Annotated in this window: 55 protein-coding genes (1 of these 55 only partly in view); 24 read left to right on the forward strand and 31 right to left on the reverse strand. The window is 63.0% G+C overall.

What is annotated here, in order from left to right; genetic code table 11:
- The first annotated feature begins 485 nt into the window (after positions 1–485).
- From JQ628_RS13975 to JQ628_RS13985, 3 genes are all read left to right on the forward strand, one after another.
- Positions 486–1,871: an ABC transporter substrate-binding protein gene (locus tag JQ628_RS13975; protein ID WP_212223168.1), complete on the forward strand. Its 1,386-nt coding sequence runs from the start codon at positions 486–488 to the stop codon at positions 1,869–1,871.
- A gap of 215 nt (positions 1,872–2,086) precedes the next feature.
- Positions 2,087–2,956, forward strand: a complete 870-nt coding sequence (locus JQ628_RS13980) for a carbohydrate ABC transporter permease (protein WP_212223169.1) — start codon at positions 2,087–2,089, stop codon at positions 2,954–2,956.
- Positions 2,953–3,804, forward strand: coding sequence for a carbohydrate ABC transporter permease (locus JQ628_RS13985; protein ID WP_212223170.1), 852 nt, complete (start codon positions 2,953–2,955; stop codon positions 3,802–3,804). Before JQ628_RS13980 ends, JQ628_RS13985 begins: the two co-directional genes overlap by 4 nt.
- On the opposite strand, the gene yghU is transcribed toward JQ628_RS13985, so the two are convergent.
- Genes yghU through JQ628_RS14005 form a run of 4 tightly spaced genes read right to left on the reverse strand, consistent with a single transcriptional unit; the run spans position 3,794 to position 7,630 of the window.
- Positions 3,794–4,681, reverse strand: a complete 888-nt coding sequence (gene yghU, locus JQ628_RS13990; protein ID WP_212223171.1) for a glutathione-dependent disulfide-bond oxidoreductase — start codon at positions 4,679–4,681, stop codon at positions 3,794–3,796. The genes JQ628_RS13985 and yghU overlap by 11 nt on opposite strands.
- Positions 4,682–4,704: 23 nt before the next feature.
- Positions 4,705–5,523 carry an ABC transporter permease gene (locus JQ628_RS13995; RefSeq protein ID WP_212223172.1) on the reverse strand — a complete coding sequence of 273 codons (819 nt, stop codon included), beginning with the start codon at positions 5,521–5,523 and terminating at the stop codon, positions 4,705–4,707.
- On the reverse strand, positions 5,523–6,434 hold the full coding sequence (locus JQ628_RS14000; protein WP_212223173.1) for an ABC transporter permease: 912 nt from the start codon (positions 6,432–6,434) through the stop codon (positions 5,523–5,525). The genes JQ628_RS13995 and JQ628_RS14000 overlap by 1 nt, the downstream gene beginning before the upstream one ends.
- The gene (locus JQ628_RS14005) at positions 6,431–7,630 is read right to left on the reverse strand and encodes an ABC transporter ATP-binding protein (RefSeq protein ID WP_212223174.1); all 1,200 of its coding nucleotides are present in this window, start codon (positions 7,628–7,630) and stop codon (positions 6,431–6,433) included. Before JQ628_RS14005 ends, JQ628_RS14000 begins: the two co-directional genes overlap by 4 nt.
- Positions 7,631–7,805: 175 nt before the next feature.
- Between JQ628_RS14005 and JQ628_RS14010 the strand changes: the two genes are divergently transcribed.
- The 3 genes from JQ628_RS14010 (at position 7,806) to JQ628_RS14020 (ending at position 9,376) form a co-directional block, all read left to right on the forward strand.
- Positions 7,806–8,780, forward strand: a complete 975-nt coding sequence (locus JQ628_RS14010) for an AraC family transcriptional regulator (RefSeq protein WP_212223175.1) — start codon at positions 7,806–7,808, stop codon at positions 8,778–8,780.
- Between the two features lie 75 nt (positions 8,781–8,855).
- Positions 8,856–9,086 carry a hypothetical protein gene (locus tag JQ628_RS14015; protein WP_212223176.1) on the forward strand — a complete coding sequence of 77 codons (231 nt, stop codon included), beginning with the start codon at positions 8,856–8,858 and terminating at the stop codon, positions 9,084–9,086.
- Positions 9,065–9,376, forward strand: a complete 312-nt coding sequence (locus tag JQ628_RS14020) for a type II toxin-antitoxin system RelE/ParE family toxin (protein ID WP_249127889.1) — start codon at positions 9,065–9,067, stop codon at positions 9,374–9,376. Before JQ628_RS14015 ends, JQ628_RS14020 begins: the two co-directional genes overlap by 22 nt.
- Here JQ628_RS14020 and JQ628_RS14025 read toward each other — a convergent pair.
- Together JQ628_RS14025 and JQ628_RS14030 are read right to left on the reverse strand one after the other, a co-directional pair.
- Positions 9,373–10,842, reverse strand: a complete 1,470-nt coding sequence (locus tag JQ628_RS14025; RefSeq protein WP_212223177.1) for a glycerol-3-phosphate dehydrogenase — start codon at positions 10,840–10,842, stop codon at positions 9,373–9,375. The two genes, JQ628_RS14020 and JQ628_RS14025, sit on opposite strands and share 4 nt — an antisense overlap.
- A gap of 37 nt (positions 10,843–10,879) precedes the next feature.
- Positions 10,880–13,573, reverse strand: coding sequence for a sensor domain-containing protein (locus tag JQ628_RS14030; RefSeq protein ID WP_212223178.1), 2,694 nt, complete (start codon positions 13,571–13,573; stop codon positions 10,880–10,882).
- Positions 13,574–13,831: 258 nt separating this feature from the next.
- Here JQ628_RS14030 and JQ628_RS14035 point away from each other — a divergent pair, with 258 nt between their 5' ends.
- Positions 13,832–14,962 (forward strand): NAD(P)/FAD-dependent oxidoreductase, encoded by a 1,131-nt coding sequence (locus JQ628_RS14035; protein WP_212223179.1) that lies wholly within the window; start codon positions 13,832–13,834, stop codon positions 14,960–14,962.
- 51 nt (positions 14,963–15,013) lie between these two features.
- Here JQ628_RS14035 and JQ628_RS14040 read toward each other — a convergent pair whose 3' ends face one another.
- Complete coding sequence (locus JQ628_RS14040) at positions 15,014–15,199, reverse strand: YdcH family protein (RefSeq protein ID WP_212223180.1); 186 nt, start codon at positions 15,197–15,199, stop codon at positions 15,014–15,016.
- Between the two features lie 240 nt (positions 15,200–15,439).
- Here JQ628_RS14040 and JQ628_RS14045 point away from each other — a divergent pair, with 240 nt between their 5' ends.
- Positions 15,440–15,646: a YdcH family protein gene (locus tag JQ628_RS14045; RefSeq protein ID WP_212223181.1), complete on the forward strand. Its 207-nt coding sequence runs from the start codon at positions 15,440–15,442 to the stop codon at positions 15,644–15,646.
- Here JQ628_RS14045 and JQ628_RS14050 read toward each other — a convergent pair.
- Positions 15,636–16,022: a response regulator gene (locus JQ628_RS14050; RefSeq protein ID WP_212223464.1), complete on the reverse strand. Its 387-nt coding sequence runs from the start codon at positions 16,020–16,022 to the stop codon at positions 15,636–15,638. The two genes, JQ628_RS14045 and JQ628_RS14050, sit on opposite strands and share 11 nt — an antisense overlap.
- 198 nt (positions 16,023–16,220) lie before the next feature.
- On the opposite strand from JQ628_RS14050, the gene JQ628_RS14055 reads away from it, so the two are divergent.
- Both JQ628_RS14055 and JQ628_RS14060 read left to right on the forward strand, forming a co-directional pair.
- The gene (locus JQ628_RS14055) at positions 16,221–16,430 is read left to right on the forward strand and encodes a hypothetical protein (protein WP_212223182.1); all 210 of its coding nucleotides are present in this window, start codon (positions 16,221–16,223) and stop codon (positions 16,428–16,430) included.
- Between the two features lie 20 nt (positions 16,431–16,450).
- Complete coding sequence (locus JQ628_RS14060) at positions 16,451–16,702, forward strand: hypothetical protein (protein ID WP_212223183.1); 252 nt, start codon at positions 16,451–16,453, stop codon at positions 16,700–16,702.
- Positions 16,703–16,743: 41 nt separating this feature from the next.
- Here JQ628_RS14060 and JQ628_RS14065 read toward each other — a convergent pair whose 3' ends face one another.
- Positions 16,744–17,427: a GGDEF domain-containing protein gene (locus JQ628_RS14065; protein WP_433996131.1), complete on the reverse strand. Its 684-nt coding sequence runs from the start codon at positions 17,425–17,427 to the stop codon at positions 16,744–16,746.
- 151 nt (positions 17,428–17,578) lie between these two features.
- Between JQ628_RS14065 and purE the strand changes: the two genes are divergently transcribed.
- Together purE and JQ628_RS14075 are read left to right on the forward strand one after the other, a co-directional pair.
- Positions 17,579–18,067 carry a 5-(carboxyamino)imidazole ribonucleotide mutase gene (gene purE, locus JQ628_RS14070; protein WP_212223185.1) on the forward strand — a complete coding sequence of 163 codons (489 nt, stop codon included), beginning with the start codon at positions 17,579–17,581 and terminating at the stop codon, positions 18,065–18,067.
- Positions 18,064–19,191, forward strand: coding sequence for a 5-(carboxyamino)imidazole ribonucleotide synthase (locus JQ628_RS14075; RefSeq protein WP_349628064.1), 1,128 nt, complete (start codon positions 18,064–18,066; stop codon positions 19,189–19,191). Before purE ends, JQ628_RS14075 begins: the two co-directional genes overlap by 4 nt.
- A gap of 11 nt (positions 19,192–19,202) precedes the next feature.
- Here JQ628_RS14075 and aqpZ read toward each other — a convergent pair whose 3' ends face one another.
- Positions 19,203–19,925, reverse strand: coding sequence for an aquaporin Z (gene aqpZ / locus JQ628_RS14080; RefSeq protein ID WP_212223186.1), 723 nt, complete (start codon positions 19,923–19,925; stop codon positions 19,203–19,205).
- A 259-nt stretch (positions 19,926–20,184) separates the two neighbouring features.
- On the opposite strand from aqpZ, the gene rpsU reads away from it, so the two are divergent.
- Together rpsU and JQ628_RS14090 are read left to right on the forward strand one after the other, a co-directional pair.
- The gene (gene rpsU, locus JQ628_RS14085; RefSeq protein WP_212223187.1) at positions 20,185–20,487 is read left to right on the forward strand and encodes a 30S ribosomal protein S21; all 303 of its coding nucleotides are present in this window, start codon (positions 20,185–20,187) and stop codon (positions 20,485–20,487) included.
- Between the two features lie 117 nt (positions 20,488–20,604).
- Positions 20,605–21,228, forward strand: a complete 624-nt coding sequence (locus JQ628_RS14090; protein ID WP_212223188.1) for a tetratricopeptide repeat protein — start codon at positions 20,605–20,607, stop codon at positions 21,226–21,228.
- Positions 21,229–21,240: 12 nt separating this feature from the next.
- On the opposite strand, the gene JQ628_RS14095 is transcribed toward JQ628_RS14090, so the two are convergent.
- The 15 genes from JQ628_RS14095 to JQ628_RS14165 form a co-directional block, all read right to left on the reverse strand.
- Positions 21,241–22,227: a hypothetical protein gene (locus tag JQ628_RS14095; protein WP_212223189.1), complete on the reverse strand. Its 987-nt coding sequence runs from the start codon at positions 22,225–22,227 to the stop codon at positions 21,241–21,243.
- Positions 22,228–22,373: 146 nt separating this feature from the next.
- On the reverse strand, positions 22,374–22,658 hold the full coding sequence (locus JQ628_RS14100) for a cupin domain-containing protein (protein WP_212223190.1): 285 nt from the start codon (positions 22,656–22,658) through the stop codon (positions 22,374–22,376).
- A gap of 18 nt (positions 22,659–22,676) precedes the next feature.
- Positions 22,677–23,774, reverse strand: coding sequence for a calcium:proton antiporter (locus tag JQ628_RS14105; RefSeq protein ID WP_212223191.1), 1,098 nt, complete (start codon positions 23,772–23,774; stop codon positions 22,677–22,679).
- Between the two features lie 53 nt (positions 23,775–23,827).
- Complete coding sequence (locus JQ628_RS14110) at positions 23,828–24,634, reverse strand: alpha/beta hydrolase (RefSeq protein WP_212223192.1); 807 nt, start codon at positions 24,632–24,634, stop codon at positions 23,828–23,830.
- A gap of 11 nt (positions 24,635–24,645) precedes the next feature.
- On the reverse strand, positions 24,646–24,813 hold the full coding sequence (locus tag JQ628_RS14115; RefSeq protein WP_212223193.1) for a hypothetical protein: 168 nt from the start codon (positions 24,811–24,813) through the stop codon (positions 24,646–24,648).
- Between the two features lie 14 nt (positions 24,814–24,827).
- Positions 24,828–26,225 carry an NAD(P)(+) transhydrogenase (Re/Si-specific) subunit beta gene (locus tag JQ628_RS14120; protein ID WP_212223194.1) on the reverse strand — a complete coding sequence of 466 codons (1,398 nt, stop codon included), beginning with the start codon at positions 26,223–26,225 and terminating at the stop codon, positions 24,828–24,830.
- Positions 26,226–26,268: 43 nt separating this feature from the next.
- Positions 26,269–26,586, reverse strand: coding sequence for a proton-translocating transhydrogenase family protein (locus JQ628_RS14125; RefSeq protein WP_057838479.1), 318 nt, complete (start codon positions 26,584–26,586; stop codon positions 26,269–26,271).
- Between the two features lie 11 nt (positions 26,587–26,597).
- Positions 26,598–27,722, reverse strand: coding sequence for a Re/Si-specific NAD(P)(+) transhydrogenase subunit alpha (locus JQ628_RS14130; protein WP_212223195.1), 1,125 nt, complete (start codon positions 27,720–27,722; stop codon positions 26,598–26,600).
- A 139-nt stretch (positions 27,723–27,861) separates the two neighbouring features.
- The gene (locus JQ628_RS14135; RefSeq protein WP_212223196.1) at positions 27,862–28,014 is read right to left on the reverse strand and encodes an aa3-type cytochrome c oxidase subunit IV; all 153 of its coding nucleotides are present in this window, start codon (positions 28,012–28,014) and stop codon (positions 27,862–27,864) included.
- Positions 28,015–28,110: 96 nt separating this feature from the next.
- The gene (locus JQ628_RS14140) at positions 28,111–28,497 is read right to left on the reverse strand and encodes a type II toxin-antitoxin system death-on-curing family toxin (protein WP_212223197.1); all 387 of its coding nucleotides are present in this window, start codon (positions 28,495–28,497) and stop codon (positions 28,111–28,113) included.
- Positions 28,494–28,754 (reverse strand): AbrB/MazE/SpoVT family DNA-binding domain-containing protein, encoded by a 261-nt coding sequence (locus JQ628_RS14145; RefSeq protein WP_212223198.1) that lies wholly within the window; start codon positions 28,752–28,754, stop codon positions 28,494–28,496. Before JQ628_RS14145 ends, JQ628_RS14140 begins: the two co-directional genes overlap by 4 nt.
- An 89-nt stretch (positions 28,755–28,843) precedes the next feature.
- Positions 28,844–29,431 (reverse strand): intradiol ring-cleavage dioxygenase, encoded by a 588-nt coding sequence (locus JQ628_RS14150; protein WP_212223199.1) that lies wholly within the window; start codon positions 29,429–29,431, stop codon positions 28,844–28,846.
- 27 nt (positions 29,432–29,458) lie between these two features.
- Positions 29,459–31,324: a M3 family oligoendopeptidase gene (locus tag JQ628_RS14155; RefSeq protein ID WP_212223200.1), complete on the reverse strand. Its 1,866-nt coding sequence runs from the start codon at positions 31,322–31,324 to the stop codon at positions 29,459–29,461.
- 54 nt (positions 31,325–31,378) lie between these two features.
- Positions 31,379–31,822 carry a hypothetical protein gene (locus JQ628_RS14160; protein ID WP_212223201.1) on the reverse strand — a complete coding sequence of 148 codons (444 nt, stop codon included), beginning with the start codon at positions 31,820–31,822 and terminating at the stop codon, positions 31,379–31,381.
- A complete protein-coding gene (locus tag JQ628_RS14165; protein ID WP_212223202.1) occupies positions 31,819–32,151 on the reverse strand; it encodes a helix-turn-helix domain-containing protein in 333 nt (110 codons plus the stop codon). Before JQ628_RS14165 ends, JQ628_RS14160 begins: the two co-directional genes overlap by 4 nt.
- 98 nt (positions 32,152–32,249) lie before the next feature.
- Here JQ628_RS14165 and JQ628_RS14170 point away from each other — a divergent pair, with 98 nt between their 5' ends.
- The 5 genes from JQ628_RS14170 (at position 32,250) to JQ628_RS14190 (ending at position 39,450) form a co-directional block, all read left to right on the forward strand.
- Positions 32,250–32,591, forward strand: coding sequence for a hypothetical protein (locus tag JQ628_RS14170; protein ID WP_212223203.1), 342 nt, complete (start codon positions 32,250–32,252; stop codon positions 32,589–32,591).
- 125 nt (positions 32,592–32,716) lie between these two features.
- The gene (locus JQ628_RS14175) at positions 32,717–33,358 is read left to right on the forward strand and encodes a TerC family protein (protein WP_212223204.1); all 642 of its coding nucleotides are present in this window, start codon (positions 32,717–32,719) and stop codon (positions 33,356–33,358) included.
- Positions 33,359–33,428: 70 nt separating this feature from the next.
- Positions 33,429–34,910, forward strand: a complete 1,482-nt coding sequence (locus JQ628_RS14180) for a sigma-54-dependent transcriptional regulator (protein ID WP_212223205.1) — start codon at positions 33,429–33,431, stop codon at positions 34,908–34,910.
- Between the two features lie 346 nt (positions 34,911–35,256).
- On the forward strand, positions 35,257–37,446 hold the full coding sequence (locus tag JQ628_RS14185; RefSeq protein WP_212223206.1) for a L,D-transpeptidase family protein: 2,190 nt from the start codon (positions 35,257–35,259) through the stop codon (positions 37,444–37,446).
- Between the two features lie 417 nt (positions 37,447–37,863).
- The gene (locus tag JQ628_RS14190) at positions 37,864–39,450 is read left to right on the forward strand and encodes a DUF882 domain-containing protein (protein WP_212223207.1); all 1,587 of its coding nucleotides are present in this window, start codon (positions 37,864–37,866) and stop codon (positions 39,448–39,450) included.
- A gap of 39 nt (positions 39,451–39,489) precedes the next feature.
- On the opposite strand, the gene JQ628_RS14195 is transcribed toward JQ628_RS14190, so the two are convergent.
- The 3 genes from JQ628_RS14195 to JQ628_RS14205 form a co-directional block, all read right to left on the reverse strand.
- Positions 39,490–41,250: an adenylate/guanylate cyclase domain-containing protein gene (locus tag JQ628_RS14195; protein WP_212223208.1), complete on the reverse strand. Its 1,761-nt coding sequence runs from the start codon at positions 41,248–41,250 to the stop codon at positions 39,490–39,492.
- 87 nt (positions 41,251–41,337) lie between these two features.
- Entirely contained in the window at positions 41,338–41,610 is a 273-nt protein-coding gene (locus JQ628_RS14200) for a DUF2312 domain-containing protein (RefSeq protein ID WP_212223209.1), read from the reverse strand.
- 214 nt (positions 41,611–41,824) lie between these two features.
- Complete coding sequence (locus JQ628_RS14205; RefSeq protein ID WP_212223210.1) at positions 41,825–42,130, reverse strand: DUF1244 domain-containing protein; 306 nt, start codon at positions 42,128–42,130, stop codon at positions 41,825–41,827.
- 199 nt (positions 42,131–42,329) lie between these two features.
- Between JQ628_RS14205 and JQ628_RS14210 the strand changes: the two genes are divergently transcribed.
- Together JQ628_RS14210 and pyk are read left to right on the forward strand one after the other, a co-directional pair.
- Positions 42,330–42,911, forward strand: coding sequence for a DUF1036 domain-containing protein (locus tag JQ628_RS14210; protein WP_212223211.1), 582 nt, complete (start codon positions 42,330–42,332; stop codon positions 42,909–42,911).
- Positions 42,908–44,344 (forward strand): pyruvate kinase, encoded by a 1,437-nt coding sequence (pyk, locus tag JQ628_RS14215; protein WP_212223212.1) that lies wholly within the window; start codon positions 42,908–42,910, stop codon positions 44,342–44,344. The genes JQ628_RS14210 and pyk overlap by 4 nt, the downstream gene beginning before the upstream one ends.
- A gap of 63 nt (positions 44,345–44,407) precedes the next feature.
- On the opposite strand, the gene JQ628_RS14220 is transcribed toward pyk, so the two are convergent.
- The 3 genes from JQ628_RS14220 to JQ628_RS14230 all read right to left on the reverse strand — a co-directional run bounded on the left by JQ628_RS14220 (position 44,408) and on the right by JQ628_RS14230 (position 47,779).
- Complete coding sequence (locus JQ628_RS14220; protein WP_212223213.1) at positions 44,408–45,082, reverse strand: TetR/AcrR family transcriptional regulator; 675 nt, start codon at positions 45,080–45,082, stop codon at positions 44,408–44,410.
- A gap of 165 nt (positions 45,083–45,247) precedes the next feature.
- Positions 45,248–46,471, reverse strand: a complete 1,224-nt coding sequence (locus JQ628_RS14225; protein WP_212223214.1) for a glycosyltransferase family 87 protein — start codon at positions 46,469–46,471, stop codon at positions 45,248–45,250.
- A gap of 102 nt (positions 46,472–46,573) precedes the next feature.
- Entirely contained in the window at positions 46,574–47,779 is a 1,206-nt protein-coding gene (locus tag JQ628_RS14230) for an ABC transporter substrate-binding protein (RefSeq protein ID WP_212223215.1), read from the reverse strand.
- Positions 47,780–48,153: 374 nt separating this feature from the next.
- Here JQ628_RS14230 and JQ628_RS14235 point away from each other — a divergent pair, with 374 nt between their 5' ends.
- From JQ628_RS14235 to JQ628_RS14245, 3 genes are all read left to right on the forward strand, one after another.
- Positions 48,154–50,214 carry an FG-GAP-like repeat-containing protein gene (locus tag JQ628_RS14235; protein WP_212223216.1) on the forward strand — a complete coding sequence of 687 codons (2,061 nt, stop codon included), beginning with the start codon at positions 48,154–48,156 and terminating at the stop codon, positions 50,212–50,214.
- Between the two features lie 117 nt (positions 50,215–50,331).
- Entirely contained in the window at positions 50,332–53,991 is a 3,660-nt protein-coding gene (locus JQ628_RS14240; RefSeq protein ID WP_212223217.1) for a Calx-beta domain-containing protein, read from the forward strand.
- Between the two features lie 434 nt (positions 53,992–54,425).
- Positions 54,426–56,346: the 5' portion of a Calx-beta domain-containing protein gene (locus JQ628_RS14245; RefSeq protein ID WP_212223218.1), read on the forward strand. The gene runs 1,898 nt beyond the window's last position; the window shows 1,921 of its 3,819 coding nt (coding positions 1–1,921); its start codon is at positions 54,426–54,428; its stop codon lies off the right edge, out of view.

The raw sequence follows: 56,346 nt of genomic DNA on the forward strand, positions 1-56,346 counted from the left end.
GGCGATGGTGACAACAAGCCCGCTCACCAGGGAGAGCGCGATATAAGCCGTAAAGCCATTGCGCAGGGGATGTCGGACTGCCTCCGCTCACCTGTATGCTCGTGTGCATTTCTTTAATGCGCAAGCATCGCACACGAGACCGCGGGTGCAGCGTGCACCCGGCATTCCCTGCGCCCTCTGGCTTCAGAGGCGCGATGAAGATTGAATAGCTCGGGCAAGATGATGCCGCGGGAACGAATAATCGTGTTTGCCGCGCGAGAGCACCGCCACACACTCACCGTCATTGTGCGCCAACGGGTCGCGAACCCACGGCCTTCGCGAGCGGCGGTCGCCAAAAAATGATCCGCAACCAAAAGAAATCGGCGAATTTGCGAGCGTTATCATACGCAAGATGTAGTTAAAACCATCTGGAATGATTGCCTATCATTCGGTAAAGGCTGGTGCCTGACCGGCTATAGCCGGCAAGAGCGTAGGGAGAAAATAACGTGACATCCAAGGTATTGATAGCGCTGTCAGGTGCGGTCGCGATGGTCGGGCTACTGTCGACGCCGGCGCCCGTCGTCGCGCAGGAAAAGAAGATCACGGTCTGGTTCGCCAAGGGATTTTACAGGTCCGAAGACGACGCGCTGATTGAGACGATCAAGAAGTTCGAGGCCAAGACCGGCATCAAGGTCGAGCTCTCGCAATATGCCATCCAGGACATGATTCCGAAGACGGTGGCTGCGCTCGATTCCGGCACCGTGCCCGATGTCGCCTATTCCGACAGCTACGACGTGCAGGCGCAGGGCAAGTGGGCGTTCGAGGGCAAGCTCGAAGACCTCTCCGACATCATGAATCCGATGAAATCGGCGTTTGCGCCGAACACGCTGGAGACGGTCAATCTCTACAACGACGTCGCCAAGAAGCGCGCCTATTACGGCTTTCCGCTGAAGCAGCAGAGCATGCATGTGCAGATCTGGGGTGACCTGCTCGAGCAGGCCGGCTTCAAGCAGAGCGACATTCCGACCAAGTGGGAAGACTACTGGTCGTTCTGGTGCGACAAGGTGCAGCCCGCCTACCGCAAGGCCTCCGGTTCGCGCGCTTATGGCGTCGGCCAGCCGATGGGCGTGGAATCCACCGATAGCTTCCAGTCGTTCTACACCTTCATGGACGCCTATAACGTCAAGCTGGTCGACGATGACGGCAAGCTGCTGGTCGACGATCCCAAGGTGCGCCAGGGACTGATCGGCGCCCTGAAGGACTACACCGACACCTATATCAAGGGCTGCTCACCGCCCTCCTCCACCACCTGGAAGGATCCGGACAACAACGTCGCCTTCCACAACAAGACGATCGTGATGACGCACAACTTCACGATCTCGATCGCGGCGAAGTGGTTCGAGGATTCGACCAACCCGAACCTGACGCCCGAGCAGCGCGCCGCCGGCAAGAAGGCCTATGAGGAGTCGATCATCACCGCCTCCTTCCCGAACAAGCCGGACGGCTCCAAGATCCAGTATCGCTCGGACGTCAAGACCGGCCTGATGTTCGCCAACGCCAAGAACAAGGCGGAAGGCAAGGAGTTCATCAAGTTCCTGATGCAGGAAGAGAACCTGCGTCCCTATGTCGAGGGCGCGCTCGGCCGCTGGTTCCCGGTGACGACAGCCAGCCAGCAGAGCCCGTTCTGGCAGGCCGACCGCCATCGCAAGGCCGTCTACACCCAGTTCACCGGCGGCACCACGCCGTTCGATTTCACCAAGAACTGGAAGTTCACGATCCTGAATAACGAGAACGTCTGGGCCAAGGCGATGAACCGCGTGGTCAGCGAGAAGGTTCCGGTCGACAAGGCCGTCGACGAGCTGATCGCCCGCATCAAGCAGGTCGCGGGTTAGAGGTAAGTAAGCTGGCTGCCGCGGCGTTATTCGGCCGTCGTCCCTGCCGAGTGCGCCGTTGCGCACGGAGCAGGGACCCATACGCCGCGGCGGTCGTTTTGAAAGATGCTGATCGACGGCTTTCGCGCTACAACGAAAGCCGGTGGTTATGGGTCCCTGCGTTCGCAGGGACGACGGCATAATTTGTAGCCGGCATCACTCTGCACGAGTAGTTCATGGCCATCACACTATCGGCATCCGACATTCCTAACGCACCGCTGTCGTCGCGGTTGAGCACGCCGCAGGTCTGGGGCATCGTGCTGCTGGCGCCCTACATCCTCGTGTTCCTGGCCTTCGTGGTCTATCCCGTCGGCTACGGGCTATGGCTGGCGCGGCATCCGGCCAGCTATGTCGCGCTCTACCACGATCCGATCTTCGCGCGCGCCGCGGTCAATACGCTGATCTTCCTCGTGGTTGGCATCAACATCAAGATGCTGATCGCGCTGTTCCTGTCCGGCTTCTTCGCGCACCAGCGCACCTGGATCAAATGGCTGTCGGTGCTGTTCATCCTGCCCTGGGCGGTGCCGTCGATCCCGACGATTCTTTCCGTGCGCTTCATGCTCAATCCCGAATGGGGCATGGTCAACCAGATCATCTTCAGGCTCACCGCCGAGGACGGCCCGAACTGGCTGAACGATCCGGCCGTCGCGCTCGCGATGGCGATCGGCGTGCATATCTGGAAATCGCTGCCGTTCTGGACGCTGATCCTGCTGACCGGGCGTCTTGCGATCTCGCACGACATGTATGAGGCCGCCGATGTCGACGGCGCATCGTGGTGGCAGAAATTCCGCTACATCACCTGGCCGTCGATGAAGACGCTCTACGTCACCTGCACGCTGCTCTCGATGATCTGGACGCTCGGCGACTTCAACAGCGTCTATCTGCTCACCGGCGGCGGACCGGCCGACCTCACCCATGTGCTGTCGACGCTCGGCATCCGCTATCTCCGCCTCGACCAGCTCAGCCTTGCGATGGCCTCGATCGTCTGCGCGATGCCGCTGGTGCTGCCGCTGGTCTATTTCATGATGAAACGGTTGTCGCGATGAAGCTGCCCACACTCCGCGAAGTCGGCAATGAGACAAAGCTGCTGCTGATCGGCATCCCGGTGTTCATCTGGACGATGATTCCGATCTATCACATGTTCCTGTTCGCGATCTCGCCCAAGCAGGACGCCTTCGCCGGCAAGCTCTGGCCGGATCATCCGACGCTGCACAATTTCAAGATCGTGTTCTACCAGCAGCATTACTTCCTGCGCGACTTCTGGATCCAGTTCTGGAATTCGACCGTGATCGCGCTCGCCGCCGGCGCGCTGACGCTGATTGTCGCGACTGCCGCCGCGTTCGCGATCTCACGGTTGCGCGTGCCCGGCGGCCGCTGGGTGATGAATCTGGCGCTGCTCACCTATTTCATTCCGGCCGCGTTCCTCGCCGTGCCGATGTACCGGACCATGGGCAATTACGGCCTGCTCAACAATCACTGGTCGCTGATCCTCGCGATGGTGACGATCGCCTCGCCCTATGCGATCTGGGTGCTCAAGCAGGCTTCCGACAAGCTGCCGGTCGAGCTCGATGAAGCCGCCACCATGGACGGCGCCACGACATTGCAACTGTTTCGCCTGGTCTATGTGCCGCTGATGATGCCGTCGCTGGTCGCGATCGGCACCTACGCCATCCTGCTCGCGTGGAACGAATATCTCTACGCGTTCCTGCTGCTCTCCAAGGACACCGACATCACCCTCCCCGTCGCGCTCGGCAATTTCCTCGCCGCCGACGATTCGCCGTGGGAACTGCTGATGACCACCGGCTTCATCTACGCGCTGCCGCCAGCCGCAATCTACTACGCGTTCCGCCGCTACATGGTCGGCGGCCTGACGGCGGGCGCGGTCAAATCGTGACGGTCGCAGCGCCCTCGTCGAGCTTGTCCTGCGTCTTCGTCTCGAAGTCGCTGGCATCATGCCGCTCGTGCAACTGGCTTGCGGGATCGCCCGAGATGCGGTTGACCATGCGGCCGCGCCGCACCGCCGGACGCTTGGCGATCTGATCGGCCCAGCGGTTGACGTGCTTGTACTCGTGCACGGAAAGGAATTCGGCAGCGCCATAGAGCACGCCCTTGGCGAGGCCGCCGTACCAGGGCCACGTCGCGATGTCGGCGATGGTATAGTCGGGACCGGCGAGATATTCGCTTTCCGCAAGGCGGCGGTCGAGCACGTCGAGCTGGCGCTTCACCTCCATCGCATAGCGGTCGATGGCGTATTCGATCTTGGTCGGTGCATACGCATAGAAATGGCCAAAGCCGCCGCCGAGAAACGGCGCGGAGCCCATCTGCCAGAACAGCCACGACAGGCACTCCGCGCGCGACGCCGGTTCGGTCGGCAGGAACGCGCCGAACTTTTCGGCCAGATGCACCAGGATCGCACCCGACTCGAACACCCGGATCGGCTTCGGTCCGCTGCGATCCATCAGTGCCGGAATCTTGGAGTTCGGGTTGACCGCGACAAAACCGCTGCCGAACTGGTTGCCGTCGATCTTGATCAGCCAGGCGTCATATTCCGCGCCCTTGTGGCCGGCTGCCAGCAGTTCCTCCAGCATCACGGTCGCCTTCACGCCGTTCGGCGTTGCCAGAGAATAAAGTTGCAGCGGATGCTTGCCGACCGGCAATTCCTTCTCGTGCGCCGGGCCTGCGATAGGACGATTGATACTTGCAAAGCGTCCGCCGCTTTCCTTGTTCCAGGTCCAGACCTTCGGCGGCACATATTCGGACGGTTCGGCCATTCCTCGAGCTCCCATCTTCTTGTTTACAGCGGCGCAGCACTCTCGCCTTGCACCCTCGACAGCCGCGAGGCAAATGACGCCGCCGTGATCACGATCGCAATCAGCGCGATCACCATGGTGCATATGGCGTTGATCTCCGGTTTTACACCCAGCCGCACCTCGGAATATATTCGGATCGGCAGCGTTGCCGAGCCGGGGCCGGTGGTGAAGCTTGCGATCACGACGTCGTCGAGCGACAGCGTGAAGGCGAGCATCCAACCCGCGGCGATCGACGGAATGATCAGCGGCAGCGTCACCGACAGGAACGCCTGCGCGGGATTGCAGCCGAGATCCATCGCCGCCTCTTCCAGGCTGCGGTCGATCTGCCCGAGCCGCGACTGCACCACCACGGTGACGAAACACATGGTGAGCGTCGTGTGCGCGATGGTGACGGTCCAGAAGCCGCGGCCGGCATCGAGGGCGACGAACAGGAGCAGCAGCGACAGGCCGGAAATCACTTCGGGCATCACGAGTGGAGCGTAGAGCATACCGGAGAACAGCATGCGCCCTCCAAAACGTTCACCGCGCGTGAGCGCCACGGCTGCGAGCGTACCCAGGATAGTGGCGATCGTCGCCGATACCGCGGCGACCCGCAGGCTCATCCAGGCCGCGTCCAGCATGGCGCGGTCGTTGAAGAATTCACGGTACCAGCGCAGCGACCAGCCGCCCCACACCGTCACCAGCCGCGAGTCGTTGAAGGAATAGATGACGAGGATGACGATCGGCAGATAGAGGAACGCAAAACCGAGCGCGAGTGCGGTAACGTTGAAGCGCGTGATCCGGTTGATTCGGCGGGAGGCCATCAGCGCGCCTCCAATTGCCGGTGCTGCAGCCGCTCGTACAGCAAGAGCGGTGCGACAAGGAGAACCAGCAGCACGACGGCGACGGCCGAAGCCACCGGCCAATCCTTGTTGGTGAAGAATTCCAACCACAGCGTCTGCCCGATCATCATGGCATCCGATCCCGCCAGCAGATCGGGGATCACGAACTCGCCGACGATCGGGATGAAGCACAGCAGCGCGCCGGCGCCGACGCCCGGCAGCGAGAGCGGAACGGTCACCTGCCAAAAGGCCTGCCGGGGCGAGGCGCCGAGATCGGCCGCGGCCTCCAGCAGCGAGACATCCATCTTCGCCAGCGTCGCATAGAGCGGCAGGATCATGAACGGCAGATAGGAATAGACGATGCCGATATACATCGCGCTGTCGGTCGAGAGCCACACCAGCGGCGCCGAGACGAGATGCAGCTTGAGCAGCACGGTGTTGAGCAGACCGTCGTGCTGAAGGATATTGATCCAGGCATAGATGCGGATCAGGAACGAGGTCCAGAACGGCACGATCACCAGCATCATCGCGACAGGTTGCCAGCGTTGCGGCAGCCGCGCCATGCCGTAGGCGATGGGGTAACCGATCAACAGCAGGATCGCGGTCGAGACCAGCGCGACGGTGAGGCTGCGCAAATAGGACAGGATGTAGAGATCATCCGAGACCAAAAGCTTGAAATTGTCGAACGACAATTGCTCGAGCGCCGCCGTGATCGCCTCGCGGCCGCCCATGAAGTCGAACACCGGCACGTAGGGCGGCTGTGCGATCGCGGTCTGCGACAGCGCGATCTTCAGCACGAAGCCGAACGGCACCAGGAAGAACAGCACCATCCAGAGGTAAGGCGCGATCGCCGCAAAGCGTGCCGGACGAGCGAAGATACGACGCGCGCTCATTGATCCAGCACCAGGCAATCGTCCGATGTGAACCAGGCCACCACGCGCTGGCCGGCAAGATAGGCATCGACGATCCGCGTGGTGTTGGCCATCGTCGAACTTACCGTCGCGCCGGAGTCGAGCTTGACCTTGTAGGTGGTCTGCCCGCCGAGGTAGCTCACATCCGTGATGGTGCCCTCCAGCCGATTGAAAGCATTCGCTTCGTCCACAGCCGGGGCGCGGCGTGACAACTTTACCTTTTCGGGCCGGATGGCGACGCTCACGGCGCCCTTCAGCGCCTTGCGCGGTTCGGTAACGTAGAGCGTGCCGGCATCACGCGTCGAAACCGCAAGGCGGCCCCCTTCGGCGGCACCCGGCTGGCCCTCGAACAGGTTGATGTCGCCGACGAACTCGGCGATCCAGCGCGAGGCAGGCGCCTCGTAGAGATCGCGCGGGGTCGCCACCTGATCGAGCCGGCCGGCATCCATCACGCCGATGCGGCTTGCCATCGTCATCGCCTCCTCCTGGTCGTGGGTGACGACGATGAAGGTCATGCCGAGCCGGCGCTGCAATTCCATCAACTCACGCTGGGTGCTCTCGCGCAGCTTCTTGTCGAGCGCCGCCAGCGGCTCGTCCAGCAGCAGCACCTGCGGACGCCGCGCCAGCGCGCGCGCCAACGCCACCCGCTGCCGCTGTCCGCCGGAAAGCTGGTCCGGCTTGCGCTTCTCCATGCCCTCGAGCCTGACGAGCGCCATCATCTCCGCCACGCGCGTCTCGATGTCGACCCGCGCCATGCCGGCGCGCTTGAGGCCGAAGGCGATATTGTCGCGCACCGACAGATGCGGAAACAGCGCGTAGTTCTGGAACATCATGTTCACGGGCCGCTCGTGCGGCAGCACGTGGGCGATGTCCTTGCCGCCAAGCAGGATGCGGCCCTCGTCCGGCGTCTCGAAGCCGGCGAGCATGCGCAGGAGCGTGGTCTTGCCACAGCCGCTCGGGCCCAGCAGCGCAAAAAACTCGCCGGCACGCACATCGAGCGAGACGTGGTCGACCGCGCGAAAATTGCCGAATTTTTTCGCCACCGCCTCGATGCGCAGCAGCGGCATGTCCGGCTCCAGCTTGATCGGCAATGACGCGGCAACGACCGGCGGCTCGATCTTCGCAGGCTCCGCGGCGCGCTCCAACTCCGGTTCGGATTTCTGTATTTCCTCGGCCATGATCCCCTTCGGCCCATATCCCGCCGCAAGCTAGCGGCGGATCGGCGTCGGCTCAACCGGTTCGCGCCGGGAAGTCCCCGACTATCAGGCGCCGAAAATTAGATGTCAGCGGCATGAACGCGTTCCGATCTGGATGCGACTACCTCTTCGAGAATAATTTTCGATCGGGGTACCGATGCTTGATATCGGATCACAGCGGCGCGTGCACATCTCGACCAGGACGTTCCCGGACGAGAAGCGGCTTTCGATGTGGCGCGAGGTGTATGGACGCGGCATCGCCAATGTCGACATCGAGCCGATCGGCGAAGCGCCGTTTCACGCCGACGTAACCTTCAACCTGCTGCCCAATGTCAGCATCGCAGCCGGCTCGCGTTCGCCGGCGCATTACCGCGTCACGCCGGAACTGCTGAAGCAGGGCCGCGACATCGTCGCGATCAGCCTGCTGCGCAGCGGCAACGCGTCCGCCACGCAATTCGGCCAGGAGCTGATCGATGGCCCGGGCAGCGCCAGCGTGGTGGCCGCCAGCGATCCCTCGGTCAGCACGCTGCATACGCAGGGCAGCTTCATCACGCTGGCGCTGGCGCGCCCCGCGATCGCCGAGCTTGCGCCGAACTACACGGCCGCCTACGGGCGACCGATCCCGGAACACAACGCGGCGCTGCGGCTATTGGTCAAATATCTGGACGCGGTGCTGGCCGCCGATGAACTTGCCGATGCTGACGTCGCGCGCTCGACCTCCTCCCACATCCTCGACCTTGCTTCGCTGGCGCTCGGCGCGCGCGGCGACCATGCCGAGATGGCGCGGACGGGCGCCAAGGCCGCGCGGCTGCGCGCGCTGAAGTCGGATATCGTCGCCATGCTCGGCCGCAACGACCTGTCGTCGGAAATCGTCGCCGGCCGCCACGGCATCTCCGCGCGTTATGTGCGAAAGCTGTTCGAGCAGGAAGGCACCTCGTTCACCCATTTCGTGCTCGGCGAGCGGCTGACGCGCGTCAGCCGCCTGTTGCGCGATCCCCGCCACGCTCACCTGACCATCGCGCAGATCGCGCACAACAGCGGCTTCAACGACATCTCCTATTTCAACCGCGTCTTCCGCCGCCGTTTTGGCGCGACGCCGACCGATTTCCGCGAGGGCGCGCGGGAGACGTGAGACGCTGAACACTGATGTTCGATAGCTGGAAGAATCCGGTTTCGCGCCCCCCTTGAAAGGCGTATCATTCCAGGCATGACCAAACTGCTCGATCAAGCCGTCGAAATCGCTCGGAACCTCCCGGCAGACGCTCAGGATGATATTGCCCGCGTCGTCCTTCAGCTTGCCGGCGTCGACGACGCGCCTGTCGTTACGCTGTCTGATGACGAGAGGGCAGCTATTGCAGCTTCCAGGGAGGCGGCCGCCCGAGGTGAATTCGCAACCGATGAGCAGGTGCGCGCCACATGGGCCAAACACGGCCTGTGAAACTCCGATACACCCTTCCGGCGCTTGCCGACCTGAACTCTCTCCTGGACTACATTGCAGCGGCTTCACCTCAGGGAGCGCAGCGAGTCCAGAGACGCATCCAGCATGTTGCTGGGCTACTTCTGAGTCATCCCTATATCGGAGCCCGCACCGACGATCCAACGATCCGCCGACTAACCACGGCGCCGTACCCCTTTCTCATCTTTTATGAAGTGGCGGAAGATGAGATTGTGATCCACGCGATCCGCCATGCGGCTCGCGATCCCGGCGAGATGCCGAAGACCCGCTAGGAGCCCGCCGCCATGAACGCCGCGAGCGCTTCGCGGTCCGCGGCGGGCATGGTCAGCCCGAGCTTTGAGCGCCGCCACAGGATATCGTCGGGAAAGCGCGCCCATTCCTTTGCCATGAGGTAGCACACTTCTGCGCCGGTCAGCTCGGGGCCGAAGGCTGGGCCGAGATCGGATTTTTCTTTTGCCTCGCCCAGGATCGAAACCAGCCGCGAGCCGTAGGCGGCGACCATGCGGCGGGCCTGGTGCTCGCCGAGGAATTTCCAGCGGGCGCGGGCTTCATCGACCTCGTCCTCGAATTTGGCCCAGTCGAAATCGCCGCCGGGCAGCGGCGTCTTCGCGGTCCAGCGCGGCAACATCGGATAGAACGCCGTCAGCTTCGTGACCGCCCGCTCGGCGCGTAGCCTGGCGGTGGTGATGTCGCCGCCGAAGATCGTCAACAGAGGCGCCTTGCCGCGTCTGGCATCAAAGCTCATCGATCCGTCGCGCAGCGCGCCGCGCGCGCTCGCACCCATCACCGAGTTCACGCCCGATACCACCCTCAGCACATCGGATGTTTCGACCCGCTCGCGAAAATAGCGGTTGGCGGCGTCGCAGAGATAGGCGACGTCGCCGGCGCCCATCGCGACGATGGCCGGATCGCCACGGAATGGATGGCCGACCGTGCCGATCAGCGTGAAATCGCGCTCATAGGGACTGGCGAAGATCAGCCGCCGGTCGTTGTTCTGGAACACGTAGACATTGTCGCTGTCGAACAGGCGGCGCACCACGATCTGGCCGATCTGGGTGGTGCCGAGCGGCGGCGCCGGCACGCGCAGCACGGTGTCGGCCACCGAGGCGGTCCAGGCGCCTGTGGCGTTCACCAGCGCGCGGGCGGTGACGATCTTGCGATGGCCGCGGTCGATCATGACCAGGCGCCAGATGTCGCTGCGGTCGGCGCGGACGCAGCGCGCGCCGGTACGGATATCGGCGCCGCGCTCGGCGGCATCCACCGCATTGAGCACGACCAGGCGGGAATCATCGACCACACAATCGGAATATTCGAAGGCGGTTCCGAACGGCCGCTTCAAGGCATCACCGACGGGATGATGGGTAACGTCGACGGTGGCGGAAGCCGGCAGACGCCGTCGCGCACCGATCCGATCGTAAAGCAAAAGCCACGCCCGCAGCACCCAGGGCTGGCGCTCATCGGCATGGGCGGGAATCGCAAAGCGCATCGGCCGCACCAGATGGGGCGCGATGTTGAGCCAGACGTCGCGCTCGGAAAGCGCGGCACGGACGCGAAAAAAATCCCGCCGTTCCAGCACCGACAGATCGCCATGGATCAGCCTTGGCGAGGCCGAGGATGCGCCGGAGCCAAGATCGCCCTGCTCCAGCAGGATCACCCGAAGGCCGCGTCCTGAAGCGTCGCGCGCGATGCTGACGCCGTTCAGCCCGCCGCCGAGGATTGCAAGATCGTAGTCCGCCATACGCAACGCTGATGCAAGTGACCTAACGTCACCACATCTAACCGGTCTTGCGCGCGGGCTCCATGGCGTTGATGACGCTACGGCCGATCAGCGCCGAAAAATGTCCGATCGGCGCGGGCTTGCCGAGCAGATAGCCCTGTACGGCATCGCAGCCTTCCTGGGCCAGGAAGGCAAGCTGCTCGGCGGTCTCGACGCCCTCGGCGACGATCGACATTTCGAGGCCGTGGCCGAGATCGATGACGGCGCGGACGATCGCCGCCGATTGCGGGTTCTTGCCGAGATTGATGACGAACGCGCGGTCGATCTTGATCTTGTCGAACGGGAACGCCTGCAAATAGCTGAGCGAGGAATAGCCGCTGCCGAAATCGTCCATCGAGATCCGCACGCCGAGCGCCTTCAGCCGCCGCAACAGCGCCAGACCCCTGTCAAAATCCTCGATCAGCACGCCCTCGGTGATTTCCAGCTCCAGCCGGCCCGGCGCCAGGCCGGTTTCCAGCAGGATCGAGTGCACGAGGCTGACCACGTCGCCATGCATGAACTGCGCTGGCGACAGGTTGACCGCGATCTGCATCGGCACCGGCCAGGAGGCCGCTTCGCGGCAGGCTTCGCGAAGGATCCATTCGCCCATCTCGACGATCAGGCCGCTCTCTTCCGCCAGCGGAATGAAATCGCCCGGCGAGACGAAGCCGCGCACCGGATGCATCCAGCGCGCCAGCGCCTCGAAGCCGATCACTGTGCTGGTTGCAACCGTGTGGCCGGAGGCCGCCTGCGGCTGGTAGTGCAGCGACAGTTCGCCGTTCCTGATGGCGACCGAGAGGTCCTGGTGCAGCACGCGGCGGTCGCGGATCTGCTGGTCCATTTCCGGCTCGAATACGCTGATGGTGCCGCGCGATTTCTGCTTGGCGCGGAACAGGGCGGCGCCTGCATTGGCAAGCAGCGAAGCCGCATCCGAACCGTTGTGCGGGAACACCGAGATGCCGGTGGTGCAGCCGGTGCGCACCGACTTGCCGTCGATCTGGAATTCCTCCGCGAGCGCCACGGCAAGCTTTCGCGCCAGTTCAATGCCCGCCTCAGGCTGCTTGCCGTCGATGATCAGGCCGAACTCGTCACCGGACAACCGCGCCACCACGCCGCCGCGCGCGGAGTCCTGTAGGCGGCGCGACACCTCGATCAGCAGCTTGTCGCCCATGGCATGGCCGAACACGTCGTTGATTTCCTTCAGCCCGTCGAGATCGAGGCAGAGCACCGCGAATTCCTCGTCGGTATCGGCGCAGGCCTCGATCATCTGGGTCAGCGCCTGTAGGAAGGCGGCGCGGTTCGGAAGATCGGTCAGGCCGTCATGATAGGCCATATGCGCCATCCGCGATTCGGTCTGGCGGCGGTCGGTGACGTCCTCGTGGGTCTTGATCAGGTATTGCGGCTCGCCGGCTTCATCCAGCACGGTCATGCGGCGGGTCAGGAACAGCCGCAGGCCGTCCTTGGTCGAAATCGGATGTTCTTCGGTGAGCAGGCCGCGTTTCTTGATCGCCGCCTCGTCGCGCGCGACGATCAGTTTTGCCTCGCGCGGGTTGAAGATGTCGGTGGCGGTCAGGCCAGTTGCGTCCTCGCGGCGGCGGTTGAGGATGGTCTCGGCGCTGCGGTTGGCAAGCAGGTATTTGCCGTCGCTGACGCGCTCGACGATCAGCGAGACCGGGATATTGTCGACCACGAGCTCGAGGAATTTCTTGGTGTTCTCCAGTTCGCGCGACAGCGAGCGGCGGTCGGTGACGTCGTCGAACAGCGCGATCAGGAATTCCGGCTCGCCCTTTTCGTTGCGCGCGATCACGCGGTTGGAGGCGAGGACGCGCTTCTGCGAACCGCGCTCGACCTGGAATTCGTTGCGATGATAGCCTTCCGGCGCCGCCAACGCCGCCTCGTCGGCCTTGACGATGGCCGCCGCGGTAGCCGAACTGAAAATCTCCTCGGCGCGCTTGCCGATAATGTGATCGCGTGAGAAGCGCGAAAAACGCTCGAAGGCGCGGTTGGCGAAGATGTAGCGGCCGTCCTCGATGTTCTTGGCGGCGACGCAGACCGGCACGTTATCGAGCACCGATTCCAGGAACTGGGTGGTCGACGACAGTTTGCGCGCGAGCTTGCGCTGGTCCGTGCAATCGAGGTGCGTCGCAATCGAGCCGCCGTTCGGCAGGGTAAAATACCTGACCAGGACGGCCTGGCCGTCGGGCAGTTCGGTCACGAGGCCCTCGGGGGTCGCCGCCCTGGCGTAGAAATCCTCGGGGCTGACATCAAGCACGCCGCGCTGGCGGCGCAACTCCAGCAGCGCCGGCGCGTCCATGCCGGTGGGAACGTCGGCGCGGGTAAGGCCGTAGATCTCGAGATAGCGATCGTTGCAGAACGCGATCCGCCCCTTCGGATCGGTCATCACGACGCCCTGATTGAGGTGGTTCAGCGCGGAGCTGATGAAGGCGTTGCGGCGGAACTGCGATCGCTTGGCCTTGCGCAACGACGAAGCCACCCACAACGCGATCGCGCCGAGGAACGAGGTCACGACGATGCCGCCGATCAGCAATTCCCAGATCAGGTGGGGATCGAGCGAGCCGACATAGCTTGCCGGAGCGAAACCGCCGGACGCGGCCTTGGCGTCGCCATGCGGAAGCGCAATGGCGACAAGGCACACGACGGCTGCCGCAGGAATTAAATTCTTGCTGCCTGCCTGCCAGTTCTTGTCAGCCATCAGTCACCCGCGCATTTCCGCGCCGGAGTGTCTGTTCCCACGGGTTTGGATCGGGTAAACGCCTACCCATACAACCCAAAAATGTGACTTAAATAACGGCAATTGCCCTGACGTGATTAATGCTTCACTAACGCGGGGTAGCGGCAGGCATATTTCGAACCAATCCAACGGGTTGACCGAAGGCATCCGTTAACGGAACACCAATAGACGAGCGCTGCCGAAGGCCCGCCGGGCTCGGCGGAATCCGGATGGATGCAGATGGACAGAGTGGATTGCGTCGTTGTCGGGGCCGGTGTGATCGGCCTTGCGGTTGCACGGCGGCTGGCTCTCTCCGGGCGCGAAGTAATCGTGCTGGAGGAAGCCGAGGGCATCGGCACGGTGACCTCCTCGCGCAACAGCGAGGTGATTCATGCCGGCATCTACTACCCGGCCGGAAGCTGGATGGCGCGGATGTGCGTGGCCGGCAAGCAGGCGCTCTATCGCTACTGCGACGAGCACGGCATCCCCTACCGCAATTGCGGCAAGCTGATCGTCGCCACCACGCCGGCGGAAACCGAAAAGCTGCAATCGATCCGCGCCCACGCCGAGGCCAACGGGGTCGCCGACATGCAGACACTTTCGGGCAAGGCGGCGCGCGCGCTGGAACCGGCGCTGAATTGCGACGCCGCGCTGCTGTCGCCTTCCACCGGCATTGTGGACAGCCATGCCTACATGCTGACGTTGCGCGGCGAGGCCGAAGCGGCCGGCGCGGCGTTTGCCTTTTACACCCCGCTGGAACGCGCCAGGGCAACCGCCGGCCACATCGAGCTTGAAGCCGGCGGCGAAGCGCCGATGTCGCTCGCCTGCGACCTCCTGATCAATGCGGCCGGGCTGGGCGCGCCGGCGGTTGCGCGCAGCATCGAGGGCATGCCGATCGCACTGATCCCACCGCCCTATCTTGCCAAGGGAAATTATTTTAGCTGTAGCGCGCGGGCGCCGTTCTCGCGCCTGATCTATCCCGTGCCCGAGCCCGGCGGGCTCGGCGTGCATCTCACGCTCGACATGGCCGGCCAGGCCCGCTTCGGGCCCGACGTCGAATGGGTTGATAGCATCGACTACGCGGTCGACCCCGCGCGGGCGGAAAAATTCTATCCGGCGATCCGCAAATACTGGCCAACGCTGCCGGACGGCGCGCTGATGCCGAGTTATTCCGGCATCCGCCCGAAGATCGTGCCGCCAGCGGTGGCACGGCAGGATTTTCTGATGCAAGGCCCAGCCGATCACGGCGTCGCCGGTCTGATCAACCTGTTCGGGATCGAATCACCGGGATTGACGTCGTCGCTCGCCATCGCCGACCATGTGGCTGACATGGCCGGTGTATCGCGTGCTCCCCGGAGGACGAGCGCATAGGCGCTCATCCTGCTGCGGAGGGCACGTTCTGTGCGGCTGGCTTGGAGCTTATCAGTGGACCGTGGCTTCGGCGGTATGCCTCAACCGCTCGATCTGGTCCTTCACCATCAACTTTCGTCGCTTTAGTTCGGCAATTTGCAGGTCGTCTGTGGAAAGGTGCACGAGCGCTTCATGCAGTTCTTCTTCTAGTATCTTGTGCTTGCGTTCAAGCTCAACAAGATGCGCCTGTATTGCCATACGAAATCTCCTCGGTAGGTGAAACCTCAGATTCGATCCGGACGCGCAAGTCTACACAAGACCGAAAATCTGTCGATGGGAATCCGTAAAACCCGGCTTTCATATTTTCGGATTATCTGTAACGAAACGTGACTATGGAACCGGGCCGGCTTGCACGGGCCGCCGGCAAGGACGATATTCGCAAGCAAGGGCGGCCCCAGACCGTACGCAACCTCATCGTGCTTTTCAGTTAAATACACCATGACCGACGAAGATGAGCGCGAACTCCAGGCCGAACTTGCGCGGCTACAGCAGGAGCACCGCGACCTCGACGCGGCGATCGACGCCCTGCACCAGTCCCCGGCGCCGGATTTACTGCGGCTCCAGCGGCTGAAAAAACGCAAGCTGCAATTGCGCGACCGCATCGCCTTCATCGAAGACCAGATCACGCCCGATATTATCGCTTAGCGGCAGCGGTCAGTTCCCGAAGCAGGCCCGCGATCGCTTCCGGGCTGTAGGGCTTTGCAAGAAACCGGCCGCCCTCCGGCAGATCCTTTTCCCCGACATCCACAAGACCTGACGTCGCGACGATCTTGATCGGCGGCCAGCGGCCGCTGACCGCGCGCGCCAGCTTCAGCCCGTCCATCGAGCCGGGCATCTGGATATCGGTAAACACGACCGTGATGTCGCGCCTTGCTTCGAGGATGTCGATGGCCTCATCGGCGCTGGCGGCTTCGATCACCTCGAAGCCCGCATCGGCAACTATCTCGGCCGCATTGATCCGCAACAGCAGTTCGTCCTCGACGACCAAGACGACAGGCCGTGTTGAAGACGAAGAACCCATACATCCGCACTCCCGATCAGCACTAAGAAGCAAATGCTGCTTTTGGTTCCGGATACCGAAGATGGAGGCATCGCGCCGAACGATCATCGGCGAGTGCGCCATCGGCAGCTTCAGGCGAAGCGAAAAATCTGTTCAGGTCCCCTTGACTCAACGAGAACAAAAAGAGAACATACTGATCAAGCCAAACGGGAGTTTGCCATGTCCGCACCGTCTCAACTTCTCGACAACAGCCGTTACGAGCAGGCCTGCGACCAGGCGATTGCGATGTGCGACGGCAACCTGCGCTCGACCATCAAGGCGCTGATCATGGCGAACGAATATCTCGAGGCGGAGCTGGAAGAATTGCAGGCAGCCGTCGCTGCCGGCTGCGCGCCCACCAAATCAGTTTCACGCAGCAACGCGGCCTGACCGGCCGAACGGAGCGAGCGATGGCCGATGTCACCTATTACGTCGCATTGCCATTCATGCAGGACGAGAGCGGCGACATGGTCGCGGGCGCGGCTGAGGAGTGCCAGAGCGCGACCACGGCGCTGCGCCGCGCCGAGATGATGTCGCGCATTCCCGGCAGCATCGGCGCGGTCGCCTTCAGCCGTACCGGCGATCCCATGATCGGCGAATTCGGCGATGCGCATTTGTTGCGGAAATTCGGCAATGTGCCGGAGGATTTGAGCGGGCTGTAAGTTGTCGTCATTGCGAGAAGCGATGACGACGGAGAAAGCGGTCAAGCTTCCTTCTCGTGCCTTCGCTGCGCCTTGCGCACATACATGGCGCTGTCGGCCTCCTCGAGCGCCCGACGCGGATCGCAATGGCTGTTGAGGATGGCGACGCCGGCGGAGGCGCCCGTCGTCACCGCCGTGCCGCGGAACGTGAAGCTCAGCGCATCGATGGTCTCTTCCAGCGCGGCTGCCTTCGCCCGCGCGTCGGTCTCGCTGAGATTCCATAGCAGCACCGCGAACTCGTCGCCGCCGAGCCGGCCGACCACGTCGGAGGCGCGCACCTCGCGCAGCACGGCGGTGACGATCGCCTTCAGCACCTGATCGCCGGCAGCATGCCCGAATTCATCGTTGATCGGCTTCAGGCGGTCGACGTCGAGCACGATCAGCGCGCCGCTGGCGTGATAGCGGTTCATGAAGGCGATGGCGCGGGTCAGCTCACGCTCAAAGCCGCGGCGATTGAGGATATCGAGCAGGAAGTCGGTTTCGGCGGATGCCTTCAGTTCCTCGATCCGCGCCAGGGCCTTGGCCAGTTCGTTCCGCAGGCGCCGGACGGTCGGCTTTGAGTCGCTCGGCGCGGCCGGCCGGACGGCGGGCTGCCGCTCCCGGCGCGGGGCGGCTTTGCGGGCCGCAGCGCCACGTTTTCCACCTTTTGCAGGCCCCGAGGCGCCGGCCCTCCTTTTTTTGGTCATGCCCATCCTTGTTGAGGCCCGCATATCAAGGCTTGCCGGGATTCACCAAGACAGGATAGTCCATTCCTCTTCTCTTGCCACGCCTTGGATCAGCCCCGGGCCGACCCTATAATCGGCCTATGCTTTTGGATTCCCGAACAGAATTGACCGTATGACCGCCCCGATCGCCATCATCATGGGAAGCCAGTCCGACTGGGAGACCATGCGCCATGCCGCCGAAACGCTGGCCGCGCTCGGCGTCGCAAGCGAAAAACGCATCGTTTCCGCCCATCGCACCCCGGACCGGCTGTTCGCCTTCGCCAAGGGGGCCAAGGCGGCCGGCTTCAAGGTGATCATCGCCGGCGCCGGCGGCGCGGCGCATCTGCCGGGCATGGCGGCGTCGCTGACGGAACTGCCGGTGTTCGGCGTTCCCGTTGAATCCAAGGCGCTGGCGGGTGTCGATTCGCTCTATTCCATCGTCCAGATGCCGGCAGGCATTCCGGTCGGCACGCTCGCGATCGGCAAGGCCGGCGCCATCAACGCGGCGCTGCTGGCGGCCAGCGTGCTCGCGCTGAACGACCCGGCGCTGGCAACGAGACTGGCCGGCTGGCGCAAGCAGCAGACCGATGGGGTTGCCGAGCGCCCGGAGGGATCGGCGTGACGGCTGAAGCCCAAGTCAAGAACAAGGCGCAGCTCAAGCCAGTGAAGCTGAAGCCGGGAGACACCATCGGCATTCTGGGCGGCGGGCAGCTCGGCCGGATGCTGGCGATGGCGGCCGCACGGCTCGGCCTCAAGTGCCAGGTGTTTTCGCCGGATCCGGATTCGCCGGCTTTCGACGTGGTGCTGAACGCGACCTGCGCGGAATATGCCGATGTCGAGGCGCTGGAGCTGTTCGCCAACGATGTCGACGTCATCACCTATGAATTCGAGAACGTGCCGGCCGCGACCGCCATGGTGCTGGCAGCGCGCCGCCCGGTACTGCCCGCGCAGAAGATTCTGGAAACCACGCAAGACCGCCTGATCGAAAAGGATTTCGTCACGAGGCTCGGCATCGGCACCGCCGACTACGCCGACGTCTTCTCACTGGAGACGCTGCGTGCCGCCGTCGCGAAAATCGGCCTGCCCGCCGTGATCAAAACCCGCCGCTTCGGCTATGACGGCAAGGGCCAGGCGATCATCCGCGAAGGCGACGACATCGGCGAGATCTGGGAGGACCTCGGCACCAAATCCGCAATCCTCGAAGCGTTCATTCCGTTCGAGCGCGAGATTTCCGTGATCGCCGCCCGCTCCGCCGACGGCGATGTGGAATGCTTCGACGTCACCGAGAACGAACACCGCGACCACATCCTGAAATTCTCGCGCGTACCCGCTGCCATTTCCGATGCACTTGCCGCCGAGGCGCGCGGCATCGCCGAAAGGATCGCGAACGCGCTCGACTATGTCGGCGTGCTCGCGGTCGAAATGTTCGTGGTGCAGGAGGCGGACGGGCCGAAGGTGCTGGTCAACGAGATCGCCCCGCGGGTACATAATTCCGGGCACTGGACGCTGGACGGCGCCTCGATCTCGCAGTTCGAGCAGCACATCCGCGCGATCGCCGGCTGGCCGCTCGGCAAGCCGGTGCGCCACGGCCCGGTCCTGATGACCAACCTGATCGGAGACGACATCAACGGCTATGAACGATGGCTGACGGTTCCCGGCGCCACCGTTCACCTCTATGGCAAGGGTCCTGCGCGGCCCGGCCGCAAGATGGGCCATGTGACCGAAGTCTTGCCGCGCAGGAAGTAGCGCGGTTCGCGCTACGCAGGCCTGGCGCCCTCGACGATGCCACTCGGCTCTTCGCTGAGCCAGCGATAGATCACCCCGCCCAGCACACCGCCGATCAGCGGCGCGACCCAGAACAACCAGAGCTGCGCCAGCGCCCATCCGCCAACGAACAGCGCAGGCCCGGTGCTGCGCGCCGGATTCACCGACGTGTTGGTGACGGGAATGCTGACCAGGTGGATCATTACCAGCGCCAGCCCGATCGCCAGCGGCGCAAAGCCCGCCGGCGCCCTGCCATGGGTCGCGCCCATGATGATGAACAGGAACATCATGGTCATCACCACTTCGGTGATGAAACAGGCGACCAGGCTGTATTTGCCGGGCGAATGATCGTCAAAGCCGTTCGACGCAAAGCCCTTGGCAAGGTCGAAGCCAGGCGCACCGCTGGCGATCACGTACAGCAGCGCGGCGGCAGCGATCGCACCGATCACCTGCGCGATGACATAGGGTGCGATCTGGCCGACCGGAAAGCGGCCGCCGGCCGCGAGTCCCAGGGTGACGGCGGGATTGAGATGGCAGCCCGATACATGCCCGATGGCGTAGGCCATCGTCACGACGCTGAGGCCGAACGCCAACGACACGCCGACCAGTCCGATACCGACCTGCGGAAAGCCCGCCGCGATGACGGCGCTTCCGCATCCCGCAAATGTGAGCCAAAACGTGCCGATGGCCTCGGCGGCATATTTCTTCGCGTCCATGTGGCATTCCCCTGATTGTAACCGGGTCGGTCAAAACTCCGGGAACAGCCCTGTCAGGACGCGGTACGCCCCAAATCAGGGCCGAACCACGTCAGATTCGCCGCTTTTTGTGGCTGAACTTGGCCTGAAACGCTGCCGCTCAGGTGGACATTTGCGGAATTGTCTGATACATCCGCGCGCTCAAAGGTCAGAGGCGGCGTTTTCGCAGGCCTCTCGCTTTTCCCGAATTCCGATCCGATCAATTGAAAGAGGATGCCGCGTGCAGGTTCTCGTCCGCGATAACAACGTCGATCAAGCCCTCAAGGCGCTGAAGAAGAAGATGCAGCGCGAGGGGATTTTCCGCGAGATGAAGCTCCGCGGTCACTACGAAAAGCCCTCCGAGAAGAAGGCCCGCGAAAAGGCCGAAGCCGTGCGCCGCGCGCGCAAGCTGGCCCGCAAGAAGTTGCAGCGCGAAGGCCTGCTGCCGATGAAGCCGAAGCCGGTGTTCGGCGCCGGCCCGGGCGGCGACCGTGGCGCCGGCGGCAGCCGTGGCGGCGCTGGTGGCGCCCGCGGACCGCGCTAAGACTTTTTACGATTTGGGATGCGACGCGGGCCTCGTGCCCGCGTTTCTTTTTGCCCCGTTTGTTCTTGAACCCGGCGGGCCAGCTTTGCGACATTGGACGCAGGAGCATTCGCCGGCATGATTTTTTCGAGGACAAACGGCCTTGGCAGGACATCGCGGTGCGCCGCGCTGGCGCTGCTGCTTGGCGGATGCTCGTTCGATCTGGGATCGTGGTCGCTCGGTCCAGACAAGGAAGCGCAGCCAAAGCCGGCGGCGCAACCCGCGCCCGAGATCAGTGCCAAGAGTATCAGCGATGCGCAGGAGGCCGCCGTGCAGGGCCGCACCCTGGCCCGCTCCGGCAAGCGGGAAGAAGCGCTCGCCGAGTTCGAGAAGGCGCTCGCGCTCGACCCCTACAACGCGCAGGCGGTGTATGGCCGCGGGCTGATCTACCAGGGCGAAAAGCAGCACGAGAAGGCGATCGAGGATTTCACCTCCGCGCACGGCCTGACGCCGCAGCGCGCCGAGCCATTGGTGGCGCGTGCGGCCAGCTATCTTGCGCTCGACAAGGTCAAGGAAGCCGTCACCGATCTCGACGAGGCCGTGCAGGCCGATCCGAACAGCGCGACCGCCTGGAGCTATCGCGGGCAGGCCTATGAGCGCCTCGGCGAAAAGGACAAGGCCAAGGCCTCCTACAGCCGCGCGCTCGCGATCCGCCCGCGCGATGATGCGGCGAAGAACGGACTGGCGCGCCTCGGCGGCTAGATCGCAGCCGGCTTATTTCGGCATGACGTTCTGGAACATCGACTTCGCGGCCGACAGCATTTCATCGGCCACCGAAGGCTTTTCACGCGGCGCCATTTCGGCGCGCAGATCCAGCGGCGGCCGCGCCGTCGGAATTTCGGCCGGCGGGGTCGGGCGCAGCGGATCGTCTGACCGGGCGTTGTTTGCGTAAGGCGGCCGCGGCTGCGAGGTGGCTGGATCGACTGCATCGCTCGGCGGCGCCGACACCATGATCGGCGGCGGCAGCGGCCGCAGGACTTGCGGGGTTGACGCTTCGGAGGCGCGCGAGCCTTCCGGATTTCGCGAGACCTCGTTCCGCGAAGGCTCGTTTCGCGAAGGCTCGTTTCGCGAAGCTTCATTTTTCGACGTTTCCGGCGCGCGCGCAGCCGCCTGCGTGCCGCCGCGCAGCCGCTCGATCGCGGCGCGGGCAAGGTCGTTGGCGTCGCGGCGTTCTTCGGGCGCGGCCTCGGCCGCAGGGGCGGAAGCCGGCGCAGCGACGGCCGGTGCCGACGCAGCAGGCTGGGACTGTGTCAGCGGGATGACCCTGATGGCAGCGGTCTTCTCACGCGGCGCCGCCTGCTGGCGGCGAGACTCGGCGGGAATGCTGGCGGTTTCGGCAGGTTTGTCGGTCTTGTCGGCGGCCTTGTCTTTTTCCGCGGGCTTCTCCTTTTCCGCGGGCTTCTCGACCACCGCCTTCTCGGCCGCAGCGTTCTTCTCCAGCAGCGCTTTTTCGGAGATGCCCTTGGCCTTGACGCCTGCTTCGGGAAGGCTGGCAACGTCGCCGGAGGTCTCCGCTGGCTTGGCTTCCGGCGCGGGCTTTTCTGGAGCGGGCTTGGCCTTGTGCCGGGCGATCGCCGCGGCGGGCGTCTCCGAACCGGTCTTGGGGGTCGCAATGTAGTGGTTGACGATGTAGGCCCCGATGATGGTAGCCGCCACCGAGGGCACGACCTGCATCGTAAAGGCTTTGACGTAACTGAGCATTCCGGCCACTCCCCGAGCGGGTTTGATGCTGGAACTTCTGGGCATATTCAGGGATCAACTGCGACGGATCGGTGGCAATTGGCCGCTCCGCCGTGCAGATTTCCCTCACGCCGGTTCCATCCCGCCGGAATGTCGGGGCAAACGGCTCAGGGTTTCAGCTCGACCTCGAGGAAGACGATCTCGCTTGCCGTTTCGTTGAGGACGTCATGCTGGACGCCGGCCTTGCGGAAATAGGATTTCCCGACGGAAAGCTGCGCCTTCGAGCGTTCCCCGTTGGGCGCCACGATGGTCATCTCGCCCGCGGTGACCGGCACGATCACGTAGTCCATCTCATGGGTGTGGTGGCCGGTGGCGCTGCCCGGCGCCAGCCGCCACTCGGTGACGCGGACCTCCGGCGTGTCGACCTGAACGTCCGACTTGGCGCTGAGCATTGTTCGTTCTCCAAAATGTTACGGCACGAATACCATGAACAGGAACACGGCAAACACCACCATGTGAACCATGCCGAACAGGATATTGGTGCGGCCGGTACCGAAGGTCAGCATGCTGAGCATGAAGGTCAACAACATGATCAGCATGTGCTGGTTGCTGAGCCCGAGCACGAGCTGCTTGTCGAGCGCATAGGCGGCAACCGCCACGGCGGGAACCGTGAGGCCGATGGTGGCAATCGACGAGCCAAGCGCCAGGTTGATGCTTTTCTGCAGATCGTTCTTGCGCGCGGCGGAGATCGCGGCAACGCTTTCCGGCAGCAGGATCAGGACCGCGACCAGCACGCCCGCAAATGCCGGCGGCGCGCCGATCTTCGCCGTAATAACGTCGACGACGACAGAAAACTTCTTGGACAACAGCACCACAGACAGCAGCGCGACCAGCAACAGTGCGACGCTGATCGCCAGCATGCGATCCGATATCACCTCGCCATGGGCAGCTGCCTCGTTGGCACTGCCGACGAAATAATCGCGGTGGCGGACCGTCTGGGTGTAGAGGAACACCGCATAAAGCAGCAATGTCACCACGCTGACAAAGCCGAGTTGCGCCGCCGAATAGACCGGCCCCGGGGCGGTCAGCGTGAAGTTCGGCATATCAAGAGTAATCGTCGCCAGCACGAACAAGACGCTGAGATAGAGGTTGGCGCCGGTGATCTGGAAGTCCTGCTCACGATAACGCATGCCGCCGATGAAGATGCAAAGTCCGACCAAGCCGTTGCAGACGATCATGACCACCGCAAACACGGTATCGCGCGCCAGAGTCGGCGCAGGCTTGTCGCCGAGCATGATGGTCGCGATCAGCGCCACTTCGATGATCGTGATGGCCATCGTCAGCAGCAGCGTGCCGAAAGGCTCGCCGATCCGCTCAGCGATCATCTCGGCGTGATGGACCGCCGCGAACACCGTGCCGAACAGGATGACGAGCAGCACCACCGCGAACAGCCAGCCAAAGGCCGACGGGGCGAATTCGTAGCCGGCCGCGGTGGCGGCGGCGAACAGCGCGATTGCCAGCGCCGGAAATATCCATGCCGATCGCGGCATCGGCCCGTGTGCGCTCATCCGATATTCCTTGCTGTCCCAAGGGACAACTATGAAGCAAACAATGGCCGCCGTCAGCCTCTCGCGGCGTTGATGAATTGCCGTGCGGCTTCAATCGCTCCGAAATCGCCGAGATTCTCGTGGCCACCGCCGGGAAACCGCACGAACCGCTTCGGCTCATTGGCGAGCGCAAACAGGCGTTCGCCGAACTGGATCGGAATGGCGGGATCGTCGGTGCCGTGCATGACGAGCAGCGGGACTTTCACCCGCGCGATCCGCTCGTCGGAGCGGAAGCGATCGCGCATCACCAGGCGCACCGGCATGTACCAGAACAACGACGCGGCAACGTCCACAGTCGAGCTGAAGGGCGCTTCCAGGATCAGCTTGCCGACAGGCTGCTCGGCCGCCAGCGCAACCGCAACGCCGGTGCCGAGCGAAAAACCCCAGACCACAATCCGATCCGCGCTGTAACGCGCGGTCGTGAAGGCGTAGGCTGCGGCCGCATCCTTCAGCAGCCCCTGCTCGCTCGGCGATCCGCTGGAGCCGAAATAGCCGCGATAGGAAAGCGCGACCACGCCGATGCCGTCAGCGATCAACTCGTCAAAGCGCCCGAAGAAGCCGGCGAGGAAATCGCCATTGCCGTGGAAGTAGAGAATCACGGGACGGCCTGGTTTTGCCGGTACATGCCAGACGATGACTTTTTCACCGTCTTCCGTGTCGAGCACATGCTCCTCGGCCTGCGGAAAACCGGCGGCGCCGGGCGCGATGCGGGCTACGGGTGGAATCGGAAACAGGAACGAGCGCTGCAACAGGAACAGCGCCGCAAGGCCGCCGAGATAGACGAGGGCAAAGACGATCAGGAGCCACTTGAGGACGGTCATTGCGCCGCCCGCTAACGCTTGCGGCGCTTGAGCAGCTTTTCGACGTCAGGGCGGATACTTTCCGGGATGACGCGGCATCCGCATGCGGCAGCATGCGCGGCGTGCCATTTGATGCGCTGCTCGCGCGTCGCCTTCTGCGGCATGCGATGGGACCGGTGCCATTCCTTGTTCAGGGCCACGATCCCTCGCCGCCTTACATCGCCTTCACCACGTTCTCGGTCACCTTCTTGGCGTCGCCGAGCAGCATCATGGTGTTGTCGCGATAGAACAAGGGATTGTCGATGCCGGCATAGCCCGAGGCCAGCGAGCGCTTGATGAACATCACGGTGCCCGCCTTCCAGACCTGGAGCACCGGCATGCCATAGATCGGCGAGGTCTTGTCTTCTTCGGCCGCGGGATTGGTGACGTCGTTGGCGCCGATCACGAAGGCGATGTCGGCCTGCGCGAATTCCGAGTTGATGTCCTCGAGCTCGAACACCTCGTCATAGGGCACGTTGGCTTCGGCGAGCAACACGTTCATATGGCCGGGCATGCGGCCGGCGACCGGGTGAATCGCGTATTTCACCTCGACGCCTTCCTTCTTCAGCATGTCGGCCATCTCGCGCAGCGCGTGCTGGGCCTGCGCCACCGCCATGCCGTAGCCGGGCACGATGATGACCTTCGAGGCGTTCTTCATGATGAAGGCGGCATCGTCAGCCGAGCCGAGCTTGGCGGGCTTCTGCTCGCCGGTACCGCCAGCCGCCGCCGCGGTCTCGCCGCCAAAGCCGCCGAGAATGACCGAGATGAACGACCGGTTCATCGCGTGGCACATGATGTAGGACAGGATCGCGCCGGAAGAGCCGACCAGCGCGCCCGTGATGATCAACGCGGAATTGCCCAGCGTGAAGCCAATGCCGGCCGCGGCCCAGCCGGAATAGGAGTTGAGCATCGAGATCACGACCGGCATGTCGGCGCCACCGATCGGAATGATCATGAGCACGCCGAGCACCAGCGCGATGATGGTGATCAGCCAGAAATCGAGCGCGCTGCCGGAACGCACCAGGCCGAAAATGAAGAACACCAGCGCCAGCGCCAGCGCAATGTTGATGATGTGACGGCCCGGCAAGATGATCGGCGCCCCGCTCATGCGCGCCGACAGTTTAAGGAACGCGATCACCGAGCCGGTGAAGGTCAGCGCGCCGATGGCGACGCCGAGCGACATTTCGACGAGGCTGGAGCCGTGTATATTGCCGGGCGTGCCGATATCGAAAGCTTCGGGCGCGTAGAAGGCGCCGGCGGCGACCAGCACCGCGGCCATGCCGACCAGCGAGTGGAAGGCCGCGACCAGTTCCGGCATCGACGTCATCGGCACGCGCCGCGCGATCACGGCGCCGATCGCCCCGCCGATGGCGATGCCAAGGATGACCAGCAGCCAGGCGATGCCGTCCGCCGGCGGATGGCTGGCCAGCGTCGTGCCGACCGCGATCGCCATGCCGATCATGCCGAACAGATTGCCCTGGCGCGACGAGGCGGGGCTGGACAGGCCGCGCAACGACAGGATGAACAGCACACCCGCCACGAGATACAGTAGTGCAGAGAGATTGGCGCTCATCTCAGGTCCCCAATGTTCCTCAATACCCCGAGGTGCAGGCCGCTCACTTGGCTTTCTTCTTGTACATCGCCAGCATGCGCTGGGTGACGAGGAAGCCGCCGAAGATGTTGATGCAGGCGAAAATCAGCGCGACGAAGCCGAAGCCGCGCGCCCAGCCGCTGCCGCTCGAGATCATGGGCACACCGACCGCCAGCAGCGCGCCGACCACGATCACGGAGGAGATCGCGTTCGTCACACTCATCAGCGGCGTATGCAACGCAGGGGTCACCGACCACACCACGAAATAGCCGACGAAGACGGCGAGCACGAAGATCGACAGCCGGAAGACGAAGGGATCGACGGCTTGCGCGATATGATCCATGGCTTGTCTCCTTATTTCGGCTGGAAGTTCGGGTGGATGACGGCGCCATCCTTCGTCAGCGCGGTGGCCTTCACCAGCTCGTCGTCCCAGTTCACGGCCAGTGCCTTGTTGGCCTTGTCGACCATGGTCTCGATGAACGAGAACAGGTTGCGCGCATAGAGACCGGAAGCTGAAGCTGCGACGCGGCCGGCGACATTGGTGTAGCCGACGATCTTGACGCCATCGATGTCGACCACCTGGCCCGGCTTGGCGCCTTCGACATTGCCGCCGCGTTCGACGGCGAGATCGACCAGCACCGAACCCGGCTTCATGGACTTCACCATGTCGGCGCTGACGAGTTTCGGCGCCGGACGGCCAGGGATCAAAGCTGTCGTGATGACGATGTCCTGCTTCTTGACGTGCTCGGCGGTGAGCGCGGCCTGCTTGGCCTGATACTCCTTGGACATTTCCTTGGCGTAGCCGCCGGCAGTCTGCGCGTTCTTGAATTCCTCGTCCTCGACGGCGAGGAATTTTGCACCGAGCGATTCCACCTGCTCTTTCGTCGCGGGCCGCACGTCGGTCGCGGTGACGATGGCGCCGAGACGCCGCGCGGTCGCGATCGCTTGCAGGCCGGCGACGCCGACGCCCATCACGAACACCTTTGCGGCCGGGACAGTGCCGGCCGCGGTCATCATCATCGGAAAGGCGCGGCCAAAGGCTTCAGCGCCCTCGATCACCGCGCGATAGCCGGCGAGGTTGGCCTGCGAAGACAACACGTCCATCACCTGCGCGCGCGTGATGCGCGGCATCAATTCCATCGCGAAGGCCGCGACGCCGGCATCCGCGATCGCCTTCAGCGCGGCCTCGTTGCCGTAGGGATCCATGATCGCGATGACCAGCGCACCACGCTTGTACTGCGAAAGCTCCGACGCCTCCGGCCGCTTCACCTTGATGATGATGTCGGCATCCTTCAGCGCATCCGCGCTGACGGTGGCGCCGGCGGCCGTGAATTCGGAATCCGGCAGACCAGACTTGACGCCCGCGCCCGGCTCGACGGCGACTTCAGCGCCGATCGCCCTGAACTTCTTCACGGTGTCGGGCGAGGCCGCCACCCGCGGCTCGGACGGATCGATTTCCCTGGCAACGGCAATCTTCATGGGGCCTCCGGCGGCGCACGATTGAGCGCGCGCTCAAAGCTAGCGCTATTTCCGCAAGGATGGATACCGGTTTTGGGACCGGAACGGACGGAATTTTCCGAAACACCGCCGTCCCCGGCGGTGCCGACGGGATGAAAGATCAGGTCAGGAAGATCGCCATCAAGGCAAGGATGACGATGACGGCACCGGTGCCGTACTTCACCAGCATGATGAAGCCTTCATAGGTCTTCTCATGCGCCTCGTAGTCGTTGCCGTCAGCGGTCGTGTAGGCCACTTCGCTATGATCTGCCATCGGTGTCCCCAGTAGGATCGAATTCTCGGCGAGGAATTAGCGCAATCCCGCTGGCAGGGCAACGGCGCACGGTGCCGTCATACCCTGCTTATCGGGTCATTCGGAAGGCCAATTGTCCCTGATCCAGCGGGTGAGGCCCTCTTCGTTCACCTCGCCTGCCGCAAGAGCCAGAATGATTGCCGCCGCTTCGGCTTCAGGCACGATGAAGTCGACGCCGTTCACGCCGAGAAATGTGTAGAGCGCCAGCAGCGACGTTCGCTTGTTGCCGTCGACAAACGGATGATTACGCGCGATCCCGAACGCGTACGCGGCCGCGAGTTCAGGCAAATCCGCCTGCTCGTAAGCCCATCGGTTCTTCGGACGATCGAGGGCAGACTCGAGCATGCCCTCGTCGCGCAATCCGCTCGCGCCGCCGTGAATCGTCAGTTGTTCGTCGTGGATGGCAACAACGATCTGGCGGGTGAGCCAAAACGGCTCACTCATTTGGCAAGTTCGGCCAGCGCGTTGTGATACCGCTTCATGCCGCGCCGTGCGATCTCCATCGCCTTTTCGAAATCAGGATCGTGCGGCGTCAGGGTAAAGCCTCCCCCGGGCTGTTCCATCAGAAAGAGTTTGTCGCCTTCCTTCAGGTTGAAGCGCGCAGCCGTATCCTTCGGCAAAATGAAGCCGATTGAGTTGCCGATTTTACGCACCTGAAGGGCGTTGGAGTCGGCGCGAAGGTCTTTCGGGTTCTCATTCATGGCGAAGGCTCCGTTATACAAAATGTATAACACAGCCATTCGGCGCGTTCAACAATTGTTTTACGCCAAAGACCAACCGGCCATCCGAACTAGCCCAGCACAAAATCAAAACGGCCGGCGAGCCAACCCTCATTCTTGGCGGTTCGCACCAGCAATTCGGTGCGAAACAGGCCGTCGGACCGGTTCTTCGCCTCGCCGGGGAAATAAAGCTGGGTGGTGAGCACGCGGCCGCCGCGCGGCTGCACCTTCACATGGATGTGGCGGGTACGGCCGACATAGGCGCCCGGCACGACAGTTCGCAGCCGGAAGCGCCCTTCTGCGTCAGTGAATTGATGGCCACGCAGGCGGAAGCCGGAATTGTCATACCGGCCCTTGTCGTCGGCCTGCCAGAAATCCAACAGCGCGCCCGCGATCGGCTTGCAGCCGCGCGTGAGCACGAACCCAGCCAATTCGATCGGCTGCCCGGCCATCCCGGCTTCAAGCAATTCGATCCGCTCCGGCGAGGACGGCTTGAAGAACGGCCCTTCGGTCTGAGCCAGGGTCGGCTCGTCGCCATCGTGGCAAGCGGGCGTCGGGGGCAACGTCGCTTGCGCGACACCGCTGCCGATTCCAAGCAGCGAGCCGGCGGCGAGAGCGCCAGCTCCGAGTACGAGGCGTCGCGTCGGCGTGTCGATCATGAGTCCTCCACTCTTGCAGCGGAGGCGTCAGCCCATCGTCTCCAGTTCGTCGATCATTCCGGCAATCACGGATAGTCCGCCGTCCCAGAATTTGGGATCCTTGGCGTCGAGCCCGAACGGTTTGAGCAGCTCGGAATAATGCTTGGTGCCGCCGGCCGCGAGCATTTCGAGATAACGCTCGGCAAAGCCTTCCGATGCATGCTCGTAGACAGCGTAGAGCGAGTTCACCAGACAATCGCCGAACGCGTAGGCGTAGACGTAGAACGGCGAATGGATGAAGTGCGGAATGTACATCCAGAAATTTTCGTAGCCGGGGCGGATGTCGATCGCATCGCCCAGGCTCTCGCCCTGCACACTGAGCCAGACCTCGCCGAGGCGCTGCGCCGTAAGCTCGCCATTCCTGCGCTCGGTATGGACGGCGCGCTCGAAGGTGTAGAACGCGATCTGCCGCACCACCGTGTTGATCATATCCTCGACCTTGCCCGCCAGCAGCGCCTGGCGCTGCCTGGCGTTCCTGGTCTCCGACAACAGCCGCTTGAACGTCAGCATTTCGCCGAACACACTTGCCGTTTCCGCCAGCGTCAGCGGCGTCGGCGCCATCAGCGCGCCGTTCTTCGCGGCGAGCACCTGATGCACGCCATGGCCGAGCTCATGGGCGAGCGTCATGACATCGCGCGGCTTGCCCTGGTAGTTCATCAGCACATAGGGGTGCGCGGACGGCGTGGTCGGATGCGAGAACGCGCCCGGCGCCTTGCCCGGCCGCACCGGCGCGTCGATCCAGCGATCGGTGAAGAAGCGCTCGGCGATCGAGGCCATCTCGGTGGAAAAGCCGCGATAGGCCGTCAGCACCATCTTCTGCGCTTCCGGCCAGGCGATGGTACCGGTAGCCGCAAACGGCAGCGGCGCGTTGCGGTCCCAATGCGCCAGCTTCTTCTTTTTGAACCAACCGGCCTTCAGCCGGTAATAGCGGTGCGACAGCTTTGGATACGCCGCGCGCACGGAAGCGACCAGCGCATCCACCACCTCGCGCTCGACGCGGTTGTTGAGATGGCGCGAGTCGGCGACATCCTGGAAGCCGCGCCAGCGGTCGGAAATCTCCTTGTCCTTTGCCAGCGTATTGGTGATCAGCGCAAAGGTACGCTCATTGGCCTTGAAGGTCTTTGCCAGCGCCTCGGCCGCCGCCTTACGCTTGGCACCGTCGCGGTCCTGCAAAAAATTCAGCGTCGGCTCGATCGCCAGCTCCTTGGCCCCGACCTTGAAGCGCAGGCTAGAGATGGTCTGGTCGAACAGCCGATTCCAGGCGGCGTAACCGCTCTGGGATTTTTCGTGGAAGAGCTGCTCGACGCGATCTTCAAGCTGGTACGGCTTGTCCTTGCGCAGGTCCTCGATCCAGGGACGGTAATGGCCGAGCTCGGGCGTGCCCATCGCACGCTCCATCACGTCATCGTCGACACGGTTGAGCTCGAGTCCGAAAAACAGCAGATGCGTTGAAGCCGCCGTCAGCCGCTCTGACACGTCGCCGTAAAATTTGGAGATCGCGGGATTGACGTTGTCGCCAGCATGAACGAGGCCGGCATAGGAGCCGAGACGGCCGGCGAGATCATCGATCGCCTCATAGCGCCGCACGGCTTCTGCCAGCCAGCGTCCGCCGTCCTCCCTGGCGGTGAACTCGGCGAGCTTGCCCTTGTAATCCGTCTCGAATGCGATGCTGTCCGCATCCATCTTTTGCAGGTCGCGGGCAATTTCCGGCGCGTCGATGCCGGAGTAGAGATCGGCGAGATTCCATTCCGGCAGCTTGCCGGTCTTTGATATGGCCGCCCCGGATTTGGCCGCAGCCGTCTTGCCGATTGCGGGCTTGCGGGACGTTTTGGCGGCGCGTGATTTCGCGGTCATGACACTTTTCGAAATTTGCGTGACGATGATTTGAAGGATCGGAAAACCTGGCGATCAGGCGAGAGCGGCAAGCTGCGGCGCGACCTGGACCAGCAGTTCCTCACCTTCCACGAGCAGCGGCTCGAACTTTTCCTGGAACGTACTTCGGATCGCAAACCACGCCATGATCGCGCGCACCATCACGCGCGATGCAGGCGAGAGCGCGGCCTTCGCGTGCAGCACGACGAGATCGAGATTACGATGCTCGAACAGCAGCCGGCCCGCCCCGTCTTCCAGGACGTAGCGCCCGCCGATCCGCGACACGCACAGCTCGCAGACCTGTTCCGGGAGCGGGCCCAGCAGATAGAACTGCGCATCGCCGTTGTCAGTCACGCCGGTTTCCCAGGTGCGGCCGGTGACCGGCGCGGTCGCGGCATGCAGGGCCCCAAGCAGCGTGGTGAGCTCCTTTTCGGTCCACACGCCAGTGTCCTGTCTGCGCTCGAACTCGACCACGCTCATTTGCTTTCCGCTCCAAACAGCAGCCGGTACAGTTCCGGCTCGTAGTACATTAACAGATGCCTAGCGAAGGCGCGCTGTTCAAGGCCCAGTTGGTCGGCCCAGGCGCCGATCAGTTCGGTCGGAACGCGGCTAAACCCGTTCTCAACCTGCGAAATGAACGTGTAATATTTGAGACCCAGCCGCGCGGCGAGATCGGCCTGCGACAATTCGGCATCCGCCCGGCGCTGCTTGAGCCAATCCCCGGCCTGTTTCCGCAATTGCTTGGGCTCCGGCGCGTCCTTGCCCGGCGGCTGTACAGCGAAAACATCTTGATGTTTTGCTCGTTTCATGATTACTAAACTATCAGTTATGAATGTCAGGGTGGATAGTGTTCCCTAGCACAGTCCAGCCCTTCCCTCAGTCCTGCAATGTTGGGGAGGACCAATATTTGGCCTTCACGGACCGCAGCCAGATCGTCCGACCGATTCGGCGGGAAGCCCCTGTCCGCGGCAAGGAACTGATGGCCGGCATCCTGCTGGCGGCGCTGATCGCGGGACTTGGGATGCGCCATCTCGTATCTCCCGAATTGCTGGCGCCCGCTGTCGTCACGATGCTGTTTGCGGGTGCCGCGGTAACCGCCGGCTTCGCGCTGCTCTGTCATCGCGGCCAGTTCCGCACCATGTGGTTCGACCTTGCGGGCAGCCTGACATTCATCGGCGTCGTCATCTCCGTTCTGATCGAACCGGATCAGATCGCCGGGCTCGGCGGCGTTTCGCATCAACCTGAGTAACGGAAGAAAAATCGCAGCCGCAGCCTGACTGCGGCTCGTTCGCAAATACGCGTCCAAGCCCGGGCCCCTCTGGCAGTTCAAACGAGCTGCGATGTCGGATTGGACCTTAAAACGGAGTGGCCCGAATGCTGGAGATGATCTCCTCCGAAGCCCTGACAGCACTTTTCCAGGTCGTGATGATCGACCTGGTGCTCGCCGGCGATAACGCGATCGTTATCGGCCTTGCCGCCGCCGGGCTTCCCGAAGACCAGCGAAAGAAGGCGATCATCGCGGGCATATTGGCCGCCACCGCGCTGCGCATCGGCTTCGCCAGCGTCACGGTGCAGCTGCTACAGATCATTGGCCTGCTGCTGGCCGGCGGTGTTCTGCTGCTGTGGGTGTGCTGGAAGATGTGGCGCGAGCTGCGAACCCAGCATGCGCACCAGCCGAAATTTCAGGATCTCTCGGCGGCACGCGTGACCACGGCCGATACCATGCCGCCCCAAAAGACGCTGGGTCAGGCGATCTGGCAGATCACGCTCGCGGACGTATCCATGTCGCTCGACAACGTCCTCGCCGTTGCGGGCGCGGCGCGCGAGCACCCGACGGTCCTGATCTTCGGCCTCGCACTTTCGATCGCACTGATGGGGTTTGCGGCCAATTTCATCGCACGCATTCTGGAAAAGCATCGCTGGGTCGCTTACGTCGGCCTCCTGATCATCCTGTATGTGGCTCTCGACATGTGCTATCGCGGCGCACTGGAGGTGTGGCGAGACGTCAAGGTTTAAGAGTGCATTAATCGGCATCCGCCACAGTGCCCCGATTCGGGACAAAGTTTGCGACTGTGCGGGGAGTGCCATGGCTGCCACCATCTTGATTGCCGACGATGACGCCGTGCAGCGTCGCCTGGTCGAGAACATGGTGCAGAAATGCGGTTACGAGGCGCTCGTGACCGATTCCGGCGATGCCGCGATCGCCATGCTGACCGCCCCCGACGCCGCCATCGATGCGCTGGTGCTCGACCTCGTGATGCCCGGCCTCGACGGCATGGGCGTGCTGGCCAAAATCCGCGAAGCCGGCCTCAACATTCCCGTGATCGTGCAGACGGCCCATGGCGGCATCGACAATGTCGTGTCGGCGATGCGCGCGGGCGCGCAGGACTTCGTGGTGAAGCCGGTCGGCTTCGAGCGGTTGCAGGTGTCGCTGCGCAATGCGCTGACCACCTCGGCGCTGAAGGGCGAATTGCAGCGCATCCGCCACAGCCGCGAAGGCAGGCTGACTTTTTCGGACATCATCACCCGCAGCGAAGCGATGAACGGCGTGTTGCGCACCGCGCAGAAGGCGGCCGCCTCCACCATTCCGGTGCTGATCGAAGGCGAATCCGGCGTCGGCAAGGAATTGTTCGCGCGCGCCATCCATGGCAGCGGCGAGCGCAAGTCAAAGCCGTTCGTCGCGGTCAATTGCGGCGCGATCCCCGACAATCTCGTGGAATCGATCCTGTTCGGCCATGAGAAGGGCGCGTTCACCGGCGCCACCGAACGCCACATGGGCAAGTTCGTGGAAGCGACCGGCGGCACACTGTTCCTCGACGAGGTCGGCGAACTGCCGCTGGCCGCGCAAGTCAAACTGCTGCGCGCGCTCCAGGAAGGCACCGTGGAAGCGGTCGGCGGGCGCAAGCCCGTGAAGGTCGATGTCCGCATCATCTCGGCTACCAACCGCAAACTGATCGACCTCGTGAAGAACGGCCAGTTCCGCGAGGATTTGTTCTACCGCCTGCACGTGCTGCCGCTGACCATCCCGCCCTTGCGGATGCGGCGGGAGGACATCCCGCATCTGCTGCGGCATTTCCTGGCGCGCTTTGCCGCCGAGGAGAACCGCGCGATCACCTCGATATCAGGCGAGGCGATGACGCATCTGTCGCAACTCGAATGGCCCGGCAACATCCGCCAGCTCGAGAACGCGGTGTACCGCGCCGTCGTCATGAGCGAGGGCGATCAGCTCGGCCTTGCCGACTTCCCGCAAAGCGCGCATCCGCACGCCGCGAGCGCCACCCAGCCGGCCGAGCCTCTGGTCGTGGCCCCCACGACGGCGCCCGCCATGGTTTCAGGTAATGAAATACCCATCGCGCCGCTGTCCGCCGCGGGCAGTCTTTCAATGCTGACCGGCACCGGCGAGGTGCGGCCGCTGGAAGAGATGGAGAACGAGATCATCCGCTTTGCGATCTCGCATTATCGGGGCCAGATGTCCGAGGTCGCGCGCCGCCTCAAAATCGGCCGCTCGACACTCTACCGCAAGCTCGACGAAGCAGCGGCCGACGAGACCGGCAACGACGCATCCTGAGGCGCTCGCGCGATTGTGGCGCGGCAATGGCATATGCCAGAAAAACCAAGGGATAAGTGCCGTCCGGAACCTTCGGACCGTGGCTTGGCGGTGACAGACAAACGACAGTCAGCGTGGCAAAACCTCGCAATCCGAATGATTAAGGGGTCGTTTGAGGTCAGTTTGTCGTGAGCGCCCTTCTGCCGCGCTGGCTGCGCGACAGGGGCATATGTATCGTCTGCGTTCGACTCGTTGCGTGCAGGCGTACCGACGTAAAGGACAAGGCGGGCGCGTTCCGCGCAAGCTGTGGCAAACGATATTCGAGCTGTCTCGCTGCCGGGACAGTTTCGCCCAAGGGGGTGTGACGATGCGTGACTGTTCGAAGGACCGTGCTGGGTTTGACCGCGTATTGGTCGCCGTCGCGGCGACATTCCTGACGGTGTCCGCGACCTCGGCGCTGGCCCAGTCCAGCCAGCCGCGCGCCAGCGCCGCTGAACTTGCCATCGAAGCCGCGATCCCGGTCCCGCAGCCGGCCAACGTTCCGCCGCCGACCGCCGCCGACTTCACGCTGGATGCCACCGCTTCGGTGGCGCCCAAGCAGATCGAGCTGCCGCGCGCCACGGCGAACACGGATTCAAAGCCGGCTGAGACAAAACCGGCCGAGACCGTAGCGACCGCGCCTGCGGCTCCATCGATGCCGGCCGAAGCTCCGAAGAGCGACACCGCGACGGCCCCTGCCGTTGCGCCTCCGGCTTCGACAGCTACCGCGCCCGCCACACCGGCACCTGCGACCGCCGCCGCGCCAGCGAGCGAGCCGGTGAAGGTGAGCACCGTTCCGCCAGCCGACCAGCCTGTCGCCGACAAGCTGCGCGAACTGCTGGCCGCAAAGAACCTGCGCTATTTCGACCGCAAGGGCGAACGGCAGGCCGTCGAAAAATTCTATTCCGCCCGTGACTATGCACCGGTGTGGACCGCGGCGGGCAGCGTGACCGCCGGCGCCAAGGGCGTCATTTCGCGGCTGAAGGATGCGTCCTCGGAAGGCTTGAACGTTTCCGACTATCCGGTGCCGGATTTCGCCGCTGCCAGCACGCCTGACGCGCTGGCGGAGGCCGAACTGAAGCTGATCTCCAGCATGCTCGACTATGCGCGCCAGGCGCAGAGCGGGCGGATACACTGGTCGCAGGTTTCCGCCGATATCCTCTATCCCGAGCATCCGACCGATCCGGCCGAGGTGCTCGCCAATGTCAGCAGTGCGAAGGATGCGTCCGCCGCGCTCGACAGCTACAACCCGCCGCACAAGCTCTACAAGCAATTGAAGGCCAAGCTCGCCGAGTTGCGCGGCCAGGGCGACGGGCCGGTCGTCACGATCGCCGAAGGTCCGGCGCTCGCGTTCAAGCCCGCCACCAAGAAGCAGCCGGCCGTCACGCCGGAAGACCCGCGCGTGCCGCAGCTCCGCGCCAAACTTCACGTCGCCGAAAATCCTGATGACACCAAATACGACGAGAAGGTCGCCGCGGCGGTGCGCAAATTCCAGGAAAGCGCCGACCTCAAGCCGACCGGCGTGCTCGACGACAAGACGGTCAGGGCGATCAACGCCCCGAAGCGCGACAGGCAGATCGACGTCGTGCTGGCCAATATGGAGCGCTGGCGCTGGTTGCCGCGCCAGCTTGGCGCGGCCCCGCTCAACGACGCCTACGTGATCCTCAACATTCCTGATTTCACGCTGAAGGTGATGCAGGGCGGCGCGCAGGTCTGGACCACGCGCGTCGTGACCGGCAAGCCGGGCAACCACGCCACGCCGCTGCTGACCGAAACGATGAAGTTCATCACGGTCAACCCGACCTGGAACGTGCCGCCGTCGATCATCTACAATGAGTATCTGCCGGCGCTCCAGCAGGACCCGACCGTGCTGCAACGCATGGGCCTGCGGCTGGAGCGTAACCGTGATGGCAGCATCCACATCTCGCAGCCCCCCGGCGAAGCCAATGCGCTCGGCCGCATCCGCTTCAACTTCCCGAACAAGTTCCTAGTCTATCAGCATGACACGCCGGACAAGAACCTGTTCGCTCACGAAGTGCGCGCCTACAGCCATGGTTGCATGCGCGTGCAGAACCCGGATGTATACGCCGCGACGCTGCTCAACATCACGATGCCGAATGCCAGCTACACGCCGGAGAAGATCCGCGCCATGTATGGTCGCAGCGAGATCGACCTGAAATTCCCGACCCCGATCCCGGTCAACATCACCTACCAGACCGCGTTCGTGGATGACGCCGGCAAGCTCCAGTTCCGCAAGGATATCTACGGCCGCGACGCCGCCATGATCGCACTGATGAAGAGCGGCAGGGACCTGGAGAACGTGATGGCGCGGGCGTCGCAGCCGAACTATACGCGGCCGCCCGCATCGGCATTGCCCTCGAGCGTCGCCTACAATGACGGCTTCTCTTCGGGCCCATCCTTCTTCGAGCGACTGTTCGGACCGCCGACGCCGCCTGCCCCGATCGGCCGGCGCGGTCAGGCCCAACAGCAGCCGCAACGCCGCGTGATCACCCGCTGATCGGCGGTGAGGCCAAAACAAACAAAGCCGCGACGATTGCGTCGCGGCTTTTTTCTTGAAGGGCCTAGCGGGTTGATTCGGAGCTGGCGACGAAAGCGCAGGCGGACGGGGATATCGGGACTAATACGATACGACCGACGCAGCGCCATCAACAAAATCTAAAGTAAAAACAAACATATAATTGAAAACGCAAGTACGTTAGCGTTAACCATCCCGCACCTGCGTTGAAAACGCGGGCACTTTTTCGCCACACTCGGCGGGTTAGGTTAAAGCCGACTTGGGGGCGGGATGGTAAATCTTTGGTTAACCATCTCGCATTAAGAAGACGTTCACTCTCTTTCGTTGCGAAGCGTTGCTGTTCAGCCACGCCGGGTTTCGAGAGAGGTCAAGATCGGTCGTCCTTTGGGTGGGCTTGTAGTGCTGGCTGACTTCGCGCGCCAATCGAAACCGCTGCGTTCGGCGAAAGCTGGCTATTGTGCCGGACTTGCCTCGCTATTGCTCCTTGCGGGAGCCGGATCGGTCCAGGACGCCACCGCCCGCAACGAGACCCGCACCCTCTCCTTCCATCATACCCATTCCGGCGAAGACCTTACCGTCACCTTCAAGCGCGACGGCCGCTACGACGAAGACGCGCTGAAACAGCTCAATCACTTCCTGCGCGACTGGCGCAGCCAGGAACAGACCACGATGGATCGTCGCCTGTTCGACATCCTCTGGGAAGTCTACCGCGACGTCGACGGCAAGCAGCCGATCAACATCATCTCCTCCTACCGCTCCCCCGCCACCAACGCCATGCTCCGCCGCCGCTCCTCCGGCGTGGCCCGCCACAGCCAGCATATGCTGGGACATGCGATGGACTTCTACATTCCCGGCGTGGCGCTCGCGGACATTCGCGCCGCCGGTCTGCGCCTTCAGCGCGGGGGCGTCGGTTTCTATCCGACCTCAGGCTCGCCTTTCGTCCATCTCGACACCGGCAGCGTCCGCCACTGGCCGCGCATGACGCCCGACCAACTCGTCAAGGTATTCCCGGACGGCCGCACCGTGCATCTGTCCACCAGCGGTCCGATGAAGGGTTATGAGCTCGCCAGGGCCGACATCGAACGGCGCGGCGACGGCGACAGCGGCAGCACGATCAGCAGGCCGTCGAACTTCCTGGCCGCGCTGTTCAAGAGCAAATCCGCTGACGAGGATGAAGAGAGCGCCGCTCCCGTCGTGAACGAGAAGCCGGTCCGCACGACCCAGGTCGCCGCCACCAAATCCGCCGAGCCGGTCCCGGTGCCGCGCGCAAAACCCGCAGCGACCCTGCAACTGGCCTCCGCCAACGCCGAGATCGTGCAGGCGCCGAAGGCGAAGCAGGCAGCCGCGCCGGTCGCCCAGAGCGAGCCCAAGCTGGAAACGCCCGCCGACATCATCAATGCCCGCGGCTTCTGGGATAACATTCCGGCAACGCCGCAGCAGGCAACGCCCGCCCAGATCGCGGCCATCAATGCCCGCAGGGCCGTCAATGCCGCCGATCCGCAAGCAACCGCCAGCGTCAGCGAAAGCTTCAACAAGGCGATGGCCTACGCCCCGGCCGCAGCGCCCGCCCCGGAGCGCGCCAACGTCGTGACCGCTTCGGCGCCGATCCCGCGCAGTGCCCGCCCCACCGCCGCCTCGCGCAATTCGATGGCCGTCAACGACGTCACCACCGTCGTCGGCAAGGGCGCGCAGGGCGAGACCAGCGTCATCGCCACCTCGACCCGGCTCGCCGCAGGCAAGGGCAGCGACATCTGGATGCGCGTGATGATGCTGGCGCCGAGCGCAAGCACGTCGATGTCCGTCACCGTGATGGGCGACGCCGACATGACCTTGATGCGTTCCTATTTCGTCAAGCCGCTGGCGATCGTCGCGATGACCTTCTCCGAGGATCCGATGCTCGGCATGGTCACCGACCGCTTCACCGGATCGGCCACCGCACGGCTCGAGACGCAATCCTTTGTGATGCGCACCGCGTCGCTGCGGTAGGCCCGCGCTGCCTTCCCTTCGCTGGTGTAGCCCAGCCGGTCAGGCCGGCAAACCTGCCTTGAGCAAGCCCGCCTCGTGGCGTCGGCGATCGATTTCGCGCTTATAGTGCTGGGTAGCGAGGTAGGTCGCAACCGTGAAGCCTGGTTCGCGTTTGACGACCTCTGCCGCGTGCGCGGCGGCGGCGACCGCGCTGCCCATCTGCGCGAACGTCGCAGCGAGGAAGGCATGATGAGTGTGATCCGGCCGCGTAATCCGCGAGAATGCCTCCGCAGCCTCGGCATATTTCTCGGCACAGTAACAGGCTCGTCCGAGGTGATTCCAGAAGCGCTCCGGATGATAGGGATTGAGGCGCATCGCCTTCTTGATCCAGTCGATGCCTTCCTCCGGCAGCCCCAGCCAGGTCAGTAGCTCGCCCTGCTGCACCACGATGAGGTCGTAATTGGGGTTGAGCGCCAGCGCCCGCTCCTGATGGTAGGCGGCCTTGTCGTGATCTTCGCGATTGAGGTTCACCGCGGCGAGGATCCGGTGCACGTCGCTGTCGTTGTCGTCAAGCGCCAGCGCGGTCTCCAGCTCCGCAGCCACTTGCTGAAAGGTGGCATCGCGATCTTCGCACCAGTTATAAACCCAGGTCTGACCCAGCACGCATCCTTTCCAAGCATGAGCGTGCGCATAGTTCGGGTCGAGCGCGAGGGCGCGATCGAGCAGCCGCAGTGCTTGCGCATTGTCCTCACGCGCCGAGCGGTGATGCAGCACCTTGGCAGCCAGCACGCACTCGTAGGCAGCCATGTTGTCGGTGGGTTTGCGCTTGGCGCGATCGTGCGTCGCTGCCTCGACCCGCCCGGCCATTGTCGCGACAATGGCGCAGGTGATCTCGTCCTGGATGGCAAAGACATCTTCCAGCTTGCGGTCATAGCGTTCGGCCCAGATGTGCCGGTCAGACTCCGCGTCGATCAACTGCACGGTGACGCGAATGCGGTCACCCACCTTCCGCACGCTGCCCTCGAGAAGGTAGTCGACACCGAGCTCGCGCGCGACCTCCTGCACTTTCACCGCCTTGCCCTTGTACACGAAGCTCGAATTACGTGAGATCACCAACAGGTCGTGAAAACGCGATAGTTCGGTAATGACGTCCTCCGTGAGGCCATCCGCAAAGAACTCCTGCTCCTGATCGCCGCTCATATTGACGAGCGGCAGCACGGCGATCGACGGCTTCCGGCCGATCTGCGCCACCGTGTCTGCCATCTTGTCCGGCGGGCTCCTTGCGTCCTGCTGCAGCCGAACCCGAAATACGCGGATCGGCCGGGCGATGTTCTTGACGATCTGCTCGCCGATATCCTCGAATTCGACACCGTCGAGTCGTTCGCCTAGCTGGTCGCGTACCGCGCTTGAAACGCAAATACCGCCCGGTTCGGCCAGCGTTTCCAGGCGCGCCGCGACGTTGACGCCATCGCCAAAGATGTCGTCTCCCTCAACTATCACGTCACCCAGATTGATGCCGATACGAAATTGTATCCACCGCGCCGGCGAGACGTCAGAGTTACGCCGCATCATGCGGTGCTGGACCTCGGTGGCGCACAATACCGCGTCGACAATGCTGTGAAACTCGACCAGCATGCCATCGCCCGTGGTCTTTATGATACGGCCGCGATTCTTGGCAATGGCCGGATCAATCAGTTCGATCCGATGGGTCTTCAGACGCGCAAGTGTACCCGTTTCGTCGGCTTCCATCAGCCGACTAAAGCCGACCATATCGGCCGCGAGGACCGCCGCGAGCCTGCGCTCTGGTCCGGGCACGTCCATTTGTTCGGTTCCTTCACCGAACAGTTTAGCAGATCGGGTGATTTTACCAAAGCTTCCAGAGGTCGGGCAGGCCTCCGCGCCGGGACCTCACAGCATCCCCAGCGCCTGCATATAGGTCTCGAGAATCGTCTCGGCCTCGGCGCGCTCGTTGGGATCCTGCTTGCGCAGCCGCACGATCTGCCGCAGCGCCTTGACGTCGAAGCCGTTGCCTTTGCCTTCGGCATAGACGTCGCGGATGTCGTCCGAGATGGTCTTCTTCTCTTCTTCCAGCCGCTCGATGCGCTCGATGATGGACTTGAGCTGGTCTTTGGCAAATCGCGTTGCGGGCGCTTCTTCCTGGACGGCGGCAGAGGTGTCCATCGTGTACTCCTGACGGGAACTGATGGGTGAGACGGTTACGCGGCATGCGTTGCCGCACACCGCGTGTTCAATTCGACCCTCAAGTTTGCAGTCCCTTCCGTCAAGGAAACATCGCGCTCATCCACAGCGCGCCCACAGGAAGGTGCGCGGGCACGATTCTCTCAACGGAATTGGTCATGCGGGGCTTGTGCCCGGCCATGACGAAATGAGCGAATCAGTGCCCGTGCGGATGGACTTTCTTCATCTTATCGAGCTGCTCGGGCGTGGCGGCGCCCTGATATTTCGCCTTCCAGGCCTCGTAGGGCATGCCGTAGACCGCCTCGCGGGTCTCGTCTTTGGACAGTCCGAGGCCCTTGGCGTCGGCCTCTTCTTTCATCCAGTTGGACAGGCAGTTGCGGCAGAAGCCAGCCAGATTCATCAGATCGATGTTCTGGACGTCGGTCCGTTCACGCAGATGCGCGACCAGGCGCCGGAATACGGCAGCTTCAAGCTCGGTCTGGGTCTTGTCGTCGATCGCCATGGCTGTCCTCGCCGCTTTTCCGGTCCGTTTCAGGTGCTATTGAGCTAGGAATTGTCACAGATTTTGCCATATCCGCAGCCAAAACTGGACAATGCCGGGCGGAGCCCGTTTCCCGCAGCGTGGGAAAGGCGTCCCCGGGGCGTTGACAGTTCCTGCCCGGCCACGCGAAATCGTCAATGATTTGATATAGCTTCGCTGCATGACCGCAACAGATTTCATCCCCCTCTCCTCGCGCACCTTCGCCAAGCTTCTGCCCGTGCTGGCGCTCGTGGCCGGGTTCCTGTGGAACGGTTCGGCGGCTGCCGACTTTCGTCTCTGCAACAACACGTCGAGCCGGGTCGGTATCGCCCTTGGCTACAAGGATGCCGACGGCTGGACCACAGAGGGGTGGTGGAACGTATCGTCGCGAAGCTGTGAGACGCTGCTGCGCGGTACGCTTGTCGCACGGTTCTACTACATCTACGCGCTGGATTATGACCGCGGCGGTGAATGGTCAGGACAGGCTTTTATGTGCTCGCGCGACAAGGAATTCACCATCAAGGGGACCGAGAACTGCCTGGCGCGCGGCTTTGACCGCACCGGGTTTTTCGAGGTCGATACCGGCGAGCAGCGCGCATGGACCGTCCAATTGACCGAAGCGAACGAACAGCCGTCACAGCGCGTACCGGGGATTCCCGGAACGGTCGGTCCAGGCGGGCCAAACCTGCCGGGCCTGCCCAATCCACAGGGCGCAACGCCTCCGGCGTCGGGTCTGCCACCGGCGCCCGGGACGAAACAATGAGGCGTCTGCGCCGTATCAAGATATTGGCGACCCTTGGCCCTGCCTCTTCCGACAGCGCCATGATCCGACGCCTGTTCGAGGCGGGCGCCGACGTCTTCCGCATCAACATGAGCCACACGCCGCATGACAAGATGCGCGAGATGGTGGCGACCATCCGCAATGTCGAATCGAGCTACGGCCGGCCGATCGGCATCCTGGTCGATCTGCAAGGGCCGAAGCTGCGGCTGGGCGCGTTCAAGGATGGCGCAACCCAGCTCAACAACGGCCAGAGCTTTGTGCTCGATTCCGACAAGACGCCCGGCGACAACAGCCGCGTCCATCTTCCGCATCCGGAAATCCTCGCAGCGCTGCGCCCCGGCCATGCGCTGCTGCTCGATGACGGCAAGGTGCGCCTGATCGCGGAAGAAACGTCACCCGACCACGCCGTGACGCGCGTGGTGATCGGCGGCAAGATGTCGGACCGCAAGGGCGTCAGCCTGCCGGATACCGATTTGCCCGTCTCCGCCATGACGCCAAAGGACCGCGCCGATCTCGAGGCCGCGCTGGTGACCGGCGTCGACTGGATCGCGCTCTCCTTCGTGCAGCGCGCCGAAGACGTGCACGAGGCCAAGAAGATGATCCGCGGCCGCGCCGCCGTGATGGCCAAGATCGAGAAGCCGCAGGCGATCGATCGGCTCGCCGAGATCATCGACGCCTCCGATGCGCTGATGGTGGCGCGCGGCGATCTCGGCGTCGAGCTGCCGCTGGAGCGGGTGCCTTCCTTGCAGAAGCAGATGACGCGGATGGCGCGCCGTGCCGGCAAGCCGGTGGTGATCGCGACGCAAATGCTGGAATCGATGATCCAGGCACCGGTGCCGACGCGCGCCGAAGTGTCCGACGTCGCGACCGCCGTCTATGAAGGCGCCGACGCCATCATGCTGTCAGCGGAATCGGCGGCCGGAAAATTCCCGGTCGAAGCCGTCTCCACCATGAACCGCATCGGCGAGGAAGTGGAGCGTGATCCGACCTATCGCACCGTGCTGTCAGCGCAGCGCATGGAGCCCGAGCCTACCGTCGGCGACGCCATTGCGGATGCCGCGCGGCAGATCGCCGAAACGCTCGAACTCTCCGCCATCATCTGCTGGACTGATTCCGGTTCGACCGCGATCCGCGTTGCGCGCGAGCGGCCAAAGCCCCCGGTGGTCGCGATCACGCCGAACATCGCGACCGGACGCAAGCTCGCCGCGGTCTGGGGCGTACATTGCGTCGTCGCCGAGGATGCGCGCGATCAGGACGACATGGTCGACCGCGCCGGCTCGATCGCGTTCCGCGACGGATTTGCGCGGGCCGGCCAGCGCGTGATCATCGTCGCGGGTGTGCCGCTCGGTACGCCCGGCACCACCAACATGGTGCGCATCGCCAATGTCGGGCCTGATGGCACTGCGGAGAAGTGACGGCGCTCTTACGCCGTCGTTCCGGGGCGCGCCCGAGCGGTTTGGTCTATTGAGAGCGGCGAACTAAGCCCCGACCAGCGCCTTCGCCGGCAGCGCAGCCTGCACGACAAGACCGCGCGCGCGGGCGTCCATCACGCCGACGGCGCGGAGCGCCAGCAGCGTGACGGTCTGCACCGCATCGCGCAGCTTTGCGGGGTCTTCGATATTTTCAGGCGCGAGCGGACCGACGAGGGATTCATGCAGCGCCCCCAACAGCGCGGTGGCGGCGAGCGCGGTGTCCTGCGCCGGCAGATGGCCGGCGCGCACCGCGGCATCGATACGGGTTGCGATTTCGCTGGCGATCTCGCGCCGGCTCGCAATCCTGGAGGCGTTGACGTCGACATCGACGGGTTCGGCCAAAATGCCCCAGGCGAGTTTTCGCTGCGACAGCACATGCACCGCGACCGTCGTCACCGCCGCGGCCAGTGCCGAGGACGGCCCCGGCGCGGCATCCGCGGCGCGGCGGATTGCGGCGAGTTCATCGCGCGAGACGTCGGCGATCAATTCGGAAATCAGATCGGCCTTGGAGGGGAAGTAGCGATAGACCGTGCCGGCCGCGACATTGGCACGAACCGCGACCGGGGCGATCTGCACCGCCGCCATGCCGCCTTCCGCTGCCGTATCGCGTGCCGCCGCCAGAATGGCGCTCCGCCGCGCGGCCAGCCGCTTTACCACCTGATGGGTCCGCCGATAGACCATGGCGCGTTTCCCGTCCCCCGTGGCGCCTGGGCCGATCCAGCCCGCGCCCTTTGATTTTGAGCGATTGAGCGCCAATCGCCATCAAGAACTGAACAACTATTCAGGCCTCGTGGCAAGACGGATTTGTGATGAGGGCATGACGATTTAGCAGGCCTGCGCGGGCGTTCAGGCTCCCGCAGGCGCCAGTGCCGGCACCGGCTCCCGCCGCCACCAGGAACCCGCCCGGCGCAGGATGAGGCCGGCGACGATCAGGTTGATGAGGAACCCAACCGGGTAGCCGGTGAAGGTGAATGTCAGGAACAGGACCAGCGCGCAGGCGAAGGCCGGCATTTCGTAGGCAAGAAAGCCGTTCCTGAGTCCGATCCGCACGAGGAAGGCGACGGGGATTGCCAGCACCATCATGTCGTACATGAAGAGGTAGGGCGTGGTCAGCAGCGTGCCGACCGCGAGCGCGGCGGCTTTCAGCGTGTAGGGCACGCGGCTGCGCCACATCAACACCAGCACGGTGCCGACCGCGGCGGTCAACACCCACTGGAATCCCCAGGCGAGCGATTCGCTTCCGCCGAAGTAGCGCACGAGCGAGAAGATGCTTTGCAGCTTCCACCAGGTGGCCTTGCCCTCGGTGAGGAAGGCCTGCGAGAAGGTCGGCAGCCAGTGGAAAAATGCCTGCCAGCTTTCGGTGCCGAAGGCGAGCCACGACATGGCAGCGAGGACCACCGTCGTAACACCCGCCGAGATGAAGGCGCGCCACTGCGCGGCCGCGATCAGCACGAGCGGAAACAGCAGGCCATATTGCGGCTTGTAGGTGAGGAAGCCGAGGCACACGCCGGCGAGGATCGGACGCACCGGCAGCAGATAGAGCGTGCCGCCGATCAGCGCTGCGGTGAGAAAGCCGTTCTGTCCGACGAGGGTGTTGTTGAACACCATTGGGAACGCGAGCGCGAACATCCAGCCGAACGGACGGCCGATGATGCCGCGCATGACGAAGACATAGGGAATGATGCTCGCCACCATCCAGCCGATGAAGGCGGCCGCATAAGGCAGCATCGCCAGCAGCGCGGCGATGAACAGGAACGGCGGCGGATAGTGCCAGGCGAAATAGCCCGGGAAATCCTGGCCCAGCAGCGCGAGCTCGACCTGCTTCTGGATATCCCAGTCATAGGCCAGCGCCGGATGGCCATCGAGCACCAGCTTTCCTGCCGCCCATACATTGACGAAGTCGGTGGGGATGCCGAGCCCGCTCGCCTCCCAGATCCACATGCCCTGGACATAGGCGACCGGGAAATACGAGAGATTGATCACCAGCAGCGCAAAGCAGGCGTTGAACAGCGCCGGTGGAATGACGCTGTACTTTCGATCGGCGGTCGCCGCGGCGTGGGACGTGGCCATGCAGGGTCCTCTGCGCAGCAAGAGATGCGCGTACAACCCAGCAATAGGCCGGACCGTCTTGAAGAATTGTTAAGGGTTTGCGCGCGGGCGGAACTTTGTGCGTCAATTCCCCGTCAGCAATTCGCCAAAGCGCTCCCAGGTCTTGCCGTTGAAGCGCATGAACTGCATCTGGTCGACCGGCACGTGATCGGTGGCCGACGTGTTGACCTTGATGCCGGGCAGCAGCATCGGCAATTCCAGATCCTTGATCGAATAGGCCTGCTTGAGAATGTTCTCGGTCGACAGGTCATCGCCGCAGGCTTTCAGCACGGCCTCCAGCGCCATCGCGCTGTTGTAGGCGTTGACGTAATTGGTGTCGTGCAGGTCGCCCTCGGGCACGTATTTCTTCATGAATTCCCGCCAGCCCTTGACGCCGGCATCGTTCGCCCAGGCCGGATCGTCCGGATCCTTCACGTAAGCGGTGGAGAGAATGCCGGTGCCGGCCTCGACGCCCGCGGGCTCCATCACCGTGGAAATCCACACCGCGACGTTGGACAGGAACGTCATCGGCCGCCAGCCGATCTCGAACGATTTGCGGATCGCCTGCGCCGCGAATTTCGGCGTCGCCGCGATCACGAACACGTCGGCGCCTGAGGCCTTCAACTTGACGATCTGGGAATCGATGGTCGGCTCCTGAATCTCGTAGGTCGCGCTGGTAACGACGGAATCGTATTTCTCGCCGAGCACATCCTTGAGCCCCAGCAGATAGTCGCGGCCGAAATCGTCGTTCTGCGAGATCACGGCAAACTTTGCATTGGGATTCTTCGCCAGCGCATGGCGCGCATAGAGCCGGGCTTCGTAGCGGAACGGCGCCTGCACGCCGACGGTCGCCTGCGGATATTGCGTGATGTCGGCGAATTTCGAAGCGCCGGAGGCGAGGAAAAGCTGCGGGATGTTCTTGCTTTGCAGATATTTTGCGATCGCCGTGTTGTGCGCGGTACCGATCGAGGAGAAGATCAGCGCGACCTCGTCGCTCTCCACCAGCCGCCGCGTCTGCTCCACCGTCTTCGGCGGCGCATAGCTGTCGTCGAGCGAGATCAGATTGACCTTGCGGCCGTTGATGCCGCCGCGCTCGTTGACCATCTTGAAGTATCCGACCTCGCCCTTGCCAAGCGCGCCGAACGCCGAGACCGGCCCGCTATAGGGCATGGTCTGGCCGATTTTGATTTCGGTAGCGGTGACGCCGCGCATTTCGGCGGCGGAGGCGGTAGCGGAGAATGTTGCGATAGCAACAATGCTGACGGCAGCACTGTAGGTGAACGAACGCATGTTTTCCTCCCGGATTACCCGCAGATCAAATGGTGCGGTTGACCGCACTCGTTTCCGAACCCGGGATGCTGCCACAAGCGCGCGCTGGACGCCAATCGGAGCTTGGCGCCATGCACGATGTTAGATTGCAACACGCGCCCGAAAATCGGTAAACGCGAACTCAGAAGCGTTGACTTTCCCCGGCCATTCCCATCCTTTCTTCCTGAAATTGCGGGGCTAGGTTGGGACAATTAGTATTGCAGGTATTTTCGAGAGTTCTGCGCGACGCGCGCGGCCTCCATGACGAACCAGATATCGGTGAGCAGCCCGCTGCTCCGCAGATCGGATGCGTCCGGCTGCACCAAACACGCTGACCTCAGAACAGAAAGTAGAGCATGGCAACGGCCTTGAACGGAACGATTGTGGACGGCGGTAGCCAGTTTGCGGTTTCAATCAACAGCACAGACGGAACAACGATCGACCCGTCGCGCCCTACATGGCTGATCATCCACGGCTGGAACAGCAATCCGGATCGATTTGCGGACATGGTGAGCGCCATACAAGCTCAACGGCCCACAGACCAGATTCTGGTTCTGGATTGGCAGACCGCCGCCGACACGGGCGCATTGCATGTCAATCCGGGCGAGGCTGAGACGCGCATCCCTCTCGTTGCCAGCTGGGCGGCAGCAGCGTTGAGCGATGCCGGCTTCTCGGGCGCGAACCTGAACGAGATCGGCCATGACTTTGGCAGCTCCATCGCGGGCGAGATCGCCGAATTGATCCCGGGCGGCGTCAACACCATCGTTGCGCTGGATCCGTATGCTGACATCCCCGGCAACAGCTACAATCCGGAAGGGCCGGACGGCGTCAATTTTGCGCAGTATTCCCAATACTCATGGGCGTTTCACGATTCCGACCCGCACACTCCCGGCAACATAGATGGACATGGGCTGGCAAGCCCGAGCACACCGGTCACGGCCGACGAAGCATATAGTGTCACCGGCAGCTATGACTTTGCCATTCCGGGTCTCTTCACGTCTCTTGCAGGCGCCCCCAGCAACATCGTAGGCCAGTACTTCAACCTCCAACGCCTGCTGGACCACCAACCTGTCTCGTGGCAACTAAATCAATTCAATGCCGACGGCACTCAATTTACAGGCGCCGGATACGACGCGGTAATCGCTGCCACGGGCGGCGGCGTGTCTCCGCTATCGATTGCTTACGTAAATGCCGCGGCTTCCGTTTCAATCGACGACGTGACAGTCACTGAAAGTGACTCAAACACCTTGATCACCTTCACCATCACTCGATCCGGCGGCACGGCAGAATTCTATATCCGGTACGCTTCGGCGGACGGCACTGCCACGGTGGCGGACGACGACTATTCCGGGTTTTCCGGCATGCTGCACTTCGATGCCAACGTCAATTCAATGACGGTCTCTTTCATCGTCGAAGGCGATCTCAAGATCGAGCCGAATGAGCACTTTTTCGTCAACATTTTTGATGCAACGAACGGCGCCTATATCAGCGACAGCCAGGGCATAGGCACCATCGTAAGCGACGAAGTCAGCCGGGCAGCGAGCGACTTCAACGGCGATGGCAACAGTGACATCCTCTGGCGCAATGACGCCGGTACCCTCCAGACCTGGAATATGGACGGCGGCAATCTTCTCGGCGCCACCTCGCTGGGAACCGTCCCCTCGGCCTGGAAGGTCGCAGGCACCGGCGATTTCAACGGCGATGGCAAGAGCGACATTCTCTGGCGCAACGACAGCATCGGTGTCGCTCAGATCTGGGACATGGACAACGCCAATGTTGCGGGCACCCATTCGTTCGTGGCGATCCCCGCGGAATGGAAGATCCTCGACACCGGCGATTTCAACGGCGATGGGACAAGCGACATCCTCTGGCGCAACGACAGCTCCGGCGTGGCCCAGATCTGGGACATGGACAATGGCGAGATCCTGAGCGCACAGTCGCTCGGCGTCATACCCGCAGTCTGGAAGTTCGCCAGCACGGGCGACTTCAATGGCGACCACAAGACAGACCTCTTGTGGCGCAACGACAGCTCCGGCGTGGTGCAGCTCTGGGACATGGATAACGGCAATATCCTAAGCGCGCAGTCGCTGGGAGTCATTCCGGCGGCCTGGAAGATCGCCGGCACCGGCGACTTCGATGGCGACGGCAAGACCGACCTGTTGTGGCGGAACGACTCCGGTGTAACGCAGCTCTGGAACATGGACAACGGCACGATCGGAATCACCCGCTCGCTCGGGACAATCCCTTCCAACTGGCAAATCGCCGACGTTGCAGACTTCAACGGCGACAGCAAGGCCGACATTCTCTGGCGCAACGACAGCAACGGCACCACCCAGATCTGGGAGATGAACGACGGAGCGATAACCAGCGCCCAGTCGCTCGGCGTGGTGCCGGACAACTGGCACATTCTCACCTAGCTGACACGCATGGCCAAACCACATGACGATCGTTGTCGCGTGGCCGACCCGAATGTTTTATCAGCGCCGATCAAGTTCAAAATTGTTCACTTAGCGACTGCGTCGTGAGGGAATGAAATGGCAGCTTGGACGACAATAGGCAGAAAACCTCTCGACTGGGCCGAGAGCTTCAATGAAAGCCTTGCGCTCGATACCAGCGCGCTTCAGGCCGCACGCCTGTCTACCCAAGGCTCCGCCACTGACATCAGCGGCAGCATCCCTGTTGCGGGCATACAGTTCGATGGCGTGAGCCTCGAATATGCTGACGAAGGGCCGTCGACTGTCGTCGTCACATCGGCAAGCGGGCAGATCGTCAACAACGCCCTCAGCAACAACGGTGTTGCATTCGATGGGGAGCCTGCCGCCGCGAACGGCCAGTTCGACATCGTCATCAACTACACCGGCGATCCCGCCTATGCCTCGTATTTTCAGGCCGCGGCGGCGCGATGGTCGCAAATCATCACCGCCGACATTCCGGACTCGGTGTTCAGCGACGGGAGGGCGGTCGACGATATCCTGATCGACGCCGAGGTGGGCTTCATCGATGGAGCAGGAAGCAACGGCCGCAACATTCTCGGTCAGGCCGGGCCTGACTATGTGCGCTTGCCGTCCTATCTGCCGATCCACGGCATCATGAGGTTCGACAGCTACGACCTCTCCTTCATGGTGAGTCAGGGCATCCTCGACGAAGTCATCATGCACGAGATGGGCCATGTGCTGGGTATCGGCACGATCTGGTCGGCCAGGGGCCTGCTGATCGGCGACGCCAGCTACTACGGATTCCTCGGCGCCAATGCATTGGCCGAATACAGGGCCATGAGCGGCAACCTTTCGGCGACATCGGTGCCGGTGCAGCCGGGCAACGTCGGCGGCAGCTCGGGGTCGCACTGGTCCGAGAGCCTTTTCCAGAACGAATTGATGACGCCTGCGACAGGGCCCGGCACCGTGATGCCGCTCAGCCGGCTCACCATCGCCTCGCTCGCCGACCTCGGCTACACGGTCAATCTGAATGCGGCCGATCCCTATGCGTTTCCCGGCGGAACGGGCGCCGGCCTGGTCTCGATCAACGACGTTTCGATTTCCGAAGGCAACAGCGGCACGCAGGTCGCGACCTTCACCGTCACGCGCACCGGCGGCAGCGCGGCGTTCGCCGTCAACTACGCGACGGGCGACGGGACGGCATTGGCGGGATCCGACTATGTCAGCAAAATGGGCACGCTGACATTCGGCGCCGGTGTCAACAGCCAGACGATCTCCGTCATCATCAACGGCGACGTGACGGCCGAAGCCACAGAGAATTTTTTCATCAATCTTTACGGAGCCACCAACGGCGCGGCTATCGCCGATAGCCAGGGCGTCGGCACCATCTTCAATGACGATATCGGCCCGGGCTCGATTTCCATCAGCGACGTGACGATCGTTGAAGGCAACAACGGCATCCAGCTCGCGACCTTCACGGTGACCCGCGCCGGCGGCACCACTGCCTTCTCCGTGAATTATGCGACCGCCAACAACACGGCGGTGGGCGGCAGCGACTATGCCGCAATGTCAGGCACGCTCAACTTCGCGGCAGGCGTCGACTCGCAGACCATAACGGTTGTCGTCAACAGCGACGTATTGATCGAGAACAACGAATCGTTCTTCGTCAACCTGTCGGGAGCGACCAACAACACCGTCATTACCGACAGCCAAGGCGTCGGCACCATCCTCAACGACGATAACGGCCCGGGCTCGGTCTCGATCGACGATGTCACCATCACGGAAGGCGATAGCGGCGCGCGGATTGCGACCTTCACGGTCACCCGCACCGGCGGCGAATCGGCGTTCTCAGCCAACTTTGCTACCGCCGACGCCTCCGCCAACGCGGGCAGCGACTATGTCGCGACGTCGGGCACGCTCAACTTCGGCGATGGAGAGAACTCCAAAGCCATTTCGGTCACGATCAATGGCGATCCGAATCTCGAGAGCAACGAAGCATTTTTCGTGAACCTGTCGGGCGCCACCGCCGGCGCCACGATTACCGATGGGCAGGGGCGCGGCACTATCGTCAATGACGACGTCAGCAATCCGTTGCCGGATGATTATGCTGATAGCTTCGCGGACCTGACGGCACCGTTCGGGCAAGTCAGCTTTGGCGGCACCGCCACAGGCAATCTTGAGAACGCGGGCGACCGCGACTGGTTCCGGCTTACGGTAGGTCCCAGCCAGATTACAACGGTCGAACTGCAAGGCGTAGATTCTGGGCAGGGGACTTTGGTCGACCCATATCTCTACGTCTACAATGGCGCAGGAGCCCTGTTGTACGAGTTGGATAATCTAGCACGCGGCCTTGATGCACTGGCCGTATTCATTTCCCCGGACAGCGCCAGCAACACATACTATCTCGCAGCAGCAGCCTTTCACGATGGCTACGCAGGAACATATCGACTCAATGTGATTTCCGGACTCCCGGATCTCGACGATATGCCCGATAGTTTTGCGGACAAGTCACGCAACTTTGGCGGAGCCGTTGTCGGCGGATTGAGCAGCGGCATCTTGGAAACAGCAGGCGACCGCGATTGGTTCGCTGTTAATCTCACAGCGGGCGTGAACTACAATCTTGAACTGACCGGGGTGAGCGATCTAGGAACGCTGCCAGATCCTTATTTGCGCCTCTACGATCCCGCCGGTGCCCTCATTACCGAAAACAACGACATCGATCCCGGTGTCAATCCCGACTCGCTGCTGGTTTTCCGGCCGACGGTGACTGGCACTTATTATCTCGAAGCTAGCGGCCGTAATGATGACATTGGTGGCATAGCTGGCGGGACATACTACCTGCGTGCGACTGTCGCCCCAAGCACGGGATCGCCCGTCCCGATCCATGACTTCAACGGTGACGGCAAGAGTGACATCCTCTGGCGCAATGACGCCGGTACACTCCAGATCTGGGGCATGGACGGCGGCAATATTCTCAGCGCCAATTCCCTGGGAACGGTGCCCTCGGCCTGGAAGGTCGCCGGCACCGGGGATTTCAACGGTGACGGCAAGAGCGACATTCTCTGGCGCAACGACAGCACCGGTATCGCGCAGATCTGGAACATGGACGACGGCAACATCCTGAGCGCGCAATCGCTCGGGGTGATTCCCGCGGTCTGGAAGATCGTCGACACCGGCGATTTCAATGGTGACGGCAAGAGCGACGTTCTCTGGCAGAACGAGAGCTCCGGTGTCGCTCAGATCTGGGACATGGACAACGGCAACATCCTGAGCGCGCAATCGCTTGGGGTCATTCCCGCGGTCTGGAAATTCGCCGGCAGCGGCGACTTCAATGGCGACCACAAGACCGACCTGTTGTGGCGCAACGACAGTTCAGGCGTGGTCCAGCTCTGGGACATGGACGACGGTAACATCCTGAGCGCCCAATCGCTCGGAGTCATCCCTGCCGCCTGGAAGATCGGCGGCATCGGCGACTTCAATGGCGACAGCAAATCAGACCTCTTGTGGCGCAACGACTCAGGTGCGGCTCAGATCTGGAACATGGATAACGGCAATATCCAGGGTACCCGATCGCTCGGGACAATTCCGTCCAGTTGGCAAATCGCCGATGTCGTGGACTTCACCGGCAATGGCACGGCCGACATTCTCTGGCGAAACGACAGTTCAGGCGCGGCTCAAATCTGGGAGATGGACAACGGAACCATTCTCAACGCCAACTCGCTCGGAGTAGTGCCGGATAATTGGCACATCCTTACGTAGCCGCCCGAGCGGTCGGGCTGGCTTTTGAACACTGGTATCTGGGCCTCTTCGCCTAATTGACGTTCACCTAGTCGCATTATCGCGCATCTGCGCGGCACTCGGTCAATGCCACCTCGTGGAGGCGCCCCGCCGATACAAGAGATTGAACGTGCCGCGTCGGGTTGATTTAAGGTTGAGCTACTCCGCCGAAAATCCCGTTGACTCGCTTGCTTGTTATCGTTCTTACTTTCTGGGAATTTTAGGCAATGGGCTTGGGGCTCATTCATACAACGACGGTTTCGAACGGCAGGGAAAGCTGCGCCTGGGTCCGGCGCGATCCAGTTCGGCGGCTACGTCTGCATTCCTGGTCGGTGTGCGTCCTCGGGGAATTATCCCCGAGCTGGCAAGGGCAGCATTTGGGCCGGCAGGCCAATTGACTTTGTTTGGAGGCATTGATGATTGCTTTTTCTGGAAGAATGCGCAGCGCCTTCCATGGGGATACCTCTGGCGCCGGCTATTTCGCAGACGACGCCTTGCTCGACGCATTCTGGATCCGGCGGCTTGACAGCACGTCTTCCCCTTTGCCGACAACCGAATTCGGCCATCTCAGCGCCTCGGCATCCTCAGCGGACGCCGGAGTTATAGATGATGCGGTCGTAAATGCGATTCAGATCGGTACCGACTTTGTCGTCAGCGGCAACCGATGGACGCACAACGTCATCACCTGGAGTTTCGAGACCGCAAACTATCCCGCTCAGCAGCAGGGAGTGAATTTCGCCTACAGTTTCCCAGAGGGGAGCAACGAGGCCAATTTCATTGCCCAGGCGTTCAGCATGTGGGATGCCGCCGCCACCAACCTGACTTTCCAGCAGGTTGAGGATGGGCCGAACGTCGATATCAGAATCGGATGGGGAGAGAATCTTCCGAACGATCCTGGATACAACACACTCGGCATGACATATCCGTTCGTAAGCGGCACACATCCCTTCACCGCCGCGAACGACATCTACAACACGCTCACCCAGGCGCTCATCCTGATCGATTGGGCAGACGAATACTCCGACCTTCCCGGCGGCACGAGCGCGAACAAGCCCTTCCTGAACGTCGTCCTGCATGAAATCGGCCACGCCATCGGCCTGGACCATTACGACGTTGCTTCTGCCGTGATGAATACCCTGGCGAACAACCTGACCTCGCTGACTTCGCACGAAGTAAATGGCGTCAACTATCTCTATCCCACCGGTGGAGGTGGCGGTGGCTCGGGTGGCGACTACCGGCCGACCATCACCAGCGCCGGCACGATTTCCGCATCGGCAGGCCAGATCATCACGATCAATTATCAGGTCGCGAATATCGGCAACCAGTCCGCAAACACCATGGAGTGGCGGATCTATCTTTCGCAGGATCAGTTGATCAGCGTCAGCAACGAGGTTGTCGACCGCCATGTCGGCACGGGCTACATTCTACAGCCGCTGGCGGCCGGCGCCTCTGTGACCGGCTCCTACAACATCGCTCTGCCGAATGACATTTCCGGGACCTGGTATCTCGGAATTGTAGCCGACTACGGCAACTTTGTCGTTGAAGCGAATGAAAACAACAACATCAGCAATCTCGTTCAAATCAATGTAGGCGCCGGCGGCACTGCGGGCTCTATTTCGATCAATGACGTAAACATCAGCGAAGGCAACAGCGGCACTTCGATTGCGACCTTCACGGTCACGCGCACCGGCGGCACCGCGGCATTCTCCGTCAACTACACGACAGCCAACGGCACTGCGATTGCGGGCGCCGACTACTCCGCCAATTCCGGGACCCTCAACTTCGCCGCGGGCGTCAACAGTCAGACGATCTCTGTGCCGGTCTTCGGCGATGTCGGCGTCGAAGGCAACGAAACCTTCGTCGTCAACCTGTCGGGCGCCACCAATGGCGCGACGATCGCCGATGGTCAGGGCATCGGCACGATTATCAACGACGACGCAGCAGCCGCGGCCGGCTCGGTTTCGATCAATGACGTGATGATCACCGAAGGCAACAGCGGCACGCCGATGGCGACCTTCACAGTCACGCGCACCGGCGGCACCGCGGCATTCTCTGTCAGTTACGCGACCGCCAACGGCTCCGCCACCGCCGGCGGCGATTACGCCGCCGATGTCGGCACGCTCAACTTCGCCGCGGGCGTCAATAGTCAGACGATCTCCATACCGATCTTCGGAGATGCCGCCGTCGAAAGCAACGAAACGTTCTTCGTCAACCTGTCGAACGCCACGAACGGCGCGACGATCGCCGACAGCCAGGGCATCGGCACAATTGCCAACGACGACGCAGCAGCGGCGGCCGGCTCGGTTTCGATCAATGACGTCATCATCACCGAAGGCA

This window comes from Bradyrhizobium lablabi (genome assembly GCF_018129385.1).
Taxonomy (GTDB): domain Bacteria; phylum Pseudomonadota; class Alphaproteobacteria; order Rhizobiales; family Xanthobacteraceae; genus Bradyrhizobium; species Bradyrhizobium lablabi_C.

Excerpts from the sequence above, each read along its gene's own strand:
- JQ628_RS14095 (WP_212223189.1), bottom strand. The coding sequence starts at position 22,227 with ATGCTCAGTTACGTCAAAGCCTTTACGATGCAGGTCGTGCCCTCGGTG.
- aqpZ (WP_212223186.1), bottom strand. The coding sequence starts at position 19,925 with ATGGACGCGAAGAAATATGCCGCCGAGGCCATCGGCACGTTTTGGCTC.
- pyk (WP_212223212.1), top strand. The coding sequence starts at position 42,908 with ATGAGGCGTCTGCGCCGTATCAAGATATTGGCGACCCTTGGCCCTGCC.
- JQ628_RS14140 (WP_212223197.1), bottom strand. The coding sequence starts at position 28,497 with ATGAGTGAGCCGTTTTGGCTCACCCGCCAGATCGTTGTTGCCATCCAC.
- yghU (WP_212223171.1), bottom strand. The coding sequence starts at position 4,681 with ATGGCCGAACCGTCCGAATATGTGCCGCCGAAGGTCTGGACCTGGAAC.
- JQ628_RS14205 (WP_212223210.1), bottom strand. The coding sequence starts at position 42,130 with ATGGCGATCGACGACAAGACCCAGACCGAGCTTGAAGCTGCCGTATTC.
- JQ628_RS14145 (WP_212223198.1), bottom strand. The coding sequence starts at position 28,754 with ATGAATGAGAACCCGAAAGACCTTCGCGCCGACTCCAACGCCCTTCAG.
- JQ628_RS14120 (WP_212223194.1), bottom strand. The coding sequence starts at position 26,225 with ATGAGCGCCAATCTCTCTGCACTACTGTATCTCGTGGCGGGTGTGCTG.
- JQ628_RS14130 (WP_212223195.1), bottom strand. The coding sequence starts at position 27,722 with ATGAAGATTGCCGTTGCCAGGGAAATCGATCCGTCCGAGCCGCGGGTG.
- JQ628_RS14165 (WP_212223202.1), bottom strand. The coding sequence starts at position 32,151 with ATGAAACGAGCAAAACATCAAGATGTTTTCGCTGTACAGCCGCCGGGC.
- JQ628_RS14200 (WP_212223209.1), bottom strand. The coding sequence starts at position 41,610 with ATGGACACCTCTGCCGCCGTCCAGGAAGAAGCGCCCGCAACGCGATTT.
- JQ628_RS13995 (WP_212223172.1), bottom strand. The coding sequence starts at position 5,523 with ATGGCCTCCCGCCGAATCAACCGGATCACGCGCTTCAACGTTACCGCA.
- JQ628_RS14135 (WP_212223196.1), bottom strand. The coding sequence starts at position 28,014 with ATGGCAGATCATAGCGAAGTGGCCTACACGACCGCTGACGGCAACGAC.
- JQ628_RS14175 (WP_212223204.1), top strand. The coding sequence starts at position 32,717 with ATGCTGGAGATGATCTCCTCCGAAGCCCTGACAGCACTTTTCCAGGTC.
- JQ628_RS13985 (WP_212223170.1), top strand. The coding sequence starts at position 2,953 with ATGAAGCTGCCCACACTCCGCGAAGTCGGCAATGAGACAAAGCTGCTG.
- JQ628_RS14100 (WP_212223190.1), bottom strand. The coding sequence starts at position 22,658 with ATGCTCAGCGCCAAGTCGGACGTTCAGGTCGACACGCCGGAGGTCCGC.
- JQ628_RS14185 (WP_212223206.1), top strand. The coding sequence starts at position 35,257 with ATGCGTGACTGTTCGAAGGACCGTGCTGGGTTTGACCGCGTATTGGTC.
- JQ628_RS14155 (WP_212223200.1), bottom strand. The coding sequence starts at position 31,324 with ATGACCGCGAAATCACGCGCCGCCAAAACGTCCCGCAAGCCCGCAATC.
- JQ628_RS14005 (WP_212223174.1), bottom strand. The coding sequence starts at position 7,630 with ATGGCCGAGGAAATACAGAAATCCGAACCGGAGTTGGAGCGCGCCGCG.
- JQ628_RS14160 (WP_212223201.1), bottom strand. The coding sequence starts at position 31,822 with ATGAGCGTGGTCGAGTTCGAGCGCAGACAGGACACTGGCGTGTGGACC.
- JQ628_RS14060 (WP_212223183.1), top strand. The coding sequence starts at position 16,451 with ATGGCCGATGTCACCTATTACGTCGCATTGCCATTCATGCAGGACGAG.
- JQ628_RS13980 (WP_212223169.1), top strand. The coding sequence starts at position 2,087 with ATGGCCATCACACTATCGGCATCCGACATTCCTAACGCACCGCTGTCG.
- JQ628_RS14090 (WP_212223188.1), top strand. The coding sequence starts at position 20,605 with ATGATTTTTTCGAGGACAAACGGCCTTGGCAGGACATCGCGGTGCGCC.
- JQ628_RS14045 (WP_212223181.1), top strand. The coding sequence starts at position 15,440 with ATGACCGACGAAGATGAGCGCGAACTCCAGGCCGAACTTGCGCGGCTA.
- JQ628_RS14050 (WP_212223464.1), bottom strand. The coding sequence starts at position 16,022 with ATGGGTTCTTCGTCTTCAACACGGCCTGTCGTCTTGGTCGTCGAGGAC.
- JQ628_RS14025 (WP_212223177.1), bottom strand. The coding sequence starts at position 10,842 with ATGGCGGACTACGATCTTGCAATCCTCGGCGGCGGGCTGAACGGCGTC.
- JQ628_RS14240 (WP_212223217.1), top strand. The coding sequence starts at position 50,332 with ATGGCAGCTTGGACGACAATAGGCAGAAAACCTCTCGACTGGGCCGAG.
- JQ628_RS14015 (WP_212223176.1), top strand. The coding sequence starts at position 8,856 with ATGACCAAACTGCTCGATCAAGCCGTCGAAATCGCTCGGAACCTCCCG.
- JQ628_RS14030 (WP_212223178.1), bottom strand. The coding sequence starts at position 13,573 with ATGGCTGACAAGAACTGGCAGGCAGGCAGCAAGAATTTAATTCCTGCG.
- JQ628_RS14035 (WP_212223179.1), top strand. The coding sequence starts at position 13,832 with ATGGACAGAGTGGATTGCGTCGTTGTCGGGGCCGGTGTGATCGGCCTT.
- JQ628_RS14010 (WP_212223175.1), top strand. The coding sequence starts at position 7,806 with ATGCTTGATATCGGATCACAGCGGCGCGTGCACATCTCGACCAGGACG.
- JQ628_RS14020 (WP_249127889.1), top strand. The coding sequence starts at position 9,065 with ATGGGCCAAACACGGCCTGTGAAACTCCGATACACCCTTCCGGCGCTT.
- JQ628_RS14150 (WP_212223199.1), bottom strand. The coding sequence starts at position 29,431 with ATGATCGACACGCCGACGCGACGCCTCGTACTCGGAGCTGGCGCTCTC.
- JQ628_RS14230 (WP_212223215.1), bottom strand. The coding sequence starts at position 47,779 with ATGCGTTCGTTCACCTACAGTGCTGCCGTCAGCATTGTTGCTATCGCA.
- JQ628_RS14125 (WP_057838479.1), bottom strand. The coding sequence starts at position 26,586 with ATGGATCATATCGCGCAAGCCGTCGATCCCTTCGTCTTCCGGCTGTCG.
- JQ628_RS14210 (WP_212223211.1), top strand. The coding sequence starts at position 42,330 with ATGACCGCAACAGATTTCATCCCCCTCTCCTCGCGCACCTTCGCCAAG.
- JQ628_RS14225 (WP_212223214.1), bottom strand. The coding sequence starts at position 46,471 with ATGGCCACGTCCCACGCCGCGGCGACCGCCGATCGAAAGTACAGCGTC.
- purE (WP_212223185.1), top strand. The coding sequence starts at position 17,579 with ATGACCGCCCCGATCGCCATCATCATGGGAAGCCAGTCCGACTGGGAG.
- JQ628_RS14195 (WP_212223208.1), bottom strand. The coding sequence starts at position 41,250 with ATGGACGTGCCCGGACCAGAGCGCAGGCTCGCGGCGGTCCTCGCGGCC.
- JQ628_RS14055 (WP_212223182.1), top strand. The coding sequence starts at position 16,221 with ATGTCCGCACCGTCTCAACTTCTCGACAACAGCCGTTACGAGCAGGCC.
- JQ628_RS14220 (WP_212223213.1), bottom strand. The coding sequence starts at position 45,082 with ATGGTCTATCGGCGGACCCATCAGGTGGTAAAGCGGCTGGCCGCGCGG.
- JQ628_RS14180 (WP_212223205.1), top strand. The coding sequence starts at position 33,429 with ATGGCTGCCACCATCTTGATTGCCGACGATGACGCCGTGCAGCGTCGC.
- JQ628_RS14110 (WP_212223192.1), bottom strand. The coding sequence starts at position 24,634 with ATGACCGTCCTCAAGTGGCTCCTGATCGTCTTTGCCCTCGTCTATCTC.
- JQ628_RS14235 (WP_212223216.1), top strand. The coding sequence starts at position 48,154 with ATGGCAACGGCCTTGAACGGAACGATTGTGGACGGCGGTAGCCAGTTT.
- JQ628_RS14105 (WP_212223191.1), bottom strand. The coding sequence starts at position 23,774 with ATGAGCGCACACGGGCCGATGCCGCGATCGGCATGGATATTTCCGGCG.
- JQ628_RS14000 (WP_212223173.1), bottom strand. The coding sequence starts at position 6,434 with ATGAGCGCGCGTCGTATCTTCGCTCGTCCGGCACGCTTTGCGGCGATC.
- JQ628_RS14040 (WP_212223180.1), bottom strand. The coding sequence starts at position 15,199 with ATGGCAATACAGGCGCATCTTGTTGAGCTTGAACGCAAGCACAAGATA.
- JQ628_RS14065 (WP_433996131.1), bottom strand. The coding sequence starts at position 17,427 with ATGACCAAAAAAAGGAGGGCCGGCGCCTCGGGGCCTGCAAAAGGTGGA.